The sequence below is a fragment of the Streptomyces sp. NPDC104381 genome, from assembly GCF_055583745.1.
This window is the reverse complement of record NZ_JBVJNK010000008.1, coordinates 394746-451213: the sequence shown is the minus strand read 5'-3', so window position 1 is coordinate 451213 and position 56468 is coordinate 394746. Positions and strand designations below refer to the sequence as shown.

The 56468-nt window shown below is 72.7% G+C and carries 48 protein-coding genes (2 of these 48 cut by a window edge); 27 read left to right on the top strand and 21 right to left on the bottom strand.

Annotated elements, in window-relative coordinates:
- From fxsBH to fxsT, 3 genes are all read left to right on the top strand, one after another.
- Positions 1 to 129: the 3' portion of a radical SAM/SPASM protein FxsBH, inactivated beta-hydroxylase extension form gene (fxsBH, locus tag ACZ607_RS28755; RefSeq protein WP_469739227.1), read on the top strand. The gene continues 2148 nt to the left of window position 1, outside the view; 129 of the gene's 2277 nt are visible here — the last part of the coding sequence; its start codon lies beyond the left edge, outside the window; its stop codon occupies positions 127 to 129.
- 150 nt (positions 130 to 279) lie between these two features.
- Positions 280 to 1581: an FxsC protein gene (gene fsxC / locus ACZ607_RS28750; RefSeq protein ID WP_469739224.1), complete on the top strand. Its 1302-nt coding sequence runs from the start codon at positions 280 to 282 to the stop codon at positions 1579 to 1581.
- The gene (gene fxsT, locus ACZ607_RS28745) at positions 1578 to 5510 is read left to right on the top strand and encodes an FxSxx-COOH system tetratricopeptide repeat protein (protein WP_469739222.1); all 3933 of its coding nucleotides are present in this window, start codon (positions 1578 to 1580) and stop codon (positions 5508 to 5510) included. The genes fsxC and fxsT overlap by 4 nt, the downstream gene beginning before the upstream one ends.
- A 51-nt stretch (positions 5511 to 5561) precedes the next feature.
- Here fxsT and ACZ607_RS28740 read toward each other — a convergent pair whose 3' ends face one another.
- A complete protein-coding gene (locus ACZ607_RS28740) occupies positions 5562 to 6455 on the bottom strand; it encodes an alpha/beta fold hydrolase (protein WP_469739219.1) in 894 nt (297 codons plus the stop codon).
- Positions 6456 to 6892: 437 nt separating this feature from the next.
- On the opposite strand from ACZ607_RS28740, the gene ACZ607_RS28735 reads away from it, so the two are divergent.
- A complete protein-coding gene (locus ACZ607_RS28735; protein ID WP_469739216.1) occupies positions 6893 to 7978 on the top strand; it encodes a S1 family peptidase in 1086 nt (361 codons plus the stop codon).
- A gap of 136 nt (positions 7979 to 8114) precedes the next feature.
- Here ACZ607_RS28735 and ACZ607_RS28730 read toward each other — a convergent pair whose 3' ends face one another.
- On the bottom strand, positions 8115 to 8603 hold the full coding sequence (locus ACZ607_RS28730; protein WP_469739214.1) for a phospholipase: 489 nt from the start codon (positions 8601 to 8603) through the stop codon (positions 8115 to 8117).
- Between the two features lie 332 nt (positions 8604 to 8935).
- Positions 8936 to 10042, bottom strand: a complete 1107-nt coding sequence (locus tag ACZ607_RS28725) for a DUF3533 domain-containing protein (RefSeq protein WP_469739212.1) — start codon at positions 10040 to 10042, stop codon at positions 8936 to 8938.
- Between the two features lie 155 nt (positions 10043 to 10197).
- Between ACZ607_RS28725 and ACZ607_RS28720 the strand changes: the two genes are divergently transcribed.
- From ACZ607_RS28720 to ACZ607_RS28710, 3 genes are all read left to right on the top strand, one after another.
- Positions 10198 to 13656, top strand: coding sequence for a DNA polymerase III subunit alpha (locus ACZ607_RS28720; RefSeq protein WP_469739210.1), 3459 nt, complete (start codon positions 10198 to 10200; stop codon positions 13654 to 13656).
- Entirely contained in the window at positions 13653 to 14651 is a 999-nt protein-coding gene (locus tag ACZ607_RS28715; protein ID WP_469739208.1) for a DNA polymerase Y family protein, read from the top strand. The genes ACZ607_RS28720 and ACZ607_RS28715 overlap by 4 nt, the downstream gene beginning before the upstream one ends.
- Positions 14652 to 14809: 158 nt before the next feature.
- The gene (locus ACZ607_RS28710) at positions 14810 to 15694 is read left to right on the top strand and encodes an esterase/lipase family protein (protein WP_469739206.1); all 885 of its coding nucleotides are present in this window, start codon (positions 14810 to 14812) and stop codon (positions 15692 to 15694) included.
- Positions 15695 to 15742: 48 nt separating this feature from the next.
- Here the strand turns inward: ACZ607_RS28710 and ACZ607_RS28705 are convergent, their stop codons facing one another.
- The 4 genes from ACZ607_RS28705 to ACZ607_RS28690 all read right to left on the bottom strand — a co-directional run bounded on the left by ACZ607_RS28705 (position 15743) and on the right by ACZ607_RS28690 (position 20188).
- Complete coding sequence (locus tag ACZ607_RS28705) at positions 15743 to 16783, bottom strand: lytic polysaccharide monooxygenase auxiliary activity family 9 protein (RefSeq protein ID WP_469739204.1); 1041 nt, start codon at positions 16781 to 16783, stop codon at positions 15743 to 15745.
- A gap of 141 nt (positions 16784 to 16924) precedes the next feature.
- On the bottom strand, positions 16925 to 17668 hold the full coding sequence (locus ACZ607_RS28700; protein ID WP_469739202.1) for a hypothetical protein: 744 nt from the start codon (positions 17666 to 17668) through the stop codon (positions 16925 to 16927).
- A 76-nt stretch (positions 17669 to 17744) separates the two neighbouring features.
- The gene (locus tag ACZ607_RS28695) at positions 17745 to 19319 is read right to left on the bottom strand and encodes an alkaline phosphatase D family protein (RefSeq protein WP_469739200.1); all 1575 of its coding nucleotides are present in this window, start codon (positions 19317 to 19319) and stop codon (positions 17745 to 17747) included.
- A gap of 128 nt (positions 19320 to 19447) precedes the next feature.
- Positions 19448 to 20188: a response regulator gene (locus ACZ607_RS28690; RefSeq protein ID WP_469739198.1), complete on the bottom strand. Its 741-nt coding sequence runs from the start codon at positions 20186 to 20188 to the stop codon at positions 19448 to 19450.
- 91 nt (positions 20189 to 20279) lie between these two features.
- Here ACZ607_RS28690 and ACZ607_RS28685 point away from each other — a divergent pair, with 91 nt between their 5' ends.
- The 5 genes from ACZ607_RS28685 (at position 20280) to ACZ607_RS28665 (ending at position 25787) form a co-directional block, all read left to right on the top strand.
- A complete protein-coding gene (locus ACZ607_RS28685) occupies positions 20280 to 21263 on the top strand; it encodes a Bug family tripartite tricarboxylate transporter substrate binding protein (RefSeq protein ID WP_469739196.1) in 984 nt (327 codons plus the stop codon).
- The gene (locus ACZ607_RS28680; protein WP_469739191.1) at positions 21260 to 21793 is read left to right on the top strand and encodes a tripartite tricarboxylate transporter TctB family protein; all 534 of its coding nucleotides are present in this window, start codon (positions 21260 to 21262) and stop codon (positions 21791 to 21793) included. Before ACZ607_RS28685 ends, ACZ607_RS28680 begins: the two co-directional genes overlap by 4 nt.
- Positions 21794 to 21796: 3 nt before the next feature.
- Positions 21797 to 23284: a tripartite tricarboxylate transporter permease gene (locus ACZ607_RS28675; RefSeq protein ID WP_469739189.1), complete on the top strand. Its 1488-nt coding sequence runs from the start codon at positions 21797 to 21799 to the stop codon at positions 23282 to 23284.
- 34 nt (positions 23285 to 23318) lie between these two features.
- A complete protein-coding gene (locus tag ACZ607_RS28670; RefSeq protein ID WP_469739187.1) occupies positions 23319 to 24803 on the top strand; it encodes a methyltransferase domain-containing protein in 1485 nt (494 codons plus the stop codon).
- A gap of 66 nt (positions 24804 to 24869) precedes the next feature.
- Positions 24870 to 25787: a hypothetical protein gene (locus ACZ607_RS28665; RefSeq protein ID WP_469739184.1), complete on the top strand. Its 918-nt coding sequence runs from the start codon at positions 24870 to 24872 to the stop codon at positions 25785 to 25787.
- A 67-nt stretch (positions 25788 to 25854) separates the two neighbouring features.
- Here the strand turns inward: ACZ607_RS28665 and ACZ607_RS28660 are convergent, their stop codons facing one another.
- Both ACZ607_RS28660 and ACZ607_RS28655 read right to left on the bottom strand, forming a co-directional pair.
- Positions 25855 to 26349, bottom strand: a complete 495-nt coding sequence (locus tag ACZ607_RS28660; RefSeq protein ID WP_469739182.1) for a ribonuclease FAU-1 family protein — start codon at positions 26347 to 26349, stop codon at positions 25855 to 25857.
- Positions 26330 to 27250 carry a GNAT family N-acetyltransferase gene (locus ACZ607_RS28655; protein ID WP_469739180.1) on the bottom strand — a complete coding sequence of 307 codons (921 nt, stop codon included), beginning with the start codon at positions 27248 to 27250 and terminating at the stop codon, positions 26330 to 26332. The genes ACZ607_RS28660 and ACZ607_RS28655 overlap by 20 nt, the downstream gene beginning before the upstream one ends.
- Before the next feature lie 92 nt (positions 27251 to 27342).
- On the opposite strand from ACZ607_RS28655, the gene ACZ607_RS28650 reads away from it, so the two are divergent.
- Positions 27343 to 27717 carry a GntR family transcriptional regulator gene (locus ACZ607_RS28650; protein WP_469739178.1) on the top strand — a complete coding sequence of 125 codons (375 nt, stop codon included), beginning with the start codon at positions 27343 to 27345 and terminating at the stop codon, positions 27715 to 27717.
- A 211-nt stretch (positions 27718 to 27928) separates the two neighbouring features.
- Here ACZ607_RS28650 and ACZ607_RS28645 read toward each other — a convergent pair whose 3' ends face one another.
- Complete coding sequence (locus ACZ607_RS28645) at positions 27929 to 29023, bottom strand: DUF5925 domain-containing protein (RefSeq protein WP_469739176.1); 1095 nt, start codon at positions 29021 to 29023, stop codon at positions 27929 to 27931.
- 245 nt (positions 29024 to 29268) lie between these two features.
- Here ACZ607_RS28645 and ACZ607_RS28640 point away from each other — a divergent pair, with 245 nt between their 5' ends.
- The gene (locus tag ACZ607_RS28640) at positions 29269 to 30075 is read left to right on the top strand and encodes an SGNH/GDSL hydrolase family protein (RefSeq protein ID WP_469739174.1); all 807 of its coding nucleotides are present in this window, start codon (positions 29269 to 29271) and stop codon (positions 30073 to 30075) included.
- Positions 30076 to 30226: 151 nt separating this feature from the next.
- On the opposite strand, the gene ACZ607_RS28635 is transcribed toward ACZ607_RS28640, so the two are convergent.
- Positions 30227 to 31390 carry a serine/threonine-protein kinase gene (locus ACZ607_RS28635; protein WP_469739172.1) on the bottom strand — a complete coding sequence of 388 codons (1164 nt, stop codon included), beginning with the start codon at positions 31388 to 31390 and terminating at the stop codon, positions 30227 to 30229.
- Between the two features lie 208 nt (positions 31391 to 31598).
- Here ACZ607_RS28635 and ACZ607_RS28630 point away from each other — a divergent pair, with 208 nt between their 5' ends.
- Positions 31599 to 31862, top strand: a complete 264-nt coding sequence (locus tag ACZ607_RS28630) for a hypothetical protein (protein WP_078598324.1) — start codon at positions 31599 to 31601, stop codon at positions 31860 to 31862.
- Between the two features lie 215 nt (positions 31863 to 32077).
- Here ACZ607_RS28630 and ACZ607_RS28625 read toward each other — a convergent pair whose 3' ends face one another.
- The 3 genes from ACZ607_RS28625 to hmgA form a co-directional block, all read right to left on the bottom strand.
- A complete protein-coding gene (locus ACZ607_RS28625; RefSeq protein ID WP_469739170.1) occupies positions 32078 to 33304 on the bottom strand; it encodes a type ISP restriction/modification enzyme in 1227 nt (408 codons plus the stop codon).
- An 88-nt stretch (positions 33305 to 33392) separates the two neighbouring features.
- The gene (locus ACZ607_RS28620; RefSeq protein ID WP_469739168.1) at positions 33393 to 34166 is read right to left on the bottom strand and encodes a GntR family transcriptional regulator; all 774 of its coding nucleotides are present in this window, start codon (positions 34164 to 34166) and stop codon (positions 33393 to 33395) included.
- A gap of 43 nt (positions 34167 to 34209) precedes the next feature.
- Positions 34210 to 35529, bottom strand: a complete 1320-nt coding sequence (gene hmgA, locus ACZ607_RS28615; RefSeq protein WP_469739166.1) for a homogentisate 1,2-dioxygenase — start codon at positions 35527 to 35529, stop codon at positions 34210 to 34212.
- 111 nt (positions 35530 to 35640) lie between these two features.
- On the opposite strand from hmgA, the gene ACZ607_RS28610 reads away from it, so the two are divergent.
- From ACZ607_RS28610 to ACZ607_RS28585, 6 genes are all read left to right on the top strand, one after another.
- A complete protein-coding gene (locus ACZ607_RS28610) occupies positions 35641 to 36270 on the top strand; it encodes a TetR/AcrR family transcriptional regulator (protein ID WP_469739164.1) in 630 nt (209 codons plus the stop codon).
- A gap of 199 nt (positions 36271 to 36469) precedes the next feature.
- Positions 36470 to 38677 (top strand): molybdopterin oxidoreductase family protein, encoded by a 2208-nt coding sequence (locus ACZ607_RS28605; protein ID WP_469739162.1) that lies wholly within the window; start codon positions 36470 to 36472, stop codon positions 38675 to 38677.
- Between the two features lie 121 nt (positions 38678 to 38798).
- On the top strand, positions 38799 to 40211 hold the full coding sequence (locus ACZ607_RS28600) for a CitMHS family transporter (protein ID WP_469739160.1): 1413 nt from the start codon (positions 38799 to 38801) through the stop codon (positions 40209 to 40211).
- Positions 40211 to 41503: an MFS transporter gene (locus tag ACZ607_RS28595; RefSeq protein WP_469739158.1), complete on the top strand. Its 1293-nt coding sequence runs from the start codon at positions 40211 to 40213 to the stop codon at positions 41501 to 41503. Before ACZ607_RS28600 ends, ACZ607_RS28595 begins: the two co-directional genes overlap by 1 nt.
- Positions 41504 to 41780: 277 nt before the next feature.
- Positions 41781 to 43175 carry an aldehyde dehydrogenase family protein gene (locus ACZ607_RS28590; protein ID WP_469739156.1) on the top strand — a complete coding sequence of 465 codons (1395 nt, stop codon included), beginning with the start codon at positions 41781 to 41783 and terminating at the stop codon, positions 43173 to 43175.
- A 31-nt stretch (positions 43176 to 43206) separates the two neighbouring features.
- A complete protein-coding gene (locus ACZ607_RS28585) occupies positions 43207 to 44286 on the top strand; it encodes a Zn-dependent alcohol dehydrogenase (protein WP_469739154.1) in 1080 nt (359 codons plus the stop codon).
- Between the two features lie 50 nt (positions 44287 to 44336).
- On the opposite strand, the gene ACZ607_RS28580 is transcribed toward ACZ607_RS28585, so the two are convergent.
- From ACZ607_RS28580 to ACZ607_RS28565, 4 genes are all read right to left on the bottom strand, one after another.
- Positions 44337 to 45326: an Acg family FMN-binding oxidoreductase gene (locus tag ACZ607_RS28580; RefSeq protein ID WP_469739152.1), complete on the bottom strand. Its 990-nt coding sequence runs from the start codon at positions 45324 to 45326 to the stop codon at positions 44337 to 44339.
- Between the two features lie 147 nt (positions 45327 to 45473).
- A complete protein-coding gene (locus ACZ607_RS28575; RefSeq protein WP_469739150.1) occupies positions 45474 to 46466 on the bottom strand; it encodes a DMT family transporter in 993 nt (330 codons plus the stop codon).
- A 44-nt stretch (positions 46467 to 46510) separates the two neighbouring features.
- On the bottom strand, positions 46511 to 47236 hold the full coding sequence (locus tag ACZ607_RS28570) for an ArsR/SmtB family transcription factor (protein WP_469739148.1): 726 nt from the start codon (positions 47234 to 47236) through the stop codon (positions 46511 to 46513).
- A 14-nt stretch (positions 47237 to 47250) separates the two neighbouring features.
- Complete coding sequence (locus tag ACZ607_RS28565; RefSeq protein ID WP_469739146.1) at positions 47251 to 47925, bottom strand: TetR/AcrR family transcriptional regulator; 675 nt, start codon at positions 47923 to 47925, stop codon at positions 47251 to 47253.
- Between the two features lie 65 nt (positions 47926 to 47990).
- Between ACZ607_RS28565 and ACZ607_RS28560 the strand changes: the two genes are divergently transcribed.
- The 4 genes from ACZ607_RS28560 (at position 47991) to ACZ607_RS28545 (ending at position 51338) form a co-directional block, all read left to right on the top strand.
- Complete coding sequence (locus tag ACZ607_RS28560; protein WP_469739143.1) at positions 47991 to 49142, top strand: acyl-CoA dehydrogenase family protein; 1152 nt, start codon at positions 47991 to 47993, stop codon at positions 49140 to 49142.
- A gap of 86 nt (positions 49143 to 49228) precedes the next feature.
- A complete protein-coding gene (locus ACZ607_RS28555) occupies positions 49229 to 50242 on the top strand; it encodes a hypothetical protein (RefSeq protein WP_469739141.1) in 1014 nt (337 codons plus the stop codon).
- 92 nt (positions 50243 to 50334) lie between these two features.
- On the top strand, positions 50335 to 50625 hold the full coding sequence (locus ACZ607_RS28550) for a YiaA/YiaB family inner membrane protein (RefSeq protein WP_382706229.1): 291 nt from the start codon (positions 50335 to 50337) through the stop codon (positions 50623 to 50625).
- Between the two features lie 83 nt (positions 50626 to 50708).
- A complete protein-coding gene (locus ACZ607_RS28545) occupies positions 50709 to 51338 on the top strand; it encodes a TetR/AcrR family transcriptional regulator (RefSeq protein WP_469739139.1) in 630 nt (209 codons plus the stop codon).
- Between the two features lie 75 nt (positions 51339 to 51413).
- On the opposite strand, the gene ACZ607_RS28540 is transcribed toward ACZ607_RS28545, so the two are convergent.
- Positions 51414 to 51875 carry a MaoC family dehydratase gene (locus tag ACZ607_RS28540; RefSeq protein ID WP_124279564.1) on the bottom strand — a complete coding sequence of 154 codons (462 nt, stop codon included), beginning with the start codon at positions 51873 to 51875 and terminating at the stop codon, positions 51414 to 51416.
- Positions 51876 to 52031: 156 nt separating this feature from the next.
- On the opposite strand from ACZ607_RS28540, the gene soxR reads away from it, so the two are divergent.
- Positions 52032 to 52505: a redox-sensitive transcriptional activator SoxR gene (gene soxR / locus ACZ607_RS28535; protein WP_469739137.1), complete on the top strand. Its 474-nt coding sequence runs from the start codon at positions 52032 to 52034 to the stop codon at positions 52503 to 52505.
- An 82-nt stretch (positions 52506 to 52587) separates the two neighbouring features.
- Here soxR and ACZ607_RS28530 read toward each other — a convergent pair whose 3' ends face one another.
- Complete coding sequence (locus ACZ607_RS28530) at positions 52588 to 53199, bottom strand: hypothetical protein (RefSeq protein ID WP_469739135.1); 612 nt, start codon at positions 53197 to 53199, stop codon at positions 52588 to 52590.
- A 221-nt stretch (positions 53200 to 53420) separates the two neighbouring features.
- On the opposite strand from ACZ607_RS28530, the gene ACZ607_RS28525 reads away from it, so the two are divergent.
- The gene (locus tag ACZ607_RS28525; RefSeq protein WP_469739134.1) at positions 53421 to 56249 is read left to right on the top strand and encodes a penicillin acylase family protein; all 2829 of its coding nucleotides are present in this window, start codon (positions 53421 to 53423) and stop codon (positions 56247 to 56249) included.
- 50 nt (positions 56250 to 56299) lie between these two features.
- Here ACZ607_RS28525 and ACZ607_RS28520 read toward each other — a convergent pair whose 3' ends face one another.
- Positions 56300 to 56468, bottom strand: the final stretch of a protein-coding gene (locus tag ACZ607_RS28520; RefSeq protein ID WP_469739132.1) for an exo-beta-N-acetylmuramidase NamZ family protein. Its footprint extends 1100 nt past the window's final position; only the last 169 of its 1269 coding nucleotides appear in the window; its start codon lies off the right edge, out of view; it ends in the stop codon at positions 56300 to 56302.

Sequence of the window (56468 nt, the reverse complement as noted above, 5' to 3'; positions counted from 1 at the left end):
GGGGCGGCCGAGCCGACGGTCGGAGGAATGCGGCTGCTGAAGTCGCTCAGGGAAGAGGCGAGAGGTGTACATGGGACAAGTGGGATGAACATCCTCATGAATGCCGTGGATCACGAACCTGCTCGATGAATCCTGGGTAGGGATGACTGAAAAGCGGCGTTGATTGACCGAACGCCGTGGGGGTGGAGCACAGTCCGCTCCGGAATGATGAATTCGCTCGCACCCTCTCCATAGCCCTGGGATGCGGGTGCTCACACAGGACGGGGGTCGTGTGCACGCATGACGCAACAGCGAGCGGACCATCGGCCGTACTTTTTTCTGAGCTACGCGCATACACCGGGGTACGGCGGTGGATCGGACCCAGACATGTGGGTCGAACGGCTTTTCCAAGATCTCTGCGGTCATGTGATGGCCATGACCAATCTCCCCGCGGGATCACCGGCCGGATTCATGGACCGGGAGATACGCTCCGGCGAGGGCTGGTCCGAGCGGCTGGGCAGTGTGCTCGCCAACTGCCGGGTCTTCGTGCCGCTGTTCTCGCCGCGCTACTTCGCCAGTGAGATGTGCGGCAAGGAGTGGTACGCCTTCGAGCAGCGTGCCATCCACCACCGGGCGCGGCTCAACCAGCCGGCCGAGGCGATCGTCCCCGCCCTCTGGGTGCCGGTGCCACCGGCCCAACTCCCGGGCCCGGCCGAGCGGTTGCAGTTCAACCACCGGGATTTCGGGGACCGCTACGTCAGCGACGGGCTCTACGGGCTGATCAAACTCACGCTGTTCGCCCAGGACTACGAGCAGGCCGTCTACCATCTGGCCAAACGCATCGTCCACGTCGCCGACACCGTGCAGATCGGTTCGGGCAGGCCCCTCGACTTCCGCCTCGTCCCCAGCGCCTTCGGTGCGCCGGGCAGCGGAGCGGGCGCCCCCCGGCCCATGCGGATCAGCATCGCCGCCCCCACCCGCCATGACCTGCCGGAGGGCCGGAACCCGGAGTACTACGGCGACAACCCGCAGGAGTGGAACCCCTACCACCCGGCTTCCGCGAGACCGCTCGCCTACGTCGCCGAGGAGCTGGTGCGCTCCCTCAACTACCAGGCGGTGGTCACCTCGTTCGACGAGGATCCGGGACAGCGGGAGGGCAAGCAGTCACCCAGCACCCCCGAGATCCTCCTGGTCGACCGCTGGGCGCTGCAGGACGAGGACCTGAGACGGCGGCTCGCCGCCTTCGACCGGGAGAACCGGCCCTGGGTGACCATGGTCGTCCCCTGGTGCAGGGAGGACCATCAGAGCAGGGCGGCCGAGGCCGAACTGACCGAGAAACTCGAGCAGACGATGCCGGTCAAGATGCAGCAGGGGCGGGCCTTCTGCCGTGTCGCGGCCAAGGGGGTACCCAGTATGGAAGCGTTCGGTCAGATCCTGCCCCAAGTGGTCGAGGTGGCGGCTCAGCAGTATCTGAGGCACGCCACGGTCTACCCACCGGCCGGCGGGCGGCACAGCGAACGGACCCGGCTGACGGGGCCCATGGGCAGCACCCGGTTCATACCCGACATGCACGACCCTGCGACGGATGCGGAGGACGTATGACAGCCGGTCGTGACGGGCGCATCGTCACTTTCTACTCGTACAAGGGCGGTACGGGGCGCACCATGGCCCTGGCCAACACCGCCTGGATCCTCGCCGCCAACGGCAAGCGGGTGCTGGCCGTCGACTGGGACCTGGAAGCCCCGGGACTCCACCGGTTCTTCCACCCCTTCCTCGACCCCTCGACGCTCGGGGCCACCACCGGCGTGATCGACCTGATCACCGAGTACGCCTGGGCCGCGACCAACCCCGCCCAGCGGGCCGACGACTGGCACCGGGACTACGCCCGCATCCAGCCGCACGCGGTGTCGCTCACCCCGGAGGCGCTCGGCTGGGAGTTCCCGCGGGGCGGCACCCTCGACTTCGTCTCCGCCGGGCGGCAGAACCGCGAGTACTCCGCGACCGTCTCCACCTTCGACTGGGACAACTTCTACGACCGGCTCGGCGGCGGCCACTTCTTCGACGCCCTGCGGGACGACATGAAGGCCAACTACGACTACGTCCTCATCGACAGCCGTACGGGCCTCAGCGACATCGCCGACATCTGCACCGTCCACCTCCCGGACGTGCTCGTCGACTGCTTCACCCTCAGCGACCAGTCCATCGACGGCGCCGCCTCCGTCGCCCGGCAGATCGCCGAGCGCTACACCGGCCGGCCCATCGCCATCTTCCCCGTCCCCATGCGGATCGACGAGGGTGAGAAGGAGAAGGCCGACGCCGGACGGGCGCTGGCCCGGCTGAAGTTCGACCGGCTGCCCCGGGACCTCTCGGGCGACGAGCTCACCGCCTACTGGGGCGCGGTGGAGATCCCGTACCGCCCCTACTACGCGTACGAGGAGACCCTCGCCACCTTCGGCGACGAGGCGGGGCTCAGCAACTCGCTCCTGTCCGCGTTCGAACGCCTCACCGCGGTCGTCACCCAGCAGGAGATCACCTCGATGCCGCCGGTGGGCGAGGAGGTCCGGCTGCGCATCCGCGACGCGTTCACCCGGCGCCGTCCCGCGCTGCCCGCCGATCTCTTCCTCAGCTATGTGGCCGAGAACCGCATGTGGGCCGACTGGATCGAGTCGGTCCTCACCCGCGCCGGGTTCCGGGTGGTCCCGCGCGACGTGTCCGCCGAGCCCGGGCCCTCGGACGCCGTACAGGCGGCCGAGACCGCGACCCGCACGGTGGTCCTGCTCTCCAGCGCCTACCTCAAGTCCCAGCGGGCCGTGGACCTCTGGGAGCGCGCGGTCTCCGAGGACCCCGGTGGCGGGCGGCGCCAGCTGCTGCCGCTCAGGGTCAGCGACGTCCGGCTCTCCGCGCCGTACATCGACCGCAACCCGGTCGACCTGTTCCGGCTGGACGAGGTGCACGCCACCACGGCGCTGATGCGGGCCCTGGACCGGCCGGTGCAGCTCGGCGACGGGATGTCGCCGGGCCCCCGCTTCCCCGGAACCGTGCCGAGGATCTGGAACGCGCCGCCCCGCAACCCCGGCTTCACGGGCCGCTCCCTGGTCCTGGAGCGGATGCGGGACCAGCTCGGCGGCGGCATGGCCGTCGTGCTGCCGCAGCCGCAGACCCTGTACGGCCTGGGCGGCGTCGGCAAGACCCAGGTCGCCCTGGAGTACGTGCACCGCTTCATGGCCGACTACGACCTGGTGTGGTGGATATCGTCCGAGCAGATCGACGACGTGGTGGCCAGCCTCGCCGAACTCGCCGTACGGCTCGGCGCGCAGGGCGGCGACGACATGGCGGCCGCTTCGCAGGAGGCCGTGGACCTGCTGCGGCGGGGGGTGCCCTCGGAACGCTGGCTGCTGGTGTTCGACAACGCCGACGATCCCGAGCGGCTCAGCCGGTACTTCCCGCAGGGCGGCTCGGGCCACATCCTCGTCACCTCCAGGAACCAGTCCTGGTCGCAGCACGGTGACGCGCTGCCGGTCGACGTGTTCCTGCGGGAGGAGTCGATCGAGCACCTCCAGCGCCGTGCCCCGGGGCTGAGCGACGAGGACGCCGCCCAGGTGGCCACCGCCGTCGGCGACCTGCCGCTGGCGGTCGAGCAGGCGGCGGCCTGGATCGCGGAGACCGCGACCCCCATCGACACCTATCTGGAGCAGCTGGCCCAGCAGGCCCCGGAGGTCCTGGCCCTGAACCAGCCGGCCGGGTACCCGCAGCCCGTCGCGGCCACCTGGAACATCTCCATCGAACGCCTCAAGGAACGCTCGCCCGCCGCGGTGCGGCTGCTCCAGCTCTGCGCGTTCTTCGCGCCGGAGCCGATCTCGGCGAACCTCCTCTACAGCAAGGAGATGATCGAGGCACTGAAGCCGTACGACCCCTCCCTCCAGGAGAAGCTCGTCCTGGGCCGGGTCATCCGGGAGATCGGCCGCTTCGCCCTCGCCAAGGTCGACCAGGTGTCGAACTCCATCCAGGTGCACCGGCTGGTGCAGGCGGTGATCAGGGCCCAGCTCAGCGAGGAGGAGCAGCGCGAGGCGAGGCACGTCGTCCACCGCATCCTGGCGGGTGCCAGGCCGGATGACGACGAGCCGATCGACAACCCGGAGACCTGGCCGCGCTTCGCCACGATCTGGCCGCACCTCGGCCCGTCGGACGCGCGCAACTGCAAGGACGCGGAGACCCGCAGGCTGCTGATCGACCGGGTGCGCTACCTCTGGAAGCGCGGCGACGTCCGGACGGCGGGCCGGCTCGGGGACGAACTCCGCGACACCTGGCGGGAGATGCTGGGGAACCAGGATCTGCAGTACCTCTACCTCTGCTTCCACCTCTCCAACATCCTGCGCACCCGCGGCCGGTACGTGGAGGCCAAGGAGCTCGACGAGGTGACCCTGGGCAGGCAGCGGGCGGTGCTGGGACCGGAGCATCCGCACACGTACATGACCACCAGCAGCCTGGCGATCGACCTCGGTCTGCTCGGGGACTACGGCAAGGCGATCGAGCTGGCGACCGCGGCGCACGAGGGGTTCAGCCAGATCTTCCACGACCGGCATCCCCGGACGCTGGCGGCGGCGAACAACCTGGCGCTGAATCTGCGCAGTGTCGGGCAGTACGCCCGCGCCAGGGAGATCGACCAGGACGTCTACGACCTGCGGTCCGAGGTCCTGGGTCCCGAGCACCCGTACAGCCTGTCCTCCGCGATGTCGCTGGCACGCGACCTGCGCGAGGTGGGGCGGTACGAGGACTCGGTCGGCCTGCTCAGCCGGACGTACGACATGTACAAGGCCACCCTCGGCCGTACCTACCCCACCACGCTCAGCGCCGCCAAGAGCCTGGCGGTCTCGCTGCGCAGGGCGGGGCAGCTGGAGGACGCGCGGAGGCTGACGGTGGCCACCCGGGCCAGGTACCGGGCCAAGTACACCTCGGCCAACCCGGAGTCACTGGCCTGCGACCTCAACATGGCGGCCGACCTGTTCGCCGCGGGGGAGGCCGTGGAGGCCAGGGACGCCGCGCAGGAGGTGGTGGACCAGTACATGAACGTGCCGGGGGAGCAGCATCCGTACACCCTGGCCGCGCAGAACAACCTGGGCGCCTACCTCTCGGGGACGGGCGCGTCGCTGGAGGCGGAGCAGCTGCTGACGCGGGTCGTCGCCTCGATGCGGGAGGTGTTCGGCCGTGAGCACCCGAACACGCTGTTCTGCGTCATGAATCTGGCGAACGCGACGGCCGGGCGCGGGGAGCTCGAACTCGTCCTGGAGACGGAGCGGCGGGTGTCCGGCCAGCTCAGGGAGGTTCTCGGGGCGCACCACCCGGAGACCCTGGCCATGACGTCGAACCTCGCGGTCACGCTCGGCGCGATGGGACGCAAGGACGAGGCGCTGAGGCTGCGGGCGGAGACGGGCGACGAACTGGCGCGACAGCTCGGCGACGAACATCCGCTGACCCGGATAGCGCGGGACGAGCGGAGGTTCTGGCGGGAGCTGGAGCCGATGTCGGTGTGAGCCGGGGTGTCCCGGGCTCCGGAGGACCGGAGCCCGGGACACCCTCCGCGATCAGCAGACCGCTGCCTTACCGGCTTCCCGCTCGTCCAGCAGCCAGTTGAGCACCTCGGGCAGCACGGACAGCGCGTCGAAGTGCGCCGCCGCCGGTTCCAGTACGGCGGTCGCGCCCGGGATCTGTTCGGCCAGCCACCGGGAGTGGCCCACCGGGGAGAACACGTCCTTCACGCCGTGCCACAGCATCACGGGGCACCTGATGTCGGCGGGGTCGAACCCCCACGGCCGGCAGAACGCGAGCGCGTCGTCGATCCAGCCGTACGCCGATGTGCGCAGCCCCTCACGGAAATTGGCGAGCAGCATCGAGCGGATCCCGGCGTCGTTGACCACCGTGCGGTCGGAGTCGGTCAGCTCCCTGCGCAGGTCGTCCAGGAGCCGGGCCGGGTTCTGCCGGATCTCCGCCGAGCGGCTGATGAAGGACTCCGCCAGTCCGTCCGGATCCGCCGCGGCCCGGGAGTACGCGAGCACGTTCGAGGCGGCCATCCCGTCGAACCAGTCGAGCCCTTCGGCGTCCGGGGGAGCCAGGCTGACCAGAGCGGCACCGCGGGTGACCCGGTCGGGCATCAGGGCTGCGCAGGCCAGGGCGTGCGGTGCGCCGCCGGAACGGCCGACCACGGCGAAGCGCTCCAGACCGAGGGAGTCGGCGATCGCCCGTACGTCCTCGGCGACGTCCATCACCCGCCGGCCCGGCAGCCGGTCCGAGCCGCCGTACCCCGGGCGGTCGTAGGCGATCAGCTGCATGTTGCGCTGGTAGAGGACCATCCCGCGGGGTGCGGGTCCCAGCCGGCTGCCGGGCATCCCGTGGAGGAGGAACACCGGTCTGCCCCGGGGGTCCCCCTGACGCTCGACCATCAGATGCCGTCCGTCCGCCACGCGCACCCGACTCCGCACGCCGCTCCTCCGCTCGGTCATCCCGCTCGGTCCGGGCACCAAGTGCCCGGCGTGTACCGCCTGTTCGATGATGACCTATCGGCGGCGATACCGGCACTCCCCGTCGGAACGATCCGGTGGCGTTCGGGACGTTCGGAGGCATTCGGTGGTGTTCGGCTTTCAGAAGTGCCCTCCACGGCATCCGGACGCAAGGAGCCATTACAGGACAGGACTAGTCCTCACCCGCTGCCGACGGGCCATCGCACCGGGTGTTCGCGAACGGAACCGACGTGGAGCGGAACCCGGGTTGTGAACGCGGCGCGGTCGAAGCGTCGTCGTCGTGTGCGCGTCCGGAAGTCGACCTTGTGTGCTATCGATCGCGTCGGAATAGTGGGCGCCCCATCCTCCGTGTTCCGGACACCCCACTTGTCCGTGCACGGCCCCACAGGAGGTCGAAGTTGAAGCACCGACGCATACCCAGGAAGCGTGTGGCCCTGGCCGGATCGGCCGTTCTCGCCCTGGTCGCCGCAGGAGTGACGTTCCAGACTGCGAACGCCAGTGACGACGTACCCCAGTTCACCGTGAAGACCCTCAACGCCCACTCGGCCGGCAGCCTCGCCGCCACCCTGGACAAGACCCTGGGCGGCGACGCGGCGGGCGCGTACTACGACGCCAAGGCCAAGAACCTCGTCGTGAACGTCGTCGACGAGGCGGCGGCCGAGCAGGTCCGCCAGGCGGGCGGCAAGGCCAGACTGGTTCAGCACACGCTCGCCGAGCTGACGTCCGCCCGGCAGACCCTCGCCGACAAGGCCACCATCCCGGGCACCTCCTGGGCCGTCGACCCGGTGAGCAACAAGGTCGTCGTCACGGCCGACCGTACGGTCGACGGCGCGGCCTGGGACAAGCTCAGCAAGGTCGTCGACGGGCTCGGCGCCAAGGCCGAACTCAAGAAGTCCGCAGGGGAGTTCAAGCCCCTCATCGCGGGCGGGGACGCCATCTGGGGCAACGGCGGGCGCTGCTCGCTGGGCTTCAACGTGGTCAAGGACGGCGAGCCGTACTTCCTGACCGCCGGCCACTGCACCGAGTCGATCACCAGCTGGTCCGACACGCAGGGCGGCTCGGAGATCGGTGCCAACGAGGGCTCCAGCTTCCCGGACAACGACTACGGGCTGGTCAAGTACACCTCCGACACCCCGCACCCCAGCGAGGTGGACCTCTACAACGGCTCCACCCAGGCGATCACCAAGGCGGGCGACGCGACCGTCGGCCAGACGGTGACCCGCAGCGGCTCCACCACCCAGGTCCACGACGGTGAGGTCACCGCCCTGGACGCCACGGTCAACTACGGCAACGGCGACATCGTCAACGGCCTCATCCAGACCACGGTCTGCGCCGAGCCCGGCGACAGCGGCGGCTCGCTCTTCGCGGGCGACACCGCGCTCGGCCTCACCTCGGGCGGCAGCGGCGACTGCTCCTCGGGCGGCGAGACGTTCTTCCAGCCGGTGCCCGAGGCACTGTCGGCGTTCGGCGCCGAGATCGGCTGACGCTCCGGCCCCCTCGGTTCCGGTGAACCGGCGAGCCCGTCCCCTCACGCGGTACGAGGGGGCGGGCTCGCCGTCTGCCCTGCGACCGGCCACGGCCCCGTCCGGCGCGGGCGCGTCGGGTGCCGGTGGGTCGTGGTCAGGCGGACCGGGATCCGCCGGCCCCCGCCGGGGCCGCGCCGAAGATGTCCACGGCGTGGTAGTACGTCCACGCCGTGCTGTTGCACGAGGCCAGTTTGGCGCCGGAGTAGGCGGCGCACACGCGCTTGAGGTCCGAGTAGAACGCGGAGTCGATCCGGGACTTGTTCGCGGGGAACGTGCCGGCCGCCTTGTAGTTGCGGTAGCCGAAGTCATGGCGGGCGCAAGCCGTCTGGAACGGGAAGCCGAACGGGTTGTCGGGGGAGGTGCTGCAGTAGTCCGTCGACCAGTTGAAGCCGTACGCGGCCCAGGCGCCCTGGTTGTTGCGGGCCGCGTTCCACGCGTTGTAGCTGGAGGCGCTCGTCTGGGTCCAGGAGCTGAGGACCTGCGGCTTGTCCGAGGGAGCGGCCGAGGCGGAAACGGCGGGTACGAGAGCGAGGGGCAGTGACAGGGCGAGGGTGGCGAGCGGGGCGGCGAATCGGCGACGCATGAGCAACCTCCGGTGAATGAAAGGGGGTTGGGCCGGCCGTGCTCCCCGCGGGTCTCGCGAGGTGCTCTCAGAATGCCGTCATGGACCTGTCATGCATAGCGGCTTCGCCGGTTGGACATCAGGAGTTCTCCCAGGACTCCGGGCGCGGTCGCCGGCCCGGAGGATGCGGTGCGTCTCGCGTGCGTACGGTGTGCGCACCTCGGGGCCTCGCCGCGCGGGCCGGCCGGTGCTGGGAACGTATCGCTCGTCCCGTACGCGTCGAGGAGATGCTGGGCTGATCGCTCGGGCCCCGAGGCGCCCGAGCGGCTTCCGGCGCCCGGTCCGCGAAGGGATCAGCCGAGGCGTGAGCTGCCGCCGGAGGGTGCCGCCTCCGGCGGTGTGCCTCCTGTGTCCCGGCCGCCCGTGTCCCCGCCGCCCATGCCTCCGTCGCCCATGTCCCCGCCGCCCGTGTCCCGGCGGCGCATCGACAGGAACAGCGTCAGGATCGTGCCGACGACCGCCCAGGCCGAGAGCACCAGCAGCGGGCCGGTGACCGCGTTGCCCCGGAAGTACGCGATCGAGCGCGCGCTCCAGGTCCCCGCGCCCGGTGGCAGGGCGGGGCCGATCGCCCGCCAGAAGTCGGGCAGCATCGGCAGCGGGAAGGCTCCGCCCGCGCTCGGGTTGCCCGCGATGACGACGATCAGGACGGCCAGGCCGATGCCGACGATCCCGGTGAGCGCCTCCAGGGCGAGCGTGATCATGCCGACCGCGAAGACGAGCAGCGCGCCCAGGCCGGACAGCGCCCAGAAGCTGCCCGGCAGCGCGCCGAGGATCGGGCCGATGATGATCGCGCCGCCGATCCCGCCCGCGATCGAGTACAGCGCCATGACCCCGGTGCGGATCACCGCGCGCTGCCGGTTGGCGGGCTTGGCGCCCGCGCTGATCGCCAGGATCGAGGCGCAGAGGTAGCCGCCGACGCACCAGCCCACGACCAGGTAGAAGGACGAGAGGCCGTTGAAGTCACCCGGGGAGGCGGGGGCCACGTCCACGGTCCGCACCGTGCGCCCCCGGGGACCGTCCGCCTCCTTGATGATCTTGACCAGGGTGTTGGCCAGTACGGTCCCGCCGCCGGAGGCGACGAGCACGGTGTCCGTCGACCCGGTGGGGCTGACGATCAGGGCGCCGTCGAGGTCGCGGTTCTGGATCTGCCGGCGGGCCTCGCCCTCGTCGGAGACCGCGCGCGGATCGAGCGGGCCGCCCGGCAGCCGGTCCAGCTGGGTGACCACCTGCCCGGAGGCCTGCTCCGGCGCCACGACCCCGAAGGGGACGTCGGTCGGGTCGGGCCTGTGCAACGCGCCGACGTAGGAGGCGATGAACAGCAGCTGCAGTGCCAGTACGCCGATGACCAGCAGGGCGGCCCGTGTGGTGACGGCGCTCTTCACCTCGTCAGCGAAAGTCATGCCCCCACGGTCAGGGCGGTGCGCCGTTCGCGCAGGCGGGAGCGGTCCGAATGGCGGAGAGGCGGCCCCGGCCCCGCTTATCGTACGAACGTTCGAAACTTGGTCTATGGTGGAGAGCGAGGGGTGGTGAGTACGGATCGGTCCAGGAGGTGCGGATGCCAGGGTTCACGCATCTGCATACCGTTTCGGGGTTCTCCCTGCGGTACGGGGCGTCGCACCCGGAGCGGCTGGCCGAGCGTGCCGTCGAGCGGGGGATGGACGCCCTCGCGCTGACCGACCGCGACAGTCTCGCGGGGGCGGTCCGCTTCGCCCGGGCCTGCGAGGAGGCCGGGATACGGCCGCTCTTCGGGGCGGAGCTCGCGGTGGCGCCGCGGGCCGGCGGAGCGGGGCGTACGCACAAGCCGCGCACCCCGGTCCGCGGAGGTGCCTTTGTCGATGAATCCGCACACCGGGTCACCTTCCTCGCCCGGGACGGCGCCCGCGGCTGGGCCGAGCTGTGCCGGCTGGTCAGCGCCGCCCACGCTCCCGGCGCCGGGGACACGGACGCCGGGCAGCCCCTGGTCGCCCGGGACGCGCTGCCCGCCGAAGGGCTCACCGTGCTGCTCGGCCCCGCCTCCGAGGTGGGCGCCGCACTGGCCGCGGGCCGCCCCGACCGGGCCGCCGCCCTCCTCGCGCCCTGGCGGGAGATCTACGGCGACGCCCTGCGCCTCGAAGCCGTCCACCACGGCCGCGAGGGCACCGGCCCCGGATCGCTGCGGCTGGCCGCCCGTACCGTCGGCTTCGCCGCCGAGCAGGGCGTGCGGGCCGTGCTGACCAACGCCGTCCGGTACGCCGACCCCGGGCAGGGCCCCGTCGCCGACGTACTCGACTCGGCCCGCCGGCTCGTCCCCGTCGACCCGCGCCGCTCGCCCCTCGACAGCGGGGAGCGCTGGCTCAAGGACGCCCGTGCGATGCGGGAGACCGCCGAGCGGATCGCCTCCGCCGCGGGGCTCGGGCAGGGCGCGGGGGAGCGGCTGCTCGCGGAGACCCGTCACACCGCCGACGCCTGCCTCGTCGACCCGGCGGACGACCTGGGGATCGGCAGCGTCCACTTCCCCGAACCGCGCCTCGTCGGCGCCGGGCGGCGCACCGCCCAGCGGGTGCTGGCCTCCCGCGCGGCCGCGGGCATGGTGCGGTACGGCTACGACCGCAGGCGCGACTACTGGGACCGGATGCACCGCGAGCTGGACATCATCGCCCACCACGGCTTCGCCTCCTACTTCCTGACGGTCTCCCAGGTCGTCGACGACGTGAAGAGCATGGGCATACGGGTCGCCGCACGCGGATCCGGGGCCGGCTCCCTGGTCAACCACCTGCTCGGCATCGCCCACGCCGACCCGGTCGAACACGGGCTGCTCATGGAGCGGTTCCTGTCCAAGCGGCGCTTCGTGCTGCCCGACATCGACATCGACGTGGAGTCGGCCCGCCGCCTGGACGTCTACCGCGCGATCATCGGACGCTTCGGCGCCGAGCGGGTCGCGACCGTCTCCATGCCCGAGACCTACCGGGTGCGCCACGCCATCCGCGACGTCGGCGCCGCGCTCTCCATGGACCCGGCCGAGACCGACCGGCTCGCCAAGGCCTTCCCGCACATCCGGGCCAGGGACGCCCGCGCCGCGATGGAGGAACTGCCCGAACTGCGCGCCGTGGCCGGGCGGAAGGAGAAGTACGGCCGGCTCTGGGACCTGGTGGAGTCCCTGGACGCCCTGCCGCGCGGCATCGCCATGCACCCGTGCGGCGTGCTCCTCTCGGACGGCGCGCTGCTGCGCCGCACCCCGGTCATGCCCACCAGCGGTGAGGGCTTCCCGATGTCCCAGTTCGACAAGGACGACGTGGAGCACCTCGGGCTGCTCAAGCTCGATGTGCTCGGCGTGCGGATGCAGTCGGCGATGGCGCACGCGGTGACCGAGGTGAAGCGGGCCTCGGGGCGGGAGGTCGACCTGGACGCCGTACCGCAGGGCGACGCCGAGACGTACCGGCTGATCAGGAGCGCCGAGACGCTGGGCTGCTTCCAGATCGAGTCGCCCGGCCAGCGCGACCTGGTGGGCCGGCTCCAGCCCGCCACCTTCCACGACCTGGTGGTCGACATCTCGCTGTTCCGGCCGGGGCCGGTCGCCGCCGACATGGTGAGGCCGTTCATCGAGGCCCGGCACGGCCGCGCGCCGGTGCGATATCCGCACCCCGACCTGGAGGAGCCGCTGCGCGACACCTACGGGGTGGTCGTCTTCCACGAGCAGATCATCGAGATGGTGGACATCATGACCGGCTGCGGGCGGGGTGAGGCCGACCGGGTGCGGCGCGGGCTCTCCGACCCCGAGTCGCAGGCCCGGATCAGGGTCTGGTTCGCGGAGCGTGCGGCGCGCAGGAAGTACGGCGCCGAGGTGATCGCCCGTGCCTGGGAGATCATCGAGGCGTTCGGGAGCTACGGCTTCTGCAAGGCGCACGCGGTCGCCTTCGCCGTGCCGACGTACCAGTCGGCCTGGCTCAAGGCGCACCACCCGGCGGCCTTCTACGCCGGGCTGCTGACGCACGACCCCGGGATGTACCCGAAGCGGCTGCTCCTCGCGGACGCGCGGCGGCGTGGGGTGCCGGTGCTGCCGCTGGACGTGAACCGGTCGGCGGCCGCCCATCGGATCGAACTGGTGTCTGGCGATAACGGTGAAAAATGGGGATTGAGGCTGGCGCTCTCGGACGTCCACGGCATCAGCGAGGCCGAGGTCGCCCGGATCGAGGCCGGGCAGCCCTACACCTCGCTGCTGGACTTCTGGCAGCGCGCCAGGCCCGGCAAGCCGGCCGCGGAACGGCTGGCCCAGGTCGGTGCGCTGGACGCGTTCGGCGCCAACCGCCGCGATCTCCTGCTGCACCTGTCCGAACTCCACCGCGCCCAGCGGAGCTCCGGCTCCGGCGCGGCGGGAGCCCAGCTCCCGCTCGGCGGCGGGCACAGGACCGGCACCGTCGGGCTGCCCGACCTCAACGACGCCGAACGCCTCAGCGCCGAGCTCGGCGTCCTCAGCATGGATGTGTCACGTCATCTGATGGGCGATCACCACGCCTTCCTGGAGGAGCTGGGCGCGATCTCCGCCAAGCGGCTGCGGGAGGCGGGGCACGGGGAGACCGTGCTGGTCGCGGGCGCCAAGGTGGCCACCCAGACGCCGCCGGTCCGCTCCGGGCGCCGGGTCATCTTCACCACCCTCGACGACGGGACGGGCCTGGTCGACCTCGCCTTCTTCGACGACAGCCACGCCGCCTGCGCGCACACCGTCTTCCACTCCTGGCTGCTGCTCGTGCGCGGGGTGGTCCAGCGGCGCGGCGCGCGCAGCCTGAGCGTGGTCGGCTCGGCCGCCTGGAACCTGGCGGAGCTGGCCGAACTCCGGCGCACCGGCGGCCTCGACGCGGTCGCGGCACGGCTGGCGGAGGAGCCCGCCTCCGCCGAGGAGGAGGCCGCCGACGACGGCCGCCGTATCCAGCTGCCGACCGGCTACGAGATGAACCCGTGGTCCGATCTCCAGCCGGCAGGTGAAGGGACGCCCACCGGACGGAAGCTGTGGCACCAGAGCCAGGGGAGCGCGGGATGAGCGACCAGCCGGCCGTCCTGTGCCTGCGGTTCCGCCGGATCGGCGGCGGACTGCCGGACAGCGCGGGTTACGAGGGACTCCTCGCCCTCCTCGGGGCGTTCACCCCGGTCGTCGAGGCGGCCCCGCCCGGCGCCGCGCTCGCCGATGTCAGCGGCGCCCTGCGCTACTTCGGGCAGGACGCGGCGGGTCTGGCCGCCGTGATCCGGGTGCGCGCGCTGGCCCTGCACGGGGTGGACTGCGCGATCGGGGCGGCCTCCAACCCCATGCTGGCCAGGATGGCGGCACGGCAGGCGACGGCCGGGACGACCTTCGTGGTGCCGCCCGGTGAGCACGCCGGCTTCCTCGCGCCCAAGCCCGCCGCCGCGCTGGACGGCGTCGGGGCGGCGACCGCGCGCACCCTGTGCGGATACGGGCTCGACTCCATCGGCCGGATAGCCGCCGCACCGCTCGCCACCCTCCAGCGGATCACCGGCGTACGGACCGGGCGCGAGCTGTGGGAGCGGGCCAACGGCATCGACCGTACGCGGGTCGTGCCGAACGCCGCCGCCCGGTCGATCGCCGCCGAACGCTCCTTCCCCCGCGACGAACTGGACCCGGAGCAGCACCGCCGCGCGCTCCTCTCGCTCACCGAGGAGCTGGGGGTCAGGCTGCGCGGAGACGGGCAGGTGTGCCGCTCGCTCGCGGTCTCCGTGCGCTACGCGGACCGGACCGGTTACGCCACGCTGACCCGCAGCCGTACGCTCCCGGAGCCCACCGCCCACACGGCGGCGCTCACCTCGCTCGCGTACCGGATCCAGGACTCGTTCGCCCTGCAGCGGGCGCGGGTGCGGGGGGTCGGGCTGCGGGCGGAAGGGCTCCACGACGCGGAACGCGCCGCCCACCAGCTCACCTTCGACCCGGTGGACGAGCGGGCGCGGCGGATCGAGGCGGTGGCCGACAGGCTGCGGGCGAAGTTCGGCCCGCAGGCCGTGAAGCCGGGACGGCTCGCGGCCTGACACCGGGGGCCTCACATCTTTTTACCGACGCGTAACTTCCCCTGCGACCTTACCCGTGCGTAACTTGGCATGAGCACGTAGAGACGTACCTCACTTGTGGTCCGGACCACAGGGCGCACCGACATCGCAACTCCCTTGAGCCGCAAGGAGATCAACCGATGCTGCCCTGGACCCGCGCCCGGCGCTCCCCACGCGCCCGCCGCACCCTCGCCGCCCTCCTCCTCGCCGTCACCGCGCTCGTCGCCCCCGCGGCGACCGCGACCGCGGCGGAAGCCGCCGCTCCGTCCCGTGGATGGAACGACTACTCCTGCAAACCCTCCGCAGCCCATCCCCGCCCGGTCGTCCTCGTCCACGGAACCTTCGGGAACTCGATCGACAACTGGCTGGTCCTCGCGCCGTACCTCGTCAACCGGGGCTACTGCGTCTTCTCGCTCGACTACGGCCAGCTCCCGGGCGTGCCGCTCTTCAACGGCCTCGGTCCGATCGACAAGTCGGCCGGACAGCTCGACGTGTTCGTCGACAAGGTGCTCGGCGCCACCGGCGCCCCGAAGGCCGACCTCGTCGGCCACTCCCAGGGCGGCATGATGCCCAACTACTACCTGAAGTTCCTCGGCGGGGCCGACAAGGTCAACGCCCTCGTCGGGATCGCCCCCGACAACCACGGCACCACGCTCCTGGGGCTCACCAAGCTGCTGCCGTACTTCCCGGGGATCGAGGACCTCCTCACCACGAACACCCCGGGCCTCGCCGACCAGGTCGCCGGCTCCGCGTTCATCACGAAGCTCAACGCGGGCGCCGACACCGTGCCCGGGGTCCGCTACACCGTCATCGCGACCCGGTACGACGAGGTCGTCACCCCGTACCGCACGCAGTACCTGGACGGTCCGAACGTACGCAACGTCCTGCTCCAGGACCTGTGTCCGGTGGACCTGTCCGAGCACGTGGCGATCGGGACCGTCGACCGGATCGCCTTCCACGAGGTGGCGAACGCCCTCGACCCGGCGCACGCCACCCCGACCACCTGCGCCTCGGTCATCGGCTGAGGCACGCCGACGGGCCCCCGGTGCTGTCCGGGGGCCCGTCGGTCGCGGTCAGGCGCGGTGCGCGCCGCCCGTGGACCGCCGGCGGACGGAGACGAACAGGGCGCTCGCGCCGAGCGCCAGCGCGGCGGCCCCGCCGATCGCGAGGTACGAGGTGCTGCTGCTGCCACCCGTCTCGGCGAGGGCGGTGTCCCCGGGCGCCGCGCCGACGGGGGACGCCCCGGCGCCGTTCGGCTCGGGAGCGTTCGCCCCGGAACCGTCGGCCTCCGCGGCCTCCGCCGCCGGGGCCGCCTCGGTGACCTTCGCGCCGGTCGCGGCGTCGTCGTCACCGTGTCCGCCGTGCTCGACCGACGACTTGTCCGCGCCCTCGTCGATCTCCGCCTCGGACGGGGCCGACGCGGCCGGCGCCGGGACGGCCGCGACGGAACCGCTGCCGCCGCTCCCGCCGCCGAAGACCACGTCGGAGCAGGCGTAGAAGGCCTCGGGGGAGTCCGACCGCTGCCACACCGTGTAGATCAACTGCCGTCCGGACGCCTCCGGGACGGTGCCGTCGAAGACGTACGAACCGTCCTCCAGTGCCGGGTCGGTGGCCGTGGCGAACGGCTTCTCCTGGAGGTCCGACCACTTCAGGGGCTGCGCCGGGTCGTAGCCCGCCTTGGTCAGGTAGAGCTCGAACGAGCCCTTGTGCGGAGCCGTGGCCCGGAACCGGAAGGTGTGGCTGCCCGCCTTCATGGGCGTGGACGGCCAGTCGGCGCGCGGCAGGTCGAGCCCCTTGAACTTGTCGTTGCCCGCGCTGCACAGCTTGCCGTCCGGGATCAGCTCACGGTGCTTGCCCGCCGCGTTGGCGATGTTGACGCCGTTCCAGTCGTACAGCGCCTGGGTCCCGCCCGCCGCCACCGCCGCCTGGCAGGCCGCCGACCGGGGGCTCTCCGGCCCCTCCGCGAAACAGGCCGAGACCCGGCTGACGGGGTCGCTCAGCGAACCGTGGGCGGCGGCCGGGGCGGCGGAGAGACCGGTCAGCGCGAGCGGCGCGACGCCGAGCGCGACGACGGTTCCGGCGACCTTGCGGCGGGCGGTGGTGATGACGGCCATGGTGGTGGTTCTCCTTCGGCGGCACGGCTTCTGACCAGGACTGGTGATCAGCAAGCTAGCCGCCTCCAAGGCCGGATCCGGGCGGGAGAAGGCGCAGGTGGCGATCGTTATGGCGCGCTTAAGGAAGGGTTAGGCGAGGGCTCAGGAAGCCCCGGACGCGCCCTCGCCGGGGGCGGCCCACGCCCGCCCCGTGCGGTACCGCCAGGAGGTCAGCACGGAGACCTCGGCGTCCGGTGCCAGGCGCAGACCGGCGGCCGCGAGGAAGTCGGGGAGCGCGATCTCGCCGCCGTCCGTCCCGTCGTCCCACAGGGTCAGGGGCCGCGAGCCGTCGCCGTCGTCCCAGGTGTCGGTGTCCTCGCTCGGCTGCTGGTCGACGCTGCCCTCGCCGTGCCGGTAACGGAGGTACAGGTACTGGCCGTCCGTGGTCCAGGCGTCCCACTGCGAGGGGGAGGCCAGGCAGGTCCGGACGACCTGGGCCAGGGTCACGTCCTCGTGCAGGTGCTCCTCGACGGCGACGGGCAGCCGGTCGTGCGCGAGGACGAGCTCCCCGTCGAGGACCAGTACGCGGAACCCCCCGTCGGCGAAACGGAACGTGAGACCGCAGGGCCGGTCCACCCGGCCGTCCCGGTGGCGGACCTCGCGGACCGAACGGATCGGCTGCCCCACGAACCGGCTCACCGGGGCGTACCCCGGGCCGTCCGTCACCGGGACGGTGTCCGCGCTCAGCGACAGGCCGGGCCCGTCCGCCCGGAGTCGGACCGCCCCCACCTCCTCGACGTGCAGCCACAGCCGCGAGGGCCGTCCCGGAGCGCCCCCTTCGGCGGTCACCCTCAGCAGCCGCCTGCCGAGCAGATCGGAGGTGTACAGCTCCTCGTCATCGGTCATGGGCCGATGCTGGCACGGCCGTTGACGTACGGACACCGGATTTCGGCGGCGTCGAAATCCCGGTGTCCGTACGGTGTCAGACCTGGACGCCCGGGGTCCCGTCCTCCACGACCACGCTCGCCCGGGTGCTGATCCCCGCGTCCGGCTTCGTCACGAAGGGCAGGACACGGAAGTCGCTCGTCCACCGCTCGCGGTCCACCGTGACGCGCACGTAGCCGCGCTGGCTGTTGAAGAACTTCATGTGCGGGTTGGCCGCGAGGAACGTCTCGCCCTGGGCCGTCATGTCCGCGCCGTCGCCGCCGCTCGTGATCGAGGTGCCCACGAACTCCGAGCCCACGGTGGCCGATTCCGGGTCGGCGTAGTCGCGCTTGAGGTCCCAGGCGTAGTTCTGGTGGCGGTCACCCGTGATCACGACCAGGTTGCGCACCCCGCGGGTGTCCGCCTCCGCGAGCAGCCGGTTGCGCTCGGCGACGTAACCGTCCCACGGGTCCATCCAGACCGTGGTGCCCGGGCCGGGATCCTGGTCGGTCTGGCCCATCGGGGCCTGGTTGCCGAGGATCTGCCAGCGCGCCCGGGAGCGGCTGAAGCCCTTGAGGACCCAGTCCCGCTGGCGGGCCCCGAGCAGGGTCCTGTCCGTGTCGAAACGGTCGTCGCAGTCGGCCGACGTACCGTCACCGCAGGGCTGGTCGTCGCGGTACTGGCGGGTGTCGAGCATGGTGAAGTCGGCGAGCCGGCCGTAGGAGAGCCTGCGGTACATCTGTACGTCGGGGCCGTTCGGCAGCTGCGCGTGGCGCAGCGGCGCGTGCTCGTACAGGGCCTGGAAGGCGTCGGCCCGGCGCAGCAGGAACGTCGCCGGGTCCTCGTCGTTCTCGGAGGTCTCGCCCGCCCAGTTGTTCTCCACCTCGTGGTCGTCGAACGTCATGATCCACGGAAAGTTCGCGTGCGCCTCGCGCAGCGGGGCCTCGGACTTGTAGAGGCCGTACTGGAGGCGGTAGCGGGCGAGGTCGAGGGTCTCCGTGTGGAACTTCGGGTCCGTGACCACCCCGCGCTTGTTCGTCTTCACCCCGGACTCGTACAGGTAGTCGCCGAGGTGCACCACCAGGTCGAGGTCCTCCTGCGCCATGTGGTGGTACGCGGTGAAGTAGCCGTCCTGCCAGGCCTGGCAGGAGGCGAAGGCGAACTTCAGCTCGCGCGGCGAGTCCGAGGGGGCCGGGGTGGTGCGCGTACGGCCCACGGGGGAGATCGCGGAGCCCGCCCTGAACCGGAACCAGTACGTGCGGTCGGGGGCGAGCCCGTGCACCTCGGGGTGGACGGAGTGGGCCAGTTCGGGGGTCGCGACGACGCTGCCGCGGCGCACGACGCGGCGGAACCGCTCGTCCAGCGCCACCTCGTACTCGACACGGACGGGCTTCGCCGGCATGCCGCCGAGGCCGTCCTGGGCGAAGGGTTCGGGAGCGAGGCGGGTCCAGAGCACCACGCCGTCCGACGTCGGGTCGCCCGAGGCGACGCCCAGGGTGAACGGGTCCCCCTTCAGGGCGGGCGCGGCGAACGCGGACTGCGCCTCCCACGCCCCCGTCCCGAGCATCAGCGCGGCGGCTGCCGCCCCGCCGAATCCGAACATCTGCCTGCGGGACACGGAATTCGCGACCACGGGTACGTCCTCCTCGGTTGATCTGCGCCAACCTCGGACACGCTCCCGGGCGTTGATGTCATGTTCACACGCAGCGCATGGCCGGGGGCCGAGCGATACGTGAACAGGACAGCGATGTCGTGAGCGGTTCAGGACACCGCGCGGTAGCGGCGCTCGGGCCGGCCCGTCCCGCCGTAGCGCAGCGACACCTCGGCCCGTCCCGTCTCCGCGAAGTACTCCAGGTAGCGGCGCGCGCTGACCCGGGACAGGGCGCCCGCCTCCGCGCACTCGGACGCCGACAGACCGTCCCGGTGCTCCCGCAGCACGCGCTCCACCAGGTCCGCGGTGTGGGCCGCGAGACCCTTGGGGAGCTCGCGGGAGCCCGGGGGACGGGTGCCGAAGATGCGGTCCACGTCCTCCTGCCGGGCCTCCTGCCGGGACTCGTCCAGCGCGTCCAGACGGTTGCGCAGCGAGGCCACGTGCTGGAGCTGCTCCTGGAGGGCCGTGCGGTGGAACGGCTTGATCAGATAGTGCAGGGCGCCCGCCCGCAGGGCCGCCCTGACCACTCCGGCGTCGCGCGCCGCCGTGATGAAGAGCGCGTCCGCGCTGTGGGTGTCCCCGTCGCGTTCCTCCGCCGCGCGCAGCTCCCGCAGCACCTGGATGCCGTCCATGTCGGGAAGGAAGACATCGAGCAGGACCAGGTCGGGGCGGAGCCGGCGGGCCGCCCGCAGGGCCTCGGCGCCGGTGTGGGCCACGCCGACGACCGTAAACCCCTCCAATGCGGACACGTACCGGCTGTGCAGCTTCGCGACCATGAAGTCGTCGTCCACCACCAGCACTTTCGTCACGCCGACACCGTAGGGCGCGACCACAACGACCACAACGTCCATTGATTCCGGAACGGCGACAGCTCGTTAACGCGGAGGCAACATGTGGGCCACCTCACACGCTTCCGACAGACGGCTCGAAAGGCGGCATCCGGTGCGACTGCGCACTCCCCTCGCCCTGTTCGGGGCAGCGCTGCTGGTGGTCGTCGGGCCACCGCTGCTCTCCACCGGCAGTGGCTCCGACACCGGCACGCAGATCCCCGGACTGCGCTTCATGGTCCCCAACACACCCGGCGGCGGTTACGACATCACCGCGCGCACCGCGGCGAAGAACGCCGAGGACGCCGGGCTCACCCACGGCATCGAGGTGTTCAACCTGCCCGGCGCGGGGGGCACCGTCGGCGTGACCCGGCTGGTGGCCGAGCGCGGCAACGGCAAGCTCGCCATGTCCATGGGCCTCGGTGTCGTCGGCGCCGTGCACACCAACAAATCGCCCAAGACCCTCGCCGACACCACCCCGATCGCCCGGCTCACCGAGGAGCAGGACATCGTCGTCGTCGCCAAGGACTCCCCGTACCGGACGATCGACCAGCTGCTCACCGCCTGGAAGAAGGACCCGGGGGAGATCCCCGTCGGCGGCGGGTCCTCGCCCGGCGGACCCGACCACCTCGCCCCCATGCTGATGGCGAAGGCCGCCGGGATCGCCCCGAAGCAGGTCAACTACATCCCCTTCGACGGCGGCGGCGAGCTGCTCGCCTCGATCCTCGGCGACAAGGTCGGCTTCGGCGTCTCCGGCGTCGGCGAGTACCTCGACCAGATCGAGGCCGGTGAGCTGCGGCTGCTCGCCGTCACCGGCCCGAAGCGGGTCCCCGGCCTCGACGCCCCCACCCTCCGCGAGGCCGGCCTCGACACCGACTTCACCAACTGGCGCGGCATCGTCGCCCCGCCGGGACTCTCCGACGCCGAACGCGACAAGCTCGTCGGGCTGGTGAGCGAGCTGCACGACTCGAAGCAGTGGCGCGACTCCATGGAGAAGAACGGCTGGGACGACGCCTTCCTCACCGGTGACGACTTCGGTGACTTCCTGGACGGCCAGGACCGCAGGGTCGCCACCGTCCTCAAGGAGCTGGGACTGTGAGCGACGAGACCACCACACCCTCCCGCCCCGCCGGCGCGCGCGCCTGGCTGCGCGAGCACTCCGAACTCGGCGTCTGCGTCCTGCTGCTCGTGCTGGGCGTCCTCGTCCTGACCGACGCCCTGACGATGAGCGTCGACATCACCCAGCGCGGACCCGTCGGCCCGAAGACCGTCCCCGTCGCCGTGGGCATCGGACTGCTGGCCGTCGCCGTGCTGCTGGCCGTCGACGTCCTGCGGGGCGGCCGCGGCGAGGCGGAGGCCGGCGAGGACGTCGACCTCGACGAACCCGCGGACCGGCGCACCGTCGCCCTGCTCACGGGCGTCTTCCTCGCCTTCGCCGCTCTCATCGGCCCGCTCGGCTTCCCGATCTCCGGCGCCCTGCTCTTCTGGGGCTCCGCCTACGCGCTCGGCAGCCGCCACCACGACCGCGATCCGCTCATCGCGGCCGGACTCTCCCTGGTGACCTACTTCGTCTTCGACAACCTGCTCGGGGTGCCCCTCCCGGGCGGCCCGCTGATGGGGGTGCTCTGACCCATGGATTCCCTCAACTCCCTCATCGACGGCTTCGGCACGGCGCTCACGCCGGTCAACCTGCTCTGGGCGGCCCTCGGTGTCCTGCTCGGCACGGCGATCGGCGTGCTTCCCGGCATCGGCCCCGCCATGGCCGTGGCGCTGCTGCTGCCGGTGACGTACGGACTCGAACCGACCGGTGCCTTCATCATGTTCGCCGGGATCTACTACGGCGCGATGTTCGGCGGCTCCACCACCTCGATCCTCCTCAACACCCCGGGGGAGAGCGCGGCCGTCGTCGCCGCGATCGAGGGCAACCCCATGGCGAAGGCCGGACGCGGCGCCCAGGCGCTCGCCGCCGCCGCCATCGGCCACTTCGCCGGCGGCATGATCGGCACGATCCTGCTGGTCGTCCTCGCCCCCACCGTCGCCTCGCTCGCCGTCGACATCGGCGCCCCCGACTACTTCGCCATCATGGTGCTGGCCTTCATCGCCGTCACCTCCGTCCTCGGCTCCTCCCGGATCCGCGGCCTCGCCTCGCTCCTCATCGGTCTCACCATCGGCCTCGTCGGCCTGGACCAGATGACGGGCCAGCAGCGGATGACCTTCGGCTCGCTCCAACTGGCCGACGGCGTCGACGTGGTGATCGTGGCCGTCGGGCTCTTCGCCATCGGCGAGGCCCTCTGGGTCGCCGCGCACCTGCGCCGCTCCAGCGGGAAGCCGATCCCCGTCGGCCGCCCCTGGCTCGGCAAGGCCGACGTACGGCGCACCTGGAAGTCCTGGCTGCGCGGGCCCCTCATCGGCTTCCCGTTCGGCGCGATCCCGGCGGGCGGCGCCGAGATACCCACCTTCCTCTCGTACGTCACCGAGAAGCGGCTCTCCAAGCACCGCGACGAGTTCGGCAAGGGGGCCATCGAGGGCGTCGCCGGCCCGGAGTCCGCGGCCTCCGCCTCCGCCGCGGGCACCCTGGTCTCCATGCTCACCCTCGGCCTGCCCACCACCGCCGTCGCCGCCGTCATGCTGGCCGCCTTCCAGCAGTACGGGATCCAGCCCGGCCCGCTCCTGTTCGAACGTGAACCCGAGCTGGTCTGGGGCCTGATCGCCTCCCTCTTCGTCGGCATGGTGCTGCTGCTGGCGCTGAACCTGCCCCTCGCACCGCTCTGGGCGAAGCTCCTGCGGATCCCGCGCCCCTACCTCTACGCGGGCATCCTCTTCTTCGCCGCGGTCGGCGCCTACGCGGTCGGCGGTGAGGCCGTCGACCTGGTGATCCTGCTGGTGATCGGGCTCATCGGTTTCGGTATGCGGCGGTACGGACTGCCCGTGCTGCCCGCGATCATCGCGGTCATCCTCGGCCCGTCCGCCGAACAGCAGCTGCGGCGAGCCCTCCAGATCAGCGACGGAAGCGTGACCGGCCTGGTCAACACCCCGTTCTCCGTGACGGTCTACGTCGTCGTCGCGCTGATCCTGGCGTGGCCGCTGGTACGGAAGGTGCTGGCGCGAAACAGGGCGTGACGGATTGTCGGTGGCGGCTGAGAGGATCGGGGGCATGACCACGATCGACTGGGACGCCGCCGCCGACTCCTTCGACGAGGAGCCCGACCACGGGCTCCACGACCCGGTGGTCCGCAGCGCCTGGGCGCGGCGGATGGAGACCTGGCTGCCCACCGCACGCTCCGCGGTCCTCGACCTCGGATGCGGTACGGGCAGCCTGGCGCTGCTCGTCGCGGGCCAGGGGCACCGCGTGACCGCCGTGGACCGGTCGACACGCATGGTGGAACAGGCCCGCGCCAAGCTGGCCGGGACCGGCACCGAGGTGCTCGTCGGCGACGCGGCGCACCCCCCGGTCGGCAAGCAGCGGTTCGACGTGATCCTCGCCCGGCACATCGTGTGGCTGCTGCCCGACCCGGCGGCCGTCCTGCGCCACTGGTTCTCGCTGCTGCGCCCGGGCGGCCGGCTGGTGCTCGTCGAAGGCGTGTGGAACGGCACCGGGCTCTCCGCGGACCGGCTCACCGCGCTCCTCACCGAGCACACCGAGCGCGTCCACCACGAGCCGCTCTCCGGGGACCCCCTGCTCTGGGGCAAGGAGGTCGACGACGAGCGGTACGCCCTGGTGGCCCGCGCCGAGCCGCCGCACCGCCACACCGAGGTCGTCGACGTCCATCTCGTCCTGCGCAGGGGAGCCGACGTACTGCTCGCCCGGCGCGCCGGCACGGGATACGCGGACGGGCTGCTCCACGCCCCCTCCGGTCACGCGGAGGACGGCGAGGACGTCAGGGCGGCGATGGTCAGGGAAGCGGCCGAGGAGATCGGCGTCGAGCTCGATCCCGACGAGCTCCGGGTGGCCCTGGTCATGCAGCACAGGGGCCCGGGCGGCAACCCCAGGATGGGGTGGTTCTTCGAGGCGGACCACGATCCCGCGCGCCCGCCCCGCAACGCCGAGCCCGACAAGTGCTCCCAGCTGGACTGGTTCCCCCTGGACGCCCTGCCCGACGACATGGTGGCGTACTGCCGCGCCGGCCTCGACGGATACCGCGCCGGGCAGCGCTTCCTGATCCACTGGCACCAGGACACCGACGGTATCGCCCACGACCCGGACGGGGCCCCGCGCGCCGTCCCGCTGCCGGTGTCCGCCACCTCCACCGGCCGGCTGCACCACGTCGAGCTGTGGGTGCCCGACCTGGCGGAGGCGGAGGCGGAGTGGGGCTGGCTGCTCGGCCGCCTCGGCCACGTCCCGTACCAGCGCTGGGCACACGGGCGCAGCTGGCGGCGCGGCGACAGCTATCTGGTGATCGAGCACCCACCGGGCCCGGCCGGTGCCGGGCACGACCGCCCGCGCCCGGGCGTCGGCCGGCTGGCGTACCACGTCCGCGACCGCGCCACGCTCGACGCCCTGCTCGCGGACGCCCCGGGCCACGGCTGGCGGCCGCTGCCGGCCGACCCCCCGCCGTACGCCGACGAGAGCGGGCCCTACGCCGCCCGCCTGACGGACACGGCAGGTCACGAGGTGGAGCTGGTCGCCCCCTGGAGCTGACCGGCTCCGGCGCGCGCTCGGCCCTCATGGCGACACGGCCTTGATGGAGAGGGGACACTGGGCGCCATGGGGCATCCGGTGGAGACGTGGTGGGACGAGGTGTGGGCGGGGACCCGTCTCGTCGAGGTGCTGGACGGGGGAGAGGGCCCGGAACCGCTGGACGAACGGACGGTGCTCGCGCGGATCGACACGGCCGAAGCCCTCGCGGAGCTGAGAGTCCTGTCGACGCGGGGCACCGTCGGGGACGACCGCTGCCGCTGCCCCGGCAGTACGACTCTCGCCCTCCGGGGCGGCGAGGGGCAGTTGCTCGGACGGGCGAGCCTGCACGGGAGCGACGCCCTGCTGTGGGAGGGCGGCCGGTTCAGCGGCAACCTCGACCTCGCCGACCCGGCCGGACTCCTGCTCCTGCTGGCCCGGCAGGGGACCGCCCGGCGGCTGGCCCTCCTCTCCACCCGGCTCGCGTACGCGCTTCAACTGCGCGAAGGGCGGCCGCAGTTCCGGCAGGCGGGCAGAGGACCCCACGGGGCCGGACTGCTGGAGGCGCGTCATGTGCCGGGCGTGCTGCGGAAGCGGCTGACAGAGGTGTCCGGGCGTGAGTGCGCCGATCTCGACGCGGCGCGGGTGGATGAGCTGAGCGGTCTCCTGGCCGGAGCCGAGCCGGACGGACACCGGCGTGCGCGGGCCCTGCTGGCCTGGCTGGGCAGACTGCCGGAACCGATGGAGGCGGGGTGGGGCGAGGGCGTTCTCGTACGGGCGCTGCTGCGCGGGCTCGACCCGGTGGCGGCGGCCGCCGCCGACCGTGGCCGGGGTGACGATCCGCACCTCGTGCTGGGGCTGCTGCGGTGGGCGGAGAGCGCGGAGACGCCGGAGCGGAGAACAACGGACCTGGACGCGGGCACGCTGGCCGGCCTCGTCGCCCCGGTGCTGCGGCGCTTCCTGCCCCCTGAGCCCGGCCCCGTACCGGCTGAGCGGCCGTCAGGCTGAGACCGTCCGCGGGCGCTGCCCGGGCGGGCGCGGGCAGCGCCCGCCGTCGGCGGTGCCCGCGTCCCGCTCAGGTGACGAGTCCCGCCAGTCCCTCGGTGCGGGCCAGGCGCTCCAGCTCGTCCAGGGCGCGCAGGGCCTCGCCGGCCGCCTCCGGGTCCCGGTCCGGCAGACCGCTCTGCTCGAACTCGTCCTCGTCCAGCCGCAGCACCGACGCCCCGTCCGCCGACACCCAGAGGTCCAGGTCCAGGTCCTCGACCAGGAGCTCGATGCCCCGCAGCACGGCGGGCCGGGTGATGTCGCAGTACCAGCCCTTCAGCAGGCCGGCTCCGGTGCGGACCTCCTTCACCGCGTACCACCGGTCGCGCCAGTAGTGCTCGGTGAGGACATCGCCCGGTTCGAACCGTACGAAGCCGAAGTCCCGGACCTCCGGCGCCGCCCAGGGGGCCCGGACGGTGATGCGGGTGCCGTCGTCGCCGACGAGGTCCGCGGGGTAGCTGATCTTCGTGCGGCCCGCCTTGACCAGTCTGACGGACAGGGTGTTCTCAGGGGAGACGGCGGACATGGCGTACCTCCGTGGCACAGATCTCGTAGCCGAACCAGCGGTTGACCGCCAGCATCGGGCCGTTGTCGGCGTCGTTGCCGGTGTAGGCGTCCGTGTACCCGGCGGCCCGCGCCCGGTGCAGGGAGTCGTTCTTCGCGAGCTTCGCCAGCCCCCGGCCGCGGAAGGCGCGCCGGGTGCCGGTCATGCCCGACCAGTAGCGGGTGAGGCCGTCGGTCTCCGCCGCGCTGAACGCCGCGACCCGGCCGTCCACCGTCACGACGGTGGTGAGGGCGCGGTCGAAGCCGGACCGCCGCCAGGTCGTCGCCAGCCAGTTCTCGTAGTCGGACAACTCCACCCGCACATCGCTCGGCTCGTCCGAGGTCACCTCCGCGTCGGCCTCGAACAGCGGGCGCGGATCGTCCTCGAAGTCCACGGCCGTGAGCAGCGCGACCCCGGCAGGCGGCTCCGGCAGCGGCGGGAGGGCGCCGTCCGCCAGGCCGAGCCGGAGGAAGTGCGCGGGCCTGCGTGCCGCGTAGCCCCGCTTCCCGGCGAACGCGCGGTGATCCGGTTCGTCGAGCACCCAGGTGAAGACGTCGGTCGCGCCCACGGAGGCCAGATGCTCCTCACCGGCCCGCAGCAGCAGCGACCCCGCGCCCCTGCTTCTCCTGTCCGGATGTACGTACGGATTGCAGAACCCCTGGCCCGGCTTCGGGCTCTCGTGCGAGAGGCCCACCTGTGCGGTCCCGATCACCTCGCCCGCGTCCTCGGCGACCAGCAGGCGGTAGTGCCGCTCGGGAGGGGAGCCGGCCAGGTCGCCGAGGACCTGCTCCGGAGTCGTCACCATGTACGGCAGCGCGGCACGCCGTACCCGTACCCAGGCCTCGGCGTCGGTCGGCAGGAAGTCACGTACGAGGACCGTCATGCGCGGACGCTAACCCGGCCGAGACCGGGCCGCCTCCGAATTTCCGGCGGCGCGGCCGGTGACGGGACCACCCGGTGGGAGAGAATCGGCCCGTGACCCTGAAGATCGCCGTTGACCCGGACTCCGCCACCGCCCCGTACGAGCAGCTGCGCGCCCAGCTGTCCGAGCAGGCCCGCTCCGGCGCCCTGCCCGTCGGTTACCGCCTCCCGACCGTACGCGGCCTCGCCGGCGAACTCGGCCTCGCCGCCAACACGGTGGCCAAGGCCTACCGGGCGCTGGAGAGCGACGGGGTGATCGAGACACGGGGACGCAACGGGACGTTCGTCGCCGCCGCGGGCGACGCCGCGGCCCGCCACGCGGCGACGGCGGCACAGGAGTACGCCGAGCAGGCCCAGCGCCTCGGCCTGTCCAGGGCCGACGCGCTGGCCCTGGCCGAGGACGCGGTGCGGGCGGCCTACGCGCGGTGACGGACCGGGCCCGGCCCCCGGCCGCGCGGACCGCCCGCCCGGGGACGCGGTGCGGAGGTGCGGCTCGGGGACAAGGCCGTGCGGCTCGGAGACACGGCCGTGCGGCTCGGGAGCGTGGCGGTGCGGCTCGGGGACAAGGCCGTGCGGCTCGGAGACACGGCCGTGCGGCTCGGGAGCGTGGCGGTGCGGCTCGGAGACACGGCCGTGCGGCTCAGAGGTACAGCCCCGCGTCCGCCCCCGCGTCCTGCTTCGGTACGGACGCGGGGCCGCTGCCCCGCCGCAGGGCGTACAGCTCCGCGAGCGTCGCGCCCTCCCGGCCGAGCCCCTCCTCCGTGCCCAGCCAGGCCACCGACTCCGCGCGGGTCAGCGAGCCCACCTCGATGCGGGCCAGGCAGCGGCCCGGCCTGACCACCGCGGGGTGCAGCCGCTCCAGGTCCTCGTTGGTCGTCACCCCCACCAGCACATTGCGCCCCTGGCCCAGCAGCCCGTCCGTCAGATTGAGCAGCCGGGACAGCGCCTGACCCGCCGTGTGCTTCGCCTCGCCCCGGATCAGCTCGTCGCAGTCCTCCAGGAGCAGCAGCCGCCACCGCCCCTTCGCCGAACCGTCGTCCTCACCGATGGCGATGTCCATCAGATAGCCGACGTCGTTGAAGAGCCGCTCCGGGTCCAGGACGCAGTCGACCTGGCACCAGTCGCGCCAGGACCGGGCGAGGGTGCGCAGTGCCGAGGTCTTGCCCGTACCGGGAGGGCCGTGCAGCAGGAGCAGCCGGCCCGCGATGTCGTCCGGGGTGACCTTCATCAGCCGGTCCATCGCGTCGGCCACCGGGGCCGTGTAGTTGGACCGGACCTCCTCCCAGGTGCCGGCCGCGATCTGCCGGGTGGTGCGGTGCGGGCCCCGGCGCGGGGACACGTACCAGAAGCCCATGGTGACGTTCTCCGGCTGCGGCTCCGGCTCGTCCTGGGCCCCGTCGGTCGCCTCGGACAGGACCTTCCGGGCCAGTTCGGCGGTGGTGGCGGTGACCGTGACGTCGGCGCCCCGGTTCCACCGCGAGACCAGCAGCGTCCAGCCGTCGCCCTCGGCGAGGGTCGCGCTGCGGTCGTCGTCACGGGCCGACCTCAGCACCGTGGCCGTGGAGGGGAGCAGGGTCGCCCCCGACTTGACCCGGTCGAGGGAGGAGCTGTGCGAGTGCGGCTGCTCGCCCGTCGCGAAGCGGCCCAGGAACAGCGCGTCCACGACGTCGGACGGCGAATCGCTGTCGTCGACGTTGAGCCGGATCGGCAGGGCGGACTCGGGGTTGGCAGACATGGCGCCCATGATCCGGCACGGCGCCACCCCGCGCACCCAGGTTTCCGGAGCCGTGCCGGTGCCGACGCCGATGATCCGCGTGCTCGAATGTGCCACCGGTGCACCGAATGCCCTGATTTGGATATGACGTGCCGTCAGGAGGACGTCAGGGGCGTGTTGTCGAAGCTTCTTGGCATGGACACTTCCGGAATTCACTTCGGTCCTGCTACCACGGAGTAGGCAGAGATCCTGCCCAAGGAGGTTCCATGAAAATGTCCAGACTCGTGGCGTTCTCGTCCTCTCTCCTGCTCGGCACCCTTCTCGCTCTGACCGGTGCGGGCGTCGCCCAGGCCGAGGAATCGGCGGCCGTCGACTACGTCGCCCTGGGTGACTCGTACTCGTCGGGTGTCGGTGCCGGCAGCTACGACAGCGCCAGTGGCGACTGCAAGCGCAGCACCCGTGCCTACCCCGCCCTCTGGAAGGCCGCCAACAACCCCGCCTCGTTCGCCTTCACCGCGTGCTCGGGGGCCAGGACGGGCGATGTCACGGCCGGTCAGCTCGGCCCGCTGTCCTCCTCGACCGACCTCGTCTCGATCTCCATCGGCGGCAACGACGCCGGCTTCGCCGATGTCATGACGACCTGTGTCCTCCAGTCCGAGGCCACCTGTCTGAGCCGTGTCGCCACCGCCCGCGCCTACGTCGACTCGACCCTGCCCGGCAAACTGGACTCCGTGTACGCGGCGATCAGCGCCAAAGCGCCCTCGGCCCACGTCGTCGTCCTGGGCTACCCGCGCTTCTACCAGCTCGGCGGCAGCTGCATCGCCGGCCTGAGCGAGAAGGAACGGTCCGCCATCAACGGCGCCGCCGACTACCTCAACGCCGCCACCGCCAAGCGCGCGGCGGATCACGGCTTCACCTTCGGCGACGTCACCTCCACCTTCACCGGACACGAGATCTGCTCCGGCAGCGCATGGCTGCACAGCGTGAACTGGCTCAACATCGGCGAGTCCTACCACCCCACCGCCGCCGGGCAGTCCGGTGGCTACCTGCCCGTCCTCAGCTCGAAGGCCTGACCGCACCCGACCGCGCCTCCTGAACACGGCGCACCGGCCCGGCCGTACGCCGAGGAGGGGACTCCGCCCCGCGGGGTCCCCTTCCCCGTCCCGCCCGACCCGCCTCTCCTGACCGCGCCGCCCGTCCCGCCCGCCCTGCCTGGCCCGCCCGTCACAGGAGGCCGGTGAGGCCCGACGGCTCCGCGGGCCCCTGCCGCACGGTCACCGCCGCCCCGCCCGGCGCCACCTTCCCGCCGCTCCTCCCGTCCGTGTCGTCGTCGGCCGTCAGCGCCCAGGCGAGGCCCCCGGCGATGAGCAGCGCGACGAGGGCCCCCACCGCCACCAGGACGCTCGTGCGGCTCGGGGGACCGACGGATCCGGGCGCACCCGTACCGGCACCGGGAGCCCCGGCCCCGGCCGCCGCGCCGTCCCCGGAACCGCCGTCAGCCGTACCGTCGTCCGGCGGCGGCACGGGCGGGCCCGCGGTCCCGCCGCCGGGCGCACCGGTCCCGCCCGCCGCCAGGATCCGCAGTCGGCGCTCCGCGTCCGATGCCGTGAGCCGCTCCGCCGGATCCTTGTTCAGCAGCCCCTCGATGACCGGAGCGAGCGCCCCCGCCCGCTCCGGGGGAGGTGCTTCCTCCGCACACACGGCGCGCAGGGTGTCCGGCGGGGTGTCCCGGCCGAACGGAGTCCGCCCTTCGGTGGCGGCGTACAGAAGCACTCCGAGCGACCAGAGGTCGGATTCGGGCTCCGGCGCGCGCCCCAGCGCACGCTCGGGCGCGAGGTACTCCGGCGAACCGATCGGTTCACCCGTCACGGTGAGGCCGTACAGACCGTCGGCCGGGGTGATGCCGAAGTCCTTCACCATCACCCGCCCGTCGTTGGCCAGCAGCACGTTGCCCGGCTTCACATCGCGGTGCAGCACCCCGGCGTCATGGGCGCCCCGCAGCGCCGCGAGGACCTCCGCGCCGATCCGGGCCGCGCGCCGGGGCGACAGCGGGCCGTCCGCGGCCAGTACGTCGGACAGGGCGAGCCCCCGGACCAGCTCCATCACGATCCAGGGCCGGGAGTCCTGGGTGACCACGTCGTGCACGGCCACCGCGTTGCGGTGCGAGAAGCGGGTCGCCGCCCGGGCCTCGCGCTCCAGCCGGGAGTACGGCGGCTCGGCTCCGGCTGCGGACGGCGCCTCCGTGGCCCGCACCTCCTTCACGGCCACCTCGCGCCCCAGCACCTCGTCACGGGCGCTCCACACGATGCCCGCCCCGCCCTCGCCCAGGGGGTCCAGAAGGCGGTAACGATCCGCGATCACACGGCCGGTACCCGGGACTTCGCTCATCGGTGACCCTCCATCAGCAGCGGTGCGCAGTACGGACGAATCCCCTCCAAGCTAACTCAACCCGCCCCGGGGCCGACAGGATCCGGTAACGGGCCGTCAACCACCGTGTACGGGTATGCAATCCTGCGGCCGGGATACACGAGTGTCACTGCGGGACGATAGGGTTAACCTGCCCGGGCCGGGTGCCCTCGTACGGGTGGGGAGTGACATGGAACAGATAACGATGCGCAGCAGGCCGCGTGTGCCTGCCATCACATGTGGGAGCGGTGCGACCAGTTCGCGCCTCGACCGCCATCTCGCAGTGCTGGGCGGCCCCGCCGTTCCGCAGCGCGAGTCGGCGGAGGCGACGCTGCTGATGCTCGAGCTCACCTCGCGCGACGCCGCGCACACCCGCAGGAGCAGGAGCGCGCGAGTCTCGCTCTTCGCCCCGCTGCGGCGACTGCGGCGCTCGCTCTTCGGCAGCCGCCGCTGACCGACGGCTGTACACGACCGGCCCTCCGCTCAGGGCCGCGTCCGCGATCACTCCGTCCCGGCGCAGTGCTGCTGTCCGCCCGTCCGTCATCCCCAGGGCCGGCAGCGTTGCGTCGGTGTGCTCCCCCAGCGCCGGTACGGCACCCACCGGCGGCGCCCGACCCGCAGTGTCCTCGGCCCGCGACACGCCGACAGCGGTGGCCACTTCCCGCTCTCTCACAGCAGTGCGAACTGCCCTTCCGGGCCCTCCTCCTGGTGGTCCAGCACGGACGCCGGAAGCCGCGCCGACGCCGGCACGGGAAGGATCCCGGCCGTGCGCAGCCCCTCCCGGGTCAGTACGTCCGCCTCCTCCAGCCGTTCCCACAGCTCCCGCTGCCCGGGCCGCAGCCCGGCGAGCAGCGCCAGGACGGTGATCAGCTCCAGCAGCTCCGACGTCCGCTCCTGCGGCCAGCCGCGCGGCCCCACCGCCGCCAGCCCCTCCGCCGGCGCCGTGCGGCGCTCGAACCACAGCTCCAGCATCCGCACCCCGCCGACCCTGAAGTCCCAGGCTCCCGCGGGCACGGGCGAGACGCGGCCCTCGCCGACGAGGAGCGCCTCCTCGGCGGCGTCGTACCGCAGCTCGTCCGGCCGGGGCGGGATCGCGGCCCGTACATAGGGGCGCCGGCCGCCGGGCAGACGCGGGCGTCCTCCGCCCCGTGCCCCGCGCAGCTGGACGCGCAGCAGTTCCTCGCCCAGCTCCACGCCCCGCGCCCACAGCGCTCCGTCGGCGGGCAGCGGGACGAGCGGCCCGGCGGGGGAGGGGCGGGCGGCGGCGACGGCCCAGGCCAGGACGGACCCGGCGGTGACCGGCGTCCCGTACCGCGTGGTCAGCTCACCGGTCAGGCCCGGTGCGAGATTGGGCTCCAGGCCGCCCGGCCGCCGGTAGAGCGGCCGTATCCTGCCGGGCCGCCCCGCGGGGGAGTGGCCGTCCGGCAGCAGCGTGGTCGCGGAGAGGGCGGGGCCGCCGTCCTGGGGCACGTATCCGTGCTCCATGGCGAAGAGCTGGTGCCCGTCGGCGACCCGCCACAGCTCGGGGCGGGCCACGTCGAGCAGCCGGTGGTCGGGAATCAGCCACTGTTCGTCGAAGGGGCCGTGCGCGATCCGTACCGGTTCGGGACAGGGTCCGGGGTCCCGGGCGAAGGCGCTCGTCCCGGTCGGCCTGCCCGGCAGCGCCGCGGCCGGGGTCAGCGGCGTACGGGAGCGGCTGGGCCGGAACAGCCCTTCCTGCTCGGCTCCCTCGGCCCCCGCCAGCAGATCCCAGCGGGCCCGGAGCGAGGCGGCCTCGGGGGCCGTCACCCAGGGGCGGCCCGGTCTCAGGGGGCGCACCGACCAGGGCATGAGGTCGTCGAGCAGCGGGAGCGCCTCGTCGCTCCCGCCGGCTCCGGCCGCCATCCCTGCTGCCACCGTGTCGTCCTCCCCGTCGCCACGTCCGCCGCCCCCGGCATCGTAACGACCGCCCGTGGCCGTCACGAGCCCGGCGGCGGAGCCGCCGTCAGTGGGCGTCGACGGTCACGGAGAAGGAGAAGCGGTCGCCCCGGTAGCGGATGCGCGCCACGTCCACCACGGTGCCGTCCTCGTCGTACGTCACCCCCGTGTAGTGCAGGATCGGGCTGAGCAGCGGTACCCCGAGGAGCTCGGCCGTGGCGGGGTCGGCGAGGCGCGCCTCGACGGTGTCCGTGATCCGGGAGATCCGTACGCCGACGGCGTCGCGCAGCACCTTGGTCATCGGCCACCGCTCCAGATCGGCCACGTCGAGCCGGGCGGCGATCTCCGGGCGCACCGCGTTCTCCGCCCAGTTGGTGGGCTCGCCCGTCCCCTCGTCGCAGCGGAGCCGCCGGTAGCTGACCACCTCGGGGCAGTCCGGGAAGAACTCGGCGAGATCACCGGGGACCGGCGCCCGGCCGTGGCCGAGCACCGTCGTCCGCTCGCCCGACTGCTGGGCGACGATCGCGTCGATCGACCCCATCAGCCGGACCGGTGACACCCGCCGGGCGCGCGGCTCGATGAACGTGCCGCGCCTCCGGTGCCTGCTGATCAGCCCCTCGCTCTCCAGCTCCTTGAGCGCCTGGCGCATGGTGAGGACGCTCACCCCGTAGTGCACGGCGAGCTGTTCCTCGGTCGGCAGCCGCGTCGAGGCGTCCTGGGGGCGGCCCAGTATGGACGCCCGCAGGGACTGCGAGACCTGGTACCAGAGGGGCAGCTTCCGGTTCAGCACCAGGGAGTCGGGGGCGAACCCGGGGCGGCCCGCCTCGTTCACCTGATCCATCCGGTTCACCCGATCTCTCTGCGGCGCGGCCGGCGGTGCGGTCTCACGGCCGGAAGTTGCGGCTCAGACCCTGCCACACGTCGTCGTACCCGCGCTGGAGGTGGTCCGCGCCCGCGGCCTGCGCGGTCGCCGTCACCGGCCAGCGGGTCTCGAACATGAACGCCAGGCCGTCGTCGATCTTCTGCGGCTTCAGCTCCGCCGCGCTCGCCCGGTCGAAGGTCTCACGGTCCGGGCCGTGCGCCGACATCATGTTGTGGAGCGAGCCGCCGCCGGGCACGAAGCCGCCCGCCTTGGCGTCGTACGCGCCCTCGATCAGGCCCATGTACTCGCTCATCACGTTGCGGTGGAAGTACGGCGGGCGGAAGGTGTCCTCGCCGACCAGCCAGCGCGGCGCGAAGACGACGAAGTCGACACCCGCGAGCCCCGGGGTGTCGGACGGCGAGGTCAGCACCGTGAAGATCGACGGGTCCGGGTGGTCGTAGCTGATCGTGCCCATGACGTTGAAACGGCGCAGGTCGTAGACGTACGGCGTGTGGTTGCCGTGCCAGGCGACGACATCGAGCGGCGAGTGGCCGTACGTCGCCGACCAGAGGTTCCCGCAGAACTTGTTGACCACCTCGACCGGGCCCTCACGGTCCTCGTACGCGGCGACGGGCGCCAGGAAGTCCCGGGCGTTGGCCAGGCCGTTGGCGCCGATCGGGCCGAGGTCGGGCAGCACGAACGGCTGCCCGTAGTTCTCGCAGACGTACCCCCGGGCGGTGGGGTCCAGCAGCTCGACCCGGAAGCGGACCCCGCGCGGGATCAGCGCCACATGGCCCGGGTCGGCCCGCAGCAGGCCCAGTTCGGTGCGGAGCAGCAGTCCGCCGCGCTCGGGGACGATCAGGAGCTCCCCGTCGGAATCGCTGAACACCCGGTCGGTCATGGAGGAGTTCGCGCTGTACAGATGGATGGCCATGCCGGCGCGCCGCGTGGCGTCGCCGTTGCCGCCCAGCGTCCACAGGCCGGCCAGGAAGTCCGTGCCGGGCGCGGGTTCGGGGAGCGGGTCCCAGCGCAGCCGGTTGGGGTCGGGGACCGTCTCGGTGAAGGGGGCGGTGCGCAGGGCGCCGTTGTCGGTGCGGACGAAGGCCGGGTGGGCGGCCGAGGGCCGGATCCGGTACAGCCAGGAACGGCGGTTACGGGCGCGGGGCTCGGTGAAGGCCGAGCCGCTCAGCTGTTCCGCGTACAGCCCGAGCGGCGCGCGCTGGGGCGAGTTACGGCCGTGGGGCAGGGCGCCCGGGACGGCCTCCGAACTGTGCTCGTTGCCGAAGCCGGACAGATGGCCGAGGTTCTCCGCCGCTTTCCTCGTCTGCTCGATGCCGCTCATCATGCGCTCCCGTCGGATGAGGAATCCCGTGGACCCCCTGACGGAGAATCCTATGGATCACCGTAGGAATCGAAACGTGGCCCGTCAACGGCATCCGGGCATCATGGAGTCGTGTCCCACGCTCATACGAACCTCCGACGCGTCCCCGTGCAGCAGCGCAGCGCCGACCGGCTCGCCCGCATCCTCGACGCCGGCGCCGCGCTGCTCGACGAGACCGGCTACGAGCAGCTCTCCACCCGGGCGGTCGCCGACCGGGCCGGAGTGCCCATCGGATCCGTCTACCGCTTCTTCCCCAACAAGAGGGCGCTCGTCGAGGCCCTGGCCGAGCGCAACCTGGAGGTCTACGCCGGGCGGGTCGTCGCCAGGCTGGAGGCCATTCCGGAGCGCGAGTGGCGTGCCGCCATCGACGCCGTGCTCGACGAGTACCTGGCGATGAAGCGTTCCGCCGCCGGCTTCGCCCTCGTCGACTTCGGTCCGCCCGTGCCCGCCGCCGGACCCCTGGACGAGGAGGCGAACCGGCGTGTCGCGGGACGCCTGACGGAGCTGCTCCTGGGGCATCTGGGCCGGGGGCACGAGGGGGCCGCCTCCGACGCCCGTCTGCTGCGCGCGGTCCTGGTCTGTGTGCAGGCCGCCGACGCCCTGCTGCAACTCGCCTTCCGCGCCGACCCGGCGGGCGACCCGGACCTGATAGCGGAGACCCGGATCCTGCTCCACGCCTATCTCGCGGGAGTGCTCGAATAGCGGCCCTCGCGGCGGGCCCTGGCGGTGGTGATGGGGTACGGGGGGAGTCCGGCGGCGGTGGGAACGGGGTGGCGTCGGCACCTCGCCAGCATCCGTACCGGTCGGTATGCTCGGTCCTCCGGGAGCCCGCACCCGCCGAGCGCGCCGCGGGCCGCCGGTTCACGCCCGCGCGCCACCGCCGCCGCCCCGGGGAGGGCCCATGTCCCACGCATCCCGTACCGCTCTGCGCGTCTGCCCGCTCTGCGAGGCCACCTGCGGACTGACCCTCACCATCGAGGGCACCGAGGTCACCGGAGCCCGCGGTGACCGCGAGGACGTCCTCAGCCACGGCTTCATCTGCCCCAAGGGCGCCTCGTTCGGCGGCCTCGACGCCGACCCCGACCGGCTGCGCACCCCGCTCGTCCGCACGGACGGCGTCCTGCGCGAGGCGACCTGGAGCGAGGCCTTCGACGTGATCGCCGCCCGGATCCCGGCCCTGATCCGGGAACACGGAAAGCAGGCCGTCGGCGTCTTCCTCGGCAACCCCAACGTGCACACGATGGCGGGCGGGCTCTATCCGCCGCTGCTGCTGTCCACGCTCGGCACCCGCAACGTCTTCACCGCCAGCACCCTGGACCAGATGCCCAAGCACGTCTCCAGCGGACTGCTCTTCGGTGACGCCCACGCCATCCCCGTACCGGACCTGGACCGCACCGCCCATCTGCTCCTGATCGGTGCCAACCCGCTGGAGTCCAACGGCAGTCTGTGCACCGCCCCCGACTTCCCCGGCAAGCTCAAGGCGCTCCGCAAGCGCGGCGGCACCCTCACCGTCATCGACCCGCGCCGCACCCGCACCGCGCGGCTCGCCGACCGGCACGCCGCCATCAGGCCCGGCACCGACGCCCTGCTGCTCGCCGCGCTCACCCAGGTCCTCGTCGAGGAGAAGCTCGCCGACCCCGGCGCGCTCGCCGAGCACATCGAGGGTTACGACGAACTCGCCGAAGCCGTCGCCGACTTCACCCCCGAGGCGGTCGCCGGCGCCTGCGACCTGGAGGCGGACACCATCCGGGCGATCGCCCGGGAGCTGGCCGCCGCCCCCACCGCGGCCGTCTACGGGCGCATCGGCAGCTGCACCGTCGAGCACGGCACCCTGGCCAGCTGGCTCGTCGACGTCCTCAACATCCTCACCGGCAACCTCGACCGCCCCGGCGGCGCCCTCTTCCCGCTCTCCGCCACCGCCCGCGCCCCGCGCGCCGCCGCCCCCGGGAAGGGCTTCGACCTGGGCCGCTGGAGCAGCCGGGTCTCCGGGCACCCGGAGGCCAAGGGCGAACTGCCGGTCGCCGCACTCGCCGAGGAGATCGAGACACCCGGGCAGGACCGGATCAGGGCGCTGATCGTCGTCGCGGGCAACCCGGTGCTCTCCGCACCCGACGGGGACCGCCTGGACCGGGCACTCGCCGACGGCCTCGACTTCATGGTCAGCGTCGACCCCTACCTCAACGAGACCGCCCGCCACGCGGACGTCGTCCTGCCCCCGCCGCCGCCCTCCCGGAGCGCGCACTTCGACTTCGCGTTCAACTCCTTCGCCGTCCGCAACCAGGTCCGCTACAGCCGCCCGGCCGTCCCGCTGGAGGACGGGCGGATGGACGAGAGCGAGATCCTCGCCCGGCTCGTCCTCGCCGTCGGGGGCAACCACGGCGCGCCGCCCGAGGCCGTCGACGACCTGGTCATCACCACGACGCTCGCCAGGGCCGGACTCCCCGAGTCGCTCGCCGGCGAGCTGACCGGCGACACGGGAGCCGAACGGCGCCTCGACCTGATGCTCCGCCTCGGTCCGTACGACCTCACCCTGGAGCGGCTCCTCGCACATCCGCACGGGATCGACCTCGGCCCGCTGGAGCCGCGCGTCCCGGAGGTGCTCAGGACCCGCAGCGGCCGTATCGAGCTGTTCCCGGCGCCGATCGCCGCCGACCTCCCCAGGCTCCGCGCCGCACTCGGCGCGCGGCCCGCCGGACTCGTCCTCGTCGGCCGCCGCCATCTGCGGTCCAACAACAGCTGGATGCACAACGTCGCCTCGCTGCGCGGCGGCTCGAACGTCTGCACCCTCCAGATCCACCCCGACGACGCGGCCCGGATCGGACTCGCCGAGGGTGACACGGCCCGGATCACCGCCGCGGGCGGTGAGGTCGAGGCGCCCGCCGAGATCACCGACTCCGTACGGGCCGGGGTCGTGAGCCTCCCGCACGGCTGGGGCCACAGCCGGCCGGGCACCCGCATGTCGGTCGCCGGGTCGGAGCCGGGCGTCAATGTGAACCAGCTCCTGGACGGCACCCTCCTGGACCCGCTGTCCGGGACCGCGGTGCTCAACGCCGTCCCCGTCTCCGTGGCGCCGTCCCTTGCCGCCGGCTCCCTAGCACCGACTCGTTGACCTGGGGTTTTGCTCGTATTGCTCACACGTCAACATCTTGTTAACGCTGCTTCGGGGCCCCTAACGTCATCCGGACCGCCGGCACCGGTGAGAGTTCAAAGGTGAACGTTAGGTATCCCATATGTTGACAATCCTCGGATTCGCCATGATCGCGACCTTCCTGGTCCTGATCATGATGAAGAAGATGTCGCCGATCGCGGCACTGGTCCTGATCCCCGCCCTGTTCTGCGTGGCCGTGGGGCAGGGCGCGAAGCTCGGTGACTACGTCATCGAAGGGGTCGGCACGCTCGCGCCGACCGCGGCGATGCTGATGTTCGCCATCGTCTACTTCGGCGTGATGATCGACGTCGGCCTGTTCGACCCGATCGTCCGGGGCATCCTGCGCTTCTGCAAGGCCGACCCGATGCGGATCGTCATCGGCACGGCCCTGCTCGCCGCCGTCGTCTCGCTGGACGGCGACGGCTCCACCACCTTCATGATCACGGTCTCGGCGATGTATCCGCTCTACAAGCGGCTGAAGATGAGCCTGGTCGTGATGACCGGTGTCGCCGCCACCGCGAACGGGGTCATGAACACCCTGCCCTGGGGCGGCCCCACCGCCCGCGCGGCCACCGCGCTCAAGGTGGACGCGGCCGACATCTTCGTACCGATGATCCCGGCCCTCGCCGTCGGGCTCCTGGCCGTCGTCCTGCTCGCCTGCGTCCTGGGCCGCCGCGAGCGCAAGCGCCTCGGCATGCTCACCCTCGACGAGGCGCTGGTCACCGAGCCCGAGACCGTCCTGGTCGGTGCGGGAGGCGGTGGCTCCGGCGACCGGCTCACCAAGGCCCCGAAGGGCTCCGGCGCCGCCACCGGTGGTGCGGGGGACGCCGGGGACGCGGAGGAGGACGAGGAGTTCAAGGGCCTCGACCCGCACCGGTCCACGCTCCGCCCCAAGCTCTACTGGTTCAACGCCGGCCTCACCGTCGCCCTGCTGGCCGCGATGATCCTGCAGCTCATGCCGATCCCGGTGCTCTTCCTGCTCGGCGCGGCCCTCGCCCTCACCGTCAACTTCCCCCACATGCCCGACCAGCGGGCCCGCATCGCGGCCCACGCCGACAACGTGCTCAACGTCTCCGGCATGGTCTTCGCCGCGGCCGTCTTCACCGGCGTGCTCACCGGCACCGGTATGGTCGAGCACATGGCGGACTGGCTCGTCGGGGCGATCCCCGACGCGATGGGCCCGCACATGGCCATCGTCACCGGTGTGCTGAGCCTTCCCCTGACGTACTTCATGTCCAACGACGGCTTCTACTTCGGAGTTCTGCCCGTGCTCGCCGAGGCCGGCGCCGCCCATGGCGTCTCCCCGCTGGAGGTCGCCCGCGCCTCCATCGTGGGCCAGCCGCTGCACATGTCGTCCCCGCTCGTGCCCGCCGTCTACGTCCTGGTCGGCATGGCCAAGGTCGAGTTCGGCGACCACACCCGGTTCACCGTCAAGTGGGCCGTGCTCACCTCGCTGGTGGTCCTCGGCGCCGGCATCCTCTTCGGAATCATCTGATGCCTCCGGAACCACGGCCCGGCAGGGGCTGGCTGCTGCGCCTCGTCATCGCCTTCGCCTTCGCGCAGGGGGCCGTGTCGATGGCGCGGCCCGCCGTCTCCTACCGGGCCCTCTCCCTGGGCGCCGACGAGCAGGCGATCGGCGTCATCGCCGGGGTGTACGCGCTGCTGCCGCTCTTCGCCGCCGTACCCCTCGGCCGGCGGACCGACCACGGCCGCTGCGCACCGCTGCTGCCCGTCGGAGTGCTCCTGATCGGCGGCGGCTGCGCGCTCAGCGGCACCTCCGGCTCCCTCACGGCGCTGGCCGCCTGGAGCGGGGTGATGGGCCTCGGCCACCTCTGCTTCGTGATCGGCGCCCAGTCGCTCGTCGCCCGGCAGTCGTCCCCCGCCGAACAGGACCGCAATTTCGGCCACTTCACCATCGGCGCCTCGCTCGGCCAGCTCGTCGGACCGATCGCCGCGGGCTACCTCATCTCCGAGCGCGACGGCGCCATGGCCCGTACGAGCGCCCTCGCCCTGATCGTCTCCGCGGCCGTCGCCGCCGTCTCCCTCACCTCGCTGTGGCGCATCGAGCACCGCGTGGCCCCGGGGGCACCGCGCAGGGCGGACCACAAGGTGCCGGTGGCCGGCATCCTGCGCACCCGCGGGGTCCCGGCCGGCATCTTCATCAGCCTCGCCGTGCTCTGCGCCACCGACATCCTCACCGCCTATCTGCCGGTGGTCGGCGAGCACCGGGGCATCGCGCCCGCCACCGTCGGCCTGCTCCTCAGCCTGCGGGCCGCCGCGACCATCGCCTGCCGGCTCGTCATGACACCGATGCTGCGCCGGGTCGGCAGGGCCGCCCTGCTCTCCACGACCTGCCTGCTCGGCGGCCTCCTCTGCGCGGCCGTCGCCCTGCCCGTCCCGGTGTGGGGGCTCGCCGTGATGCTCGCCGTGCTGGGCTTCTGCCTGGGGGTCGGCCAGCCCCTCTCGATGACCACCGTCGTCCAGGCCGCCCCACCGGCCGCCCGCTCCACCGCGCTCGCCCTCAGGCTCACCGGGAACCGGCTGGGCCAGGTCGCGGCCCCCGCCTCGGCCGGGCTGATCGCCGGAGTCGCGGGCACCGCCGCGCCGTTCGTGATGCTCGGGGTCCTGCTCGTCGGCGCGGCGGGACTCGGGCTCAGGCGCGGCGGGACCGGTACGGCGGACAAGGACCAGGACCCGGCCCCCGGAGCCGCACCGGCCCCGCCCCCGGCCCCGGACGAGGCGGAGCCCCGCGCCGAACGCCCCCGCGCCGAGCGGGATCCGGCCTGACGCGAGTTCCGGGCCGGATGTGCGTTCCGGCCCGACCCGGATTCCGGACCTGGCGCGGATTCCGGCCCGATGCGCGTTCCGGCCCCGCGCTTCCCGTCCCGACCCGGGACATCCCCCGGCCCGCCGTGCGAGGGTGGCCGGAGGCCCTGCGTGACCTGTGTCTCCAGCCGTTCCCTGGCGCCGAAAAACTAACAGCGCTAGTTTGGGCGCGGGACGGCATCCGTCCGTACGACGCACGGCTTCGGCGGCAGGCACAGCGAGCCCGGGAGGGACAGCCATGAAGGCGCATGACGGGATGTACATCGGCGGGGAGTGGCGGCCCGCCGCCGGCAGGGACACGATCGCGGTCGTGAACCCGGCGGACGAGCAGGTCATCGGCCATGTCCCGGCGGGCACCGCCGAGGACGTCGACGCCGCGGTACGCGCCGCACGCGCCGCCTTCCCCGGCTGGGCGGCCACCCCGCCCGCCGAGCGCGCCGCGAGGATCACCGCGCTGCGCGACGTACTCGCCGCCCGCAAGGAGGAGATCGCCGCGACCGTCACCGCCGAGCTCGGCTCGCCGCTGCCGCTGTCCCAGGCGGTGCACGCGGGCGTACCGGTGCTGGTCGCCGGCTCGTACGCCGAACTGGCCGCCTCGTACGCCTTCGAGGAGAAGCTCGGCAACTCGACCGTCCTGCTGGAGCCGGTCGGCGTCGTCGGCGCGATCACGCCCTGGAACTACCCGCTGCACCAGATCGTCGCCAAGGTCGCCCCCGCGCTGGCCGCGGGCTGCACCGTCGTCCTCAAGCCCGCCGAGGACACTCCGCTCACCGCCCAGCTCTTCGCCGAGGCCACCGAGGAGGCGGGCCTGCCGGCCGGCGTCTTCAACCTGGTCACCGGCATCGGGGCGGTCGCCGGACAGGCGCTCGCCGAGCACGACGACGTCGACCTGGTCTCCTTCACCGGCTCCACGGCCGTCGGCCGGCAGATCGGGGCCACCGCCGGAGCGGCCGTCAAGCGCGTCGCGCTGGAGCTCGGCGGCAAGTCCGCCAACGTCATCCTGCCCGGCGCCGACCTCGCGAAGGCCGTCAACGTCGGCGTGGCCAACGTGATGTCCAACTCCGGCCAGACGTGCAGCGCCTGGACCCGGATGCTGGTCGACGCCGAGCGGTACGAGGAGGCCGTGAGCCTCGCCGCCACGGCGGTGGCCAAGTACGTACCCGGCGAGCGGGTCGGCCCCCTCGTCAACGCCAAGCAGCAGGCCCGGGTGCGGGGTTACATCGAGAAGGGCGTCGAGGAGGGCGCCCGCCTCGTCGCGGGAGGCCCCGAGGCCCCCAAGGACCAGGGCTACTACGTCAGCCCCACCGTCTTCGCCGACGTCACCCCCGGCATGACCATCGCCCAGGAGGAGATCTTCGGCCCGGTGCTCTCGATCCTGCGGTACGAGGACGTGGACGACGCCCTGCGCATCGCCAACGACACCGTCTACGGGCTGGCCGGCGCCGTGTGGGGCGCCGACGACGAGGAGGCCGTGGCCTTCGCCCGCCGCATGGACACCGGACAGGTCGACATCAACGGCGGACGCTTCAACCCCCTGGCGCCCTTCGGCGGTTACAAGCAGTCGGGCGTGGGGCGCGAGCTCGGCCCGCACGGGCTCTCCGAGTACCTCCAGACCAAGTCCCTCCAGTTCTGATCCCCACGCCGATCCACCGAGGAGTCTGTTCGTGGTCCGCGCCGCCGTACTGCCCGCCGTCGGAGCTCCCCTGGAGATCACCGACATCGCACTCCCGGAGCCCGGCCCCGGCCAGGTGAGCGTCAGCCTCGCCGCCGCCGGTGTCTGCCACTCCGACCTGTCCCTGTCCAACGGCACCATGCGGTTGCCGGTCCCCGCGGTCCTGGGCCACGAGGGCGCCGGCACGGTGCTCTCCGTCGGCGAGGGCGTCACCCACGTCGCCCCGGGCGACCCGGTCGTCCTCAACTGGGCGCCGTCCTGCGGGGCCTGCTTCCACTGCGGGATCGGCGAGGTCTGGCTCTGCGCCGACGCGCTCAAGGGCGCGGCGAACGTCCACGCCCGTACGGCCGACGGCACCGAGCTCCACCCGGGACTGAACGTCGCGGCCTTCGCCCAGGAGACCGTCGTCGCCGCGAACTGCGTGCTGCCCGCCCCGGCCGGCATCCCGCTCGACGACGCGGCGCTGCTCGGCTGCGCGGTCCTCACCGGCTACGGGGCGGTCCACCACTCCGCGCGGGTGCGTGAGGGCGAGAGCGTCGTCGTGTTCGGGATCGGCGGGGTCGGCCTCGCCGTCCTCCAGTCCGCCCGCATCGCCGGGGCGTCGAGGATCATCGCCGTGGACGTGTCACCCGAGAAGGAGGAGCTCGCCCGCCGGGCCGGCGCCACCGACTACGTCGTCGCCTCCGACACCACACCCCGCGCCGTACGCAAGCTCACCGGCGGCCAGGGCGCGGACGTCGCCGTGGAGTGCGTGGGCCGCCCCGCCACGATCCGCGGGGCCTGGGAGTCGACCCGCCGCGGCGGCCGGACCACCGTCGTCGGCATCGGCGGCAAGGACCAGCAGGTGACCTTCAACGCCCTGGAGATCTTCCACTGGGGCCGCTCCCTCACCGGCTGCGTCTACGGGAACAGCGACCCGGCCCGCGACCTGCCGGTGCTCGCCGAGCACATCCGCGCCGGACGGTTCGACCTCTCCATGATGGTCACGGAGAGGATCGCGCTGGACGGCATCCCGGAGGCCTTCGACCACATGATCGCGGGCAAGGGCGGCCGCGCGCTGGTCGTCTTCTGACCGTACCGGCGGTGCGGGGGAGGCGGCCGCCCCCCCCGGCACCCATGACATCAGTCCCCTGCGGGGCGTACGACCTCGCTCAGCGGCCGGCGCGGCGGCACCGGGGGCTGCTCCGTCGGGTATCCCATGCGGAGCACCATCTGCGGATGCCCGTGATGTGCGGCGCCGGCGGCCACGTCCGGGCGCAGGGCGGCGTCCTCCAAGGGCTGGTTGGCGAACGACGCGGCGACGCCGTGCCCGGTGGCCTCCAGGAGAAGCCTCTGCAGCGCCTGGCCCGCCGCGATCCAGGAGGCAGGTCCGTCGTCCGCCGTCTCCAGGACGGCCAGGTCGGGACGCGGCTCGAAGGCCGCGCTGCCGCGTCCGGGTACGTCGAGCCCCTCCGCCATGTCGCGCACGGGCGGGTCGTCGGGAAGTTCGCGGCGGGGCACGGGGCCGAGGTTCCCGGCGGGGAGCGCCGGACCTCCGGCGCCCGGTGTGAGCCGGGCGTCCCGGTCGTCGCGTACCGACTCGTCCTCGGTCCACGTCGCCAGCCGTATCGACGTCAGCATCCGCTGGTACTCCGGCTCGCCCTCCAGGAGACGGAGGGTGGCCCCCTCGTGCCCCGCGGCATCGTGCAGCAGGGCCAGAACGCCCGCGGGGATGCCCTCGGGGCGGAAGGGATACCGGTTCGTACGGCGGCTGTCCACCCAGCGGTACAGCTCGTCCAGCGCCGGGTCCGGGGCCTCGCCGGTCACGGTGACCCGCGCGACGAGCAGCGGATCGGCCGCGTCGGGCAGGACCGACACCCTCGACCCGTGACCCAGCCGGGCGAGCGCGACCCGGGCGTTGAACACCGCCGCCCCGCACGACAGACGCACGTCCCGCGCGGCCGACGCCGTCGGCAGGGAGGCGTCGTCCGCATCGGCGCGCACCTCCAGTCCGGCGTCGGCGAAGGTGAACGACCACGGCTGCGTGTTGAACACGGACGGAGCGGCAGCCGCGGCGGCCGCCACGACCAGCTGTTCCGACGTGTTGAGCGGGGCGTGGACGGTGTGCTGCATGACTGGGTGACCTCTCCCGCGTGTTCGGCCGTGCGACGGGGCGTCCGCACGGTGTGACGTATCTCCCAGCGTGCGGCCCCGGAGCACGAACCGTGAGAGACCTGTGTCACACGTGGGCGGGACTTCCGTCCCTTCCGGCGCCGCTCCTCACGGCCGGTCGGGAGCCGGCCGCGCGGTTCGGGCAGGGGAATCCCCGGCCGCAGGGTCACCCGAGGCGCCGGGGACCGGCGCGCGGCGCGAGCGGGTCCGGGAGACCGCGACCCCCGCCAGGCAGAGCAGCCCGCCCCCGACGGTGAGCAGCGCCGGCACCTCGCCGAGCAGCAGCCAGGACATCAGCACCACCAGCGCGGGCACCGCGTACGTCGTCGCGCCCATCCGTCCCGCCGTCGTCCGGGCCAGGGCGTACGCCCAGGTGGTGAAGGCCAGCGCCGTCGGGAACACCCCGAGATAGACCATGTTCAGAGTGGCGGAGACAGGGGCGTCAGCGGCTTCGGAGACCAGGACGCCGGTGAACGGCAGGCAGGCGACCGTACCGATCAGACAGCCGAACGTGGTGATCTGCAGCGGGGACCCGTGCCGCAGCGCGGGCTTCTGGACGACCACCCCGCCCGCGTACGCCAGCGCGGCCAGCAGGCACAGGAGTACGCCGAGCACCGAGGAGCTCCCGTGGCCCGACATGGAGAGCCCCACGACGACGGCCCCCGCGAAGGAGACCGCCATGCCCGTCAGGAGGCGGCGGGGGAGTCCCTCACCGAGCAGCCGGGCGCCGAGCAGCGCCATCAGGATCGGTCCCACGTTCACGATCATGGCCGCCGTGCCCGCGTCGACCTGCTGCTCACCCCAGTTGAGCACCACCATGTACAGACCGAACCAGAGCAGCCCGGAGCCGATGACGCCCGGCCACGCGGCCCGGGACGGCAGGCCCTCGCGGCGTACGAGCAGGATCGCGCCGAGCGTCAGCGTGCCCGCGAGGAGCCGGCCCAGGGCCAGCGCCCCCGGTGAGTACGCCTCGCCCGCGCTGCGGATGGAGACGAAGGCGGAGGCCCAGAGGAGGACCGTGGTGCACGCGGCGGCCGGGGCGCGCCAGTCGCGTCGGGAGGCGGACGGCGCGGACGGGCGCGCTGTCGGTGTCGTCGTCATGGCCCCGACGGTAGGCCGGGAACGCTTCGGCCCCCACCGAATTGTCAGCCCGCCGCGAGCGACGCCGGCTCGATGCCCAGATGCTCCGACAGGGCACGCTCCCCGGCGGGGGTCGCCCGCACCGCCCGCCCCGTCCCGACCCGCTCGCACCAGCCCGCGTCCAGCGCATGACGGCACAGCGCCGCCCCCGAGACACCGGCCAGGTGCTGGCGCCGCTCGGTCCAGTCCAGGCAGCCGCGCGCCAGCGGCCGCCGGGAGGCGGTGCCCAGCGGGATGCCCAGCGCCCCGAACCAGTCGAGGCCGGCCTCGGTCAGCGCGAAACCGGTGTCCTGCCGCAGGAGCCCGCGCTCGGTCATCGCGTCGGTGATGCGGATGCCGAGGAGCCCGGCGAGATGGTCGTAGCACGTACGTCCCCGGGTCAGCGCGTGCTGGAGGCTCGACTCGCGCAGGGTGCGCGGGGGCGTACGGACCCCCGGCTGGGCGTGGGCGGCCAGCTCCTCGACCAGCTGCGCGATCCGCCCGTCGGCGAGCCGCAGATAGCGGTGGCGGCCCTGGCGCTCCTCGGTCAGCAGGCCGCCGGCCACCAGCTTCCCCAGGTGCTCGCTGGCCGTCGAGGGGGCCACCCCCGCGCCCCGGGCCAGCTCGCCCGCCGTCCAGGCCCGGCCGTCGAGCAGGGCCAGGCAGAAGGAGGCGCGGGTCTCGTCGGCGAGCAGGGCCGCCAGCGCGGCGAGCCGCGGCGCGGCCGGATCGTGCGGTGTCGTACGGGCCATGGGTCCAGGATGCGTCAGGCGCCGTTCGGCGCGGGCCGAACCGTCCGTCCGGCGGTCGTCTGCTCGTACTGGAGGGCGAGGCCGTCCAGCAGCGCGCGCAGCCCGGTCCCGAAGGCGCCCTCGTCCACCTGCTGACGGCGGTCGGCCAGCAGGTGCGCCTGGCCGAGGTGGGGATAGTCGGCGGGGTCGTACGCCGTCTCGTCGTCCACGAAACCGCGGGCGAAGGAGCCGAGCGCCGAACCGGTGATGAAGTAGCGCATCAGCGCGCCGATGTAGGTCGCCTGCGCGGGCGGCCAGCCGGCCCGGACCATCGCCCCGAAGACCGCGTCGGCGACCCGCAGACCGGCCGGACGGCGGCCGGGGCCCTGGGCGAGCACCGGGACGATGTGCGGGTGCGCGGCGAGCGCGGCCCGGTAGGAGAGGGCCCAGTCGTGCAGGGCGGCGGACCAGTCGCGGGGGTCGGACTCCTCGAACATCGACAGATCGACCTGCGCGGAGACGGCGTCGGCGACCGCGTCGAGGATCTCGTCCTTGTTCCGGAAGTGGTTGTAGAGCGAGGGCCCGCTGACCCCCAGCTCGGCGGCGAGCCGGCGGGTCGAGACGGCCTCCAGCCCTTCGGCGTCGACGAGCGCGCTCGCCGCCTCGACGATGCGGTCTCTGCTGAGGAGGGGCTTGCGCGGTCGGGCCATGCGGCACATAGTAGGGCCTGCAAGCGTTAAACTAGCAGTGCTAATTAAAAGTGGGGTGTCACAGGATGAACCTGGAGCTGAGCGAGGAGCAGGACGCCGTCCGGCAGCTCGCCGAGGACTTCGTCGCACGGGAGATCACCCCGCACGTCGTCGAGTGGGACCGTGCCGAGAGTGTCGACAAGTCGATCGTGAAGAAGCTGGGCGCCCTCGGCTTCCTCGGGCTGACGATCCCGGAGGAGTACGGCGGCTCGGGCGGCGACCACCTCGCGTACTGCCTGGTGACCGAGGAGCTCGGCCGCGGTGACTCCTCGGTGCGCGGCATCGTCTCCGTCTCGCTCGGCCTGGTCGCCAAGACCATCGCGTCCTGGGGCAGCGAGGAGCAGAAGCGGCAGTGGCTGCCGAGGCTCACCGCGGGCGAGGCGATCGGCTGCTTCGGCCTCACCGAGCCGGGCACCGGCTCCGACGCCGGCAACCTGACGACCAAGGCCGTGCGCGACGGCGACGACTACGTCATCAACGGCTCCAAGATGTTCATCACCAACGGCACCTGGGCCGATGTCGTCCTGCTGTTCGCCCGCACGAACGACACCCCGGGGCACCGTGGCATCTCCGCCTTCCTGGTCCCGGCCGACACCCCCGGCCTGACCCGGCGCACCGTCCACGGCAAGCTCGGGCTGCGCGGCCAGGCCACCGCCGAACTGGTGCTGGAGGACGTCCGCGTCCCCGCGTCCACCCTGATGGGCCCCGAGGGCAAGGGCTTCTCCATCGCCATGTCCGCCCTGGCCAAGGGCCGGATGTCGGTCGCGGCGGGCTGCGTCGGGATCGCGCAGGCCGCTCTGGACGCCGCCGTGCGCTACGCGGGGGAGCGCGAGCAGTTCGGCAAGTCCATCGCGAGCTACCAGCTCGTCCAGGAGCTCATCAGCGACATCTCCGTGGACGTGGATGCCGCCCGCATGCTGACCTGGCGCGTCGCCGACCTCATCGACCGCGGCCAGGACTTCGCCACCGCGGCGTCCACGGCGAAGCTCTTCGCCTCCGAGGCGGCGGTCCGCGCCGCGAACAACGCCCTCCAGGTGTTCGGCGGTTACGGCTACATCGACGAGTACCCCGTCGGCAAGCTCGTCAGGGACGCCCGTGTGATGACCCTGTACGAGGGCACCAGCCAGATCCAGAAGCTGATCATCGGCCGGGCGCTGACGGGCGTCTCCGCCTTCTGACCTGCCCGGCAGGGAGGCGGCACCGGCCGCGTACCCCTCTGGTAGCGTCCTCGACCGGATCTTGACGGGGGACGCGAGGGGGAAGCGTGGCCGGACGGCGTGTGAAGGCGGCAGGGGGAGCGCTCGTCCTGGCGCTCGTGGCCGGCGGGCTGCTCTGGGGGTTCGGCTCCCCGGACGACGGCCCCGGCGAGGTCCCGGCCGACACCTGCCGGGGAGCCCTGGCGGCCGAGGAGGCCGGGACGTTCTTCGGCGGCGCCGAGCTGGAGTTCGCCGGCCACACCGCGGAATGGGTGGGCCAGGACACCGAGTTCTGCGCGGCCTGGGCCCGGGGCCAGAAGCCCGGCGGCGTACAGCTCAAGCTGAACATACGTCCGGCGGCGGCCCACCGGGCCAGCGGTGCGGCGGAGAACGCCTCGGCGACGCCGATCGGATTCGGCTGGAACGGCTCCTTCGCCGCCTCGCGCCAGGCGGAGGCCGGGGTGCTCGTCGACTGCGCGGCGCTGCCCGGTGACGGCCTTCTCGTGCTGGCCGAGGCGGACCAGGACATCGAGGAACTCACCGACGCCCAGGTGCTCCAGGTGGCCCGGTTCGCCACCGAGTCGGCCCGCCGCGCGGCGAAGCGCTTCGACTGCGAGGGGGAGCTGGGGCAGCGCCCCTCGGCCGTCGACCGTACGCCCTGGAGGACCCGCCCCGTCGCGGAGGCGGAGGGCACCTGCCGCGACGTCGTCCGCCCGCGGGACGCGGACCGGCTGCGGCTCACGACGGTCTCGGAGAAGCCCGCCGGGCGCGCGCTCACCGAGGAGTGCTCCGTCACGCTCCCGGACGAGGACCACCATGTCCGGCTGACCGCCTACTACGGGCCCTCGGCGCAGCAGGAGAAGTACCTGGACGGCCGCTATCCCGGCAGCGTGACGGGTGCCGTCATGAAGTCCCATCTCTGCGACGGCGCCCTGTGGGTCGCGTACTTCAAGTTCGAGGAGTTCCCGAGACCGGACCGCGAGAAGGGGGTGCGCTCCACGGTCGGCCACCAGGACGCGGAGCGCCTGCTGGCGGCCTTCGCCAAGGCCTCGGGGGCCCGGCACGGGTGCCCGGCCCCCTGACGTACCGCCGGCCCGCGAACCGCCGCCGATGAGTACCGGCTGAGTACGCCGACGGATACCGGCGTGCGGCGCCGCGCCGGATGCTGTGTCCCATGAGTGAGACGACATCGGTCAAGCAGCAGAGCACCGCCGCCTTCTACGGACAGGCGGTCCTCTCCTTCGGTATCGCCCTGGGCGCGGTGGCACTCGGCATCTTCTTCCTCGACGCGGACGCCTGGGTGCGGGCCTTCCTCGCCATCGGCGTCCTCTATCTCGTCACCTCGTGCTTCACCCTCGCCAAGGTCATCAGGGACCGGCAGGAGGCGGGGCAGATCGTCAGCCGGGTCGACCAGGCCAGGCTGGAGAAGATCCTCGCCGAGCACGACCCGTTCCAGAAGCTCTGACGATCCCGCCCCCGAGCGCTCTAAGCGCTTGCTCAGGTTCGCGGTATGGTGTTCGTCCTGCCAGCGGAAAGGGGCACGTGGCGATGAGCACGGCGGAGGAGACCGACGGCGACAGCACGCCGTGGAGCGAGGTCACGCCCGAGGCGGCGAGGCGGCTGCTCCTCGCGGCCGTCGAGGCCTTCGCGGAGCGTGGCTACCACGCCACCACCACCCGTGACATCGCCGGCCGGGCCGGGATGAGCCCCGCCGCGCTCTACATCCACTACAAGACCAAGGAAGAGCTGCTTCACCGGATCAGCAGGATCGGCCACGACCGGGCCCTGCTCCTCCTGGAGACGGCGGCGGACCGGGGCGGCACGGCTTCCGAGCGGCTCGCCGACGCGGTCCGGTCCTTCGTCAGCTGGCACGCCGAGCGGCACACCACGGCCCGGGTCGTCCAGTACGAGCTGGAGGCCCTCGGTGAGGAGCACCGCGCCGAGATCGTCGCCCTGCGCAGGCGGAGCGACGCCGCGGTGCGCCGGATCATCGGCGACGGCGTCCGGGCCGGCGAGTTCGACGTACCGGACGTCCCCGGCACCACGCTCGCCGTGCTGTCCCTCTGCATCGACGTGGCGCGCTGGTTCAACGCCCAGGGCAGCAGGACGCCCGAGGAGGTCGGCGACCTCTACGCGGACCTCGTCCTGCGCATGGTGGGCGCCGCCCCGGAGCGGTGACGCCGGGGGCCGCCCCGCCGGGCGGTGCAGCCGGGCCCCGTGGGCCCGGCCACCCGCACGCGCGCCCCGGAGGGATCAGAAGTAGTAGCGCGACACCGACTCCGCGACGCACGCCGGCTTGTCGCCGCCCTCGCGCTCGATGGTGACGAGCGCCGTCACCTGTACTCCGCCGCCCGCCTCCTCGACGTCCTTGAGCACGGCCGTGGCGCGCAGCCGCGAGCCCACCGGGACGGTCGAGGGGAAACGGACCTTGTTGGTCCCGTAGTTGATGCCCATCTTCACGTTCTCGACCTGGAGGATCTGGGGGACGAGCACCGGCAGCAGCGACAGCGTGAGATACCCGTGCGCGATGGTCGTGCCGAAGGGGCCCGCCGCCGCGCGCTCCGGGTCCACGTGGATCCACTGGTGGTCGCCCGTGGCCTCGGCGAACTGGTCGATCCTCTTCTGGTCGATCTCCAGCCAATCGCTGTGACCGAGCTCCTGGCCCACCCCGTCCCGCAGCTCCTGTGCGGACGTGAAGATCTTCGGCTCTGCCATGTTCGTGGTCCCTGTCTTCCGGCGGTCGGTCGCCCCCGGGGGCGATGTCTAAGCGCTTGCTCAGCATGGTTGGGCCGCGCGTCCCTGTCAACGACGGACCGGCCGGGTTTTCGAAGCGGCGGCAGCGGCCGAGGTGCGGCCACTAGGGTTGGGGGAGTGCCACAGATCCCGCAGACATGCCAAGAACTCACCGTCGGCCAGCTCTCCGCCCGTAGCGGAGCCGCGGTGTCCGCCCTGCACTTCTACGAGACCAAGGGCCTGATCAGCAGCACCCGCACCAGCGGCAACCAGCGCCGCTACACCAGGGACGCGCTGCGCCGGGTGGCGTTCGTCCGGGCGGCACAGCGGGTGGGCATCCCGCTCGCCACCATCCGGGAGGCGCTCGCCGAACTGCCGGAGGAGCGCACACCGAACCGCGACGACTGGGCCAGGCTCTCCCGGGCGTGGCGCTCCGAGCTGGACGAGCGCATCAAGCAGCTGGGGCGGCTCCGCGACCACCTCACCGACTGCATCGGCTGCGGATGCCTGTCGCTGGAGACCTGCGTGCTGTCCAACCCGGACGACGTGGCCGGCGACCGGATGGCCGGATCGCGGCTCATGCCCGAGCGAGGAGCCGGGAGCCGCTCCTGAGCGCACCCCGGCCCCGGCGTGTCCCCTCGACGCGCGCCCCTCGGCGCACCCCGGCCCCGGCGGGTCCCCTCGACGCGCGCCCTCAGGCCGCCGACGCCAGGGCCCTCGTCCGTGCTCTTCTCGCCTCGGCCAGCGCCTTCGCCGTCAGGACGGGCCGGGGGACCACGATGCCGCAGCCGGTGCAGACCGGCCCGGTCCACGGTTCACGGTCCAGGTCCTGCCGCCAGATGATGCCGGTCCCCGCGCAGACCGGGCACGCCCTGCCGGGCTTCGCGCCCAGGGCGGCGATCAGCCGTCCCAGTACCTCGGCCAGGGGTGCGCCGGGGTGGACCTCCGGGTCCTCGCAGTGCGCGATCCCGTTCCCGCCCCAGGTCCGCCGGTGCCAGTCGTCGAATGTGCCGGGCCGCCGCAGCCCGTCGTGCTTCTCACGGCGCCGCCGTTCGGCGAACCCCGCCTCGTAGGCGAGCCAGACGGCCCGCGCCTCCTCCAGTTCCTCCAGCGCGCGGATCAGCCGCGCCGGGTCGGGGGCCCGGTCCTCGGGCTCGATCCCGTGCCGGGCGCACAGATGATCCCAGGTCGCCCGGTGCCCGTACGGGGCGAATCTCTCCAGGCATTTGCGCAGCGAATACCGCCGCAAGGCCAGATCGCCCCGTGGATCGCGGACCTGTCTCGCAAGACTCCGGAAACCGGCCATGGCACTGCCACCTCCGTCGCTCGTACTTCGGCGTCAAGGGATGGACGTACGACTGCCCGATTCGGCTCCATCCAAGGGTGAAAAACGTCCACGGATCGAGACGGCCCCTGTGAGACGGCGTGCCGGGGTGTGGTGATTCGGAAAAAGTGACTGATGTTCATCTTACGGACGGGGTGTACCGCCAGTAACCTCCGGCGCATCGGCCACCCGGAGGAGCACGCATGCCCCCACGCACCCGCACGCTCAGAGCCGCCACAGTCGCGGCCGTCCTCGCTCTCGGTACGTCCCTGCTCGCCACGGCGCCCGGCGCCGGAGCGGCGGAGCCCGAGCCCCTCGCCGTCACCGACCACTGCGCGAGTCAGTGCGCGGACATCCTGCCGCCCGGCGAGAACGGCAACGCCACCCTCGTCGAGATCCTCGGCAACAAGGCGTTCGGCACGCACCCCGCCCACAGCGACGACCAGCTCGACCGCTACAACGGCCTGGTCGCGGGGCATACGGGCCTCACCGACCAGAAGCTGACCGACTTCTTCAACGACGCCTCCTTCGGGGTCGCCGCCGACCAGGTCGAATCCGTGACGAAGCCGCGCGAGGACGTCACGATCACCCGGGACAAGAAGAGCGGAGTGCCGCACATCAAGGGCACCACCCGCTACGGCACCGAGTTCGGCGCAGGCTTCGCCGCCGGACAGGACCGGCTGTGGCTGATGGACCTCTTCCGGCACATCGGACGCGGCCAGCTGACCTCGTTCGCCGGCGGAGCGCTGGCCAACCAGGGCCTGGAGCAGCAGTTCTGGCCGCAGGCCCCGTACACCGAGGCGGACCTCCAGGCCCAGGTCGAGCGGATCAGGACCACCGAGGGCGCCCGTGGAGAGCAGGCGATGGCCGACGCCCAGGCCTACGTCGACGGGATCAACGCCTACCGCGAGAAGTCCAAGAAGGGCCGCTACTTCCCGGGCGAGTACGTCCTCACCGGGAAGATCGACTCCATCACGAACATCGGCGAGATCCAGCCGTTCGGACTGACCGACCTGATCTCGATCGCCTCCGTCGTCGGCGGACAGTTCGGCGGGGGTGGCGGCGGTGAGGTCCAGGCCGCGCTGTCGCTGCTCGCCGCCCAGCAGAAGTACGGCGTCGAGGAGGGCACCCGCGTCTGGGAGTCCTTCCGCCAGCGCAACGACCCCGAGGCGGTCCTCACGATCCACGACGGCACCTCGTTCCCGTACGCCGGAAAGCCCGACAAGGCCCGGGGCACGGCCCTGCCCGACGCGGGGTCCGTCACTCCCGAACCCCTGATCTACGACCGCACCGGATCCGCCGGGACGGACAAGAAGGCCCCCGTCGACGCGCCGGACGCGCTGAAGCCGCTCCAGGGCATGTACGACGACGGCGTCATCCCCGAGGGCTCGCTCCCCGGATCCGGTGACGGCGCCCAGAAGCGGGGCATGTCCAACGCCCTGCTGGTGTCCGGCAAGGCCACCGCCAGCGGCAACCCGATCGCCGTGATGGGCCCCCAGACCGGCTACTTCGCGCCGCAGCTGATGATGCTCCAGGAGCTCCAGGGCCCCGGCATCAGCGCCCGCGGCGTCTCCTTCGCCGGAGTCGGGATGTACATCCAGATGGGACGCGGCCAGGACTACGCCTGGAGCGCCACATCGGCGGCCCAGGACATCACCGACACGTACGCCGTCGAGCTCTGCGAACCCGACGGCTCCGCGCCCACCAAGGACTCCACGCACTACCGCGTCGACGGGGCCTGCACGGCCATGGAGAAGCTGGAGCGCGCCAACTCCTGGAAGCCCACCGTCGCCGACTCCACCGCCAAGGGGTCCTACCGGATGCAGGTGTGGCGCACGGACTACGGCATCGTCACCCACCGCGCCACCGTCGGCGGCAAGCCGGTCGCGTACACCTCGCTGCGCACCACCTACCGCCACGAGGCCGACTCGATCATCGGCTTCCAGATGCTCAACGACCCGGCGTACGTGACGGACGCGGCCTCCTTCCAGCAGGCGGCGAGCAACATCGACTACGCCTTCAACTGGTTCTACGCGGACTCCCGCACCACCGCCTACTACAACAGCGGCATGAACCCCGTGCGCGCGGCCGGGGTGGACGCCGCGCTGCCGGTCAAGGCGGAGAAGGCGTACGAGTGGAAGGGGTACGACCCGGCGGCCAACACCACCGACTACACCCCGTTCGCCGAGCACCCGCACTCCAGCGGCCAGGACTACTACATCTCCTGGAACAACCGGCAGGCCGTGGACTACTCCACCGCCGAGTTCGGCTTCGGCGCGGTGCACCGGGGCGACCTGCTCGACGACCGGGTCTCCGCACTGGTCGAGGAGGGCGGGGTGACCCGCGCCTCCCTCACCCGCGCCATGGAGGAGGCGGCACTCACCGACCTGCGCGGCGAGCAGCTGCTGCCCGAGCTCCTGAAGGTGCTGCGCTCCCAGCCCGTCACCGACCCGGCGCTGAACGCCGTGGTCCAGCAGCTGGACTCCTGGCGGGCCGCCGGGGCGCAGCGCAAGGAGACGAGCCCGGGCTCGCACACGTACACGCACGCGGACGCCGTCCGGATCATGGACGCGTGGTGGCCGAAGCTGGTCGAGGCGGAGTTCCGCCCCGGTCTGGGTGACGGTCTCTACGACGCGTTCACCGCGAGCCTGGCCACCGACGAGTCCCCCGCCGCCAGCCACGGGCCGAGCGGGGCGCACAGCGGCTCCGCCTTCCAGTACGGCTGGTGGGGCTTCGCCGACAAGGACCTGCGCCAGGTCCTCGGACAGCCCGTCAAGGGGCCGCTGGCCAGGACGTACTGCGGCGGCGGCGACCTGAGCGCCTGCCGCTCCGCGCTGCTCGCCACCCTGAAGGAGGCGGCCGCCGTGCCCGCCACCGAGGTCTATCCGGGTGACGACAGCTGCAAGGCCGGTGAGCAGTGGTGCACCGACGCGATCGTCCACCGTCCGCTGGGCGGGATCTCGCAGAAGTCGATCCACTGGCAGAACCGGCCGACGTACCAGCAGGTCGTGGAGTTCCCCTCGCACCGCTGACGCCGGGCGACGGGCCCCTTCCGCCGCACCCGGCGGAAGGGGCCCCGCGCTCACCGGTACAGCAGGTACTCCCGCCGCACCTTCCGGAACGCGGCGAGGTCGGCCGCCCAGGCCCCCACCACCTCGTCGGTGTCCGCGCCGGCGTCGATCATCGTGCGGACCCGGGTGTTGCCCGAGAGCCGGTCGATCGCGTTGTCCGCGCGCCACGCGAAGCCGCTC

Excerpts from the sequence above, each read along its gene's own strand:
- ACZ607_RS28550 (WP_382706229.1), top strand. The coding sequence starts at position 50,335 with ATGAGTGAGACGACATCGGTCAAGCAGCAGAGCACCGCCGCCTTCTAC.
- ACZ607_RS28705 (WP_469739204.1), bottom strand. The coding sequence starts at position 16,783 with ATGGCCGTCATCACCACCGCCCGCCGCAAGGTCGCCGGAACCGTCGTC.
- ACZ607_RS28725 (WP_469739212.1), bottom strand. The coding sequence starts at position 10,042 with ATGACTTTCGCTGACGAGGTGAAGAGCGCCGTCACCACACGGGCCGCC.
- ACZ607_RS28630 (WP_078598324.1), top strand. The coding sequence starts at position 31,599 with ATGGAACAGATAACGATGCGCAGCAGGCCGCGTGTGCCTGCCATCACA.
- ACZ607_RS28530 (WP_469739135.1), bottom strand. The coding sequence starts at position 53,199 with ATGGCCGGTTTCCGGAGTCTTGCGAGACAGGTCCGCGATCCACGGGGC.
- ACZ607_RS28665 (WP_469739184.1), top strand. The coding sequence starts at position 24,870 with ATGGGGCATCCGGTGGAGACGTGGTGGGACGAGGTGTGGGCGGGGACC.
- ACZ607_RS28580 (WP_469739152.1), bottom strand. The coding sequence starts at position 45,326 with ATGCAGCACACCGTCCACGCCCCGCTCAACACGTCGGAACAGCTGGTC.
- ACZ607_RS28700 (WP_469739202.1), bottom strand. The coding sequence starts at position 17,668 with ATGACCGATGACGAGGAGCTGTACACCTCCGATCTGCTCGGCAGGCGG.
- ACZ607_RS28600 (WP_469739160.1), top strand. The coding sequence starts at position 38,799 with ATGTTGACAATCCTCGGATTCGCCATGATCGCGACCTTCCTGGTCCTG.
- fxsT (WP_469739222.1), top strand. The coding sequence starts at position 1,578 with ATGACAGCCGGTCGTGACGGGCGCATCGTCACTTTCTACTCGTACAAG.
- ACZ607_RS28525 (WP_469739134.1), top strand. The coding sequence starts at position 53,421 with ATGCCCCCACGCACCCGCACGCTCAGAGCCGCCACAGTCGCGGCCGTC.
- ACZ607_RS28640 (WP_469739174.1), top strand. The coding sequence starts at position 29,269 with ATGAAAATGTCCAGACTCGTGGCGTTCTCGTCCTCTCTCCTGCTCGGC.
- ACZ607_RS28690 (WP_469739198.1), bottom strand. The coding sequence starts at position 20,188 with ATGGACGTTGTGGTCGTTGTGGTCGCGCCCTACGGTGTCGGCGTGACG.
- ACZ607_RS28670 (WP_469739187.1), top strand. The coding sequence starts at position 23,319 with ATGACCACGATCGACTGGGACGCCGCCGCCGACTCCTTCGACGAGGAG.
- ACZ607_RS28730 (WP_469739214.1), bottom strand. The coding sequence starts at position 8,603 with ATGCGTCGCCGATTCGCCGCCCCGCTCGCCACCCTCGCCCTGTCACTG.
- ACZ607_RS28620 (WP_469739168.1), bottom strand. The coding sequence starts at position 34,166 with ATGGATCAGGTGAACGAGGCGGGCCGCCCCGGGTTCGCCCCCGACTCC.
- ACZ607_RS28590 (WP_469739156.1), top strand. The coding sequence starts at position 41,781 with ATGAAGGCGCATGACGGGATGTACATCGGCGGGGAGTGGCGGCCCGCC.
- ACZ607_RS28605 (WP_469739162.1), top strand. The coding sequence starts at position 36,470 with ATGTCCCACGCATCCCGTACCGCTCTGCGCGTCTGCCCGCTCTGCGAG.
- ACZ607_RS28720 (WP_469739210.1), top strand. The coding sequence starts at position 10,198 with ATGCCAGGGTTCACGCATCTGCATACCGTTTCGGGGTTCTCCCTGCGG.
- ACZ607_RS28575 (WP_469739150.1), bottom strand. The coding sequence starts at position 46,466 with ATGACGACGACACCGACAGCGCGCCCGTCCGCGCCGTCCGCCTCCCGA.
- ACZ607_RS28660 (WP_469739182.1), bottom strand. The coding sequence starts at position 26,349 with ATGTCCGCCGTCTCCCCTGAGAACACCCTGTCCGTCAGACTGGTCAAG.
- ACZ607_RS28675 (WP_469739189.1), top strand. The coding sequence starts at position 21,797 with ATGGATTCCCTCAACTCCCTCATCGACGGCTTCGGCACGGCGCTCACG.
- ACZ607_RS28540 (WP_124279564.1), bottom strand. The coding sequence starts at position 51,875 with ATGGCAGAGCCGAAGATCTTCACGTCCGCACAGGAGCTGCGGGACGGG.
- ACZ607_RS28635 (WP_469739172.1), bottom strand. The coding sequence starts at position 31,390 with ATGAGCGAAGTCCCGGGTACCGGCCGTGTGATCGCGGATCGTTACCGC.
- ACZ607_RS28655 (WP_469739180.1), bottom strand. The coding sequence starts at position 27,250 with ATGACGGTCCTCGTACGTGACTTCCTGCCGACCGACGCCGAGGCCTGG.
- ACZ607_RS28545 (WP_469739139.1), top strand. The coding sequence starts at position 50,709 with ATGAGCACGGCGGAGGAGACCGACGGCGACAGCACGCCGTGGAGCGAG.
- ACZ607_RS28715 (WP_469739208.1), top strand. The coding sequence starts at position 13,653 with ATGAGCGACCAGCCGGCCGTCCTGTGCCTGCGGTTCCGCCGGATCGGC.
- ACZ607_RS28565 (WP_469739146.1), bottom strand. The coding sequence starts at position 47,925 with ATGGCCCGACCGCGCAAGCCCCTCCTCAGCAGAGACCGCATCGTCGAG.
- ACZ607_RS28570 (WP_469739148.1), bottom strand. The coding sequence starts at position 47,236 with ATGGCCCGTACGACACCGCACGATCCGGCCGCGCCGCGGCTCGCCGCG.
- ACZ607_RS28710 (WP_469739206.1), top strand. The coding sequence starts at position 14,810 with ATGCTGCCCTGGACCCGCGCCCGGCGCTCCCCACGCGCCCGCCGCACC.
- fsxC (WP_469739224.1), top strand. The coding sequence starts at position 280 with ATGACGCAACAGCGAGCGGACCATCGGCCGTACTTTTTTCTGAGCTAC.
- hmgA (WP_469739166.1), bottom strand. The coding sequence starts at position 35,529 with ATGAGCGGCATCGAGCAGACGAGGAAAGCGGCGGAGAACCTCGGCCAT.
- ACZ607_RS28645 (WP_469739176.1), bottom strand. The coding sequence starts at position 29,023 with ATGTCTGCCAACCCCGAGTCCGCCCTGCCGATCCGGCTCAACGTCGAC.
- ACZ607_RS28595 (WP_469739158.1), top strand. The coding sequence starts at position 40,211 with ATGCCTCCGGAACCACGGCCCGGCAGGGGCTGGCTGCTGCGCCTCGTC.
- ACZ607_RS28560 (WP_469739143.1), top strand. The coding sequence starts at position 47,991 with ATGAACCTGGAGCTGAGCGAGGAGCAGGACGCCGTCCGGCAGCTCGCC.